Origin of the sequence: Janthinobacterium sp. BJB401 (assembly GCF_013372745.1) — a bacterium.
GTDB classification, from domain to species: Bacteria; Pseudomonadota; Gammaproteobacteria; order Burkholderiales; family Burkholderiaceae_D; genus Janthinobacterium; species Janthinobacterium rivuli.
Window position 1 is genome coordinate 115,344 of the sequence record NZ_JABXFH010000008.1, and the last position, 44,996, is coordinate 160,339.

Here is a 44,996-nt window from a genome sequence, read left to right on the forward strand (position 1 = left end):
TGATTCTGCCACCCGCCACGCCGGCAGCGCCTGCCGCCGCCGCGCCCGTCCTGCCGCCCGCTCCCGCAGCGACGGCCGTGCCGGCAGGCGATCCTGCCGCCACCACACCACCCGCCGCCGCCGTGCCCGTCACGCCACCTGTTACGCCTGCCCCACTGCCAAGCAATGTCAAATAGCACGCCTGCCGCCAGCACCACTTCCCATCCCACGATCAAGCGCCGCCTGATTTCCATGGTCTACGAGTCGCTGCTGGCCCTGGCCGTGCTCTTTTTACCGTTCCTGCTGTTTGAACTGGCCGTGCAAGGCGCACATACGCCGTTGACGGAACACATGCGCCAATGCCTGGCCTTCCTCGTCATGGGCGCGTATTTCATCCATCAGTGGAGCCGCGAAGGGCAAACCCTGGCCATGAAGACGTGGCGCCTGAAAGTCGTGCTGCCGGGCCACGCCCACGTGCCGCTGCGCGTGGCCGCCTACCGCTACGTCCTGTCATGGATGTGGCTGCTGCCCGCGCTCGTGGCGGCGTATGCCTTCGACCTGCAGCACTGGACAGCCCTGGGCGCCATCGGCGTCGGCATCCTGGCCTGGTCTGGCACAGCCCTGTTCACGGGCAATGGGCAATTCCTGCACGACAAGCTGGCGGGCACGCAAATCGTGCAATTGCCGGCACCGGCGAAGAAGTCGAAGAAAGTCGCCGCCTGAGTTTTTATGCGGCTTGACCTGGGTCATTGAAGCGCCACGGGGGCTCTGCGATCATGGCATGCCATGAATAATACCGCCCCCCTCCCCCACACACGCTTCGCGCCCTACCGCGAGGAAGTCTGCAGCGAAGACGAAGTCAAACACCTCGTCCACACCTTTTATGCGGCCGCGCGCGACGACGCCATGCTGGGCCCCATCTTTGCCGCCGAGGTCAAGGATTGGGATGCCCACCTGGCAACATTGGTCGATTTCTGGTCAGGCTTGCTGCGCGGCACCATGCGCTACCACGGCAAGCCGCTGGCCCAGCACGCGCAAATGGAACACCTCACGCCCTGCATGTTCCGCCGCTGGCTGACCCTGTTCTTCGCCACGACGGAAAGCATGGGCAATGCGGCCCTGCAAGAGAAGGCCGATACCATCGCCTTGAATATCGCCGAACGGCTATGGAAAAGCTTTGCGGAAAGCCATTCCATCGTGGCGCCGCAGCTTTAGAATCGCTCGTAACCCTGCAGGTAGCGCCACTGGCCTGACGGCATGGCGCCCATCGAAATGCGGCCGATGCGCAAGCGTTTCATGGCGACGACGTCCAGTCCCACCATCTTGCACATATGGGCGATCTGGCCCGGCTGCACGTTTTTCAGGGCAAAGCGCAAGCGCGTTTCATTTTGCCAGCTGACCTTGATGGGCGGCAAAGGCTTGCCATTGAAGGGCAAGCCGTGATTCAGCAGCGCCAGGCCATTCTCGGCGATGGCGCCCGACACTTCCACGATGAATTCCTGCTCCACCGTTTTCGCTTCGTCGACCAGCTTGCGGGCCACGCGAAAATCCTGCGTAAACACCAGCAAACCGGAGGCCATGGTCTCGAGCGGATTGGTGATGGTCAGGCCGATCAGATGGCGCTTGAGAAAGCGCGTAACGGAGCTGGGCGCCACATTTTCCGGCGTGAAAATCTCTTCGGGACGCAAACAGCTCAATGCCGGCTTGCCTTCGCTGCCGACGCCGCCGTTGATCCCGGCCGGCTTGTGCAGCAGAATCGTCACGGGCGGCATTTCTTCCAGGGTCGCGTTCGGCAGCAGCACCACCGTTTGATTGTCGGCCACGCGCGCGCCCGACTCTTCCACCAGCACGCCATCGACCGTGACCCAGCCGCCCTCGATATACAGCTCGGCCTCGCGGCGCGAACAAGGTACGTCTTCAGACAGGCGCTTGGCCAGGCGGACGGTGGGCATTTCGATTGGTGTGGTCATGGGGAGGCGCAAAAAGCAAGGGAGGAGAAAGCCGGTATTGTAACCGACCCGCTCCTCCCCTTTTGTTGACGTTGTTGCTGACTGCCTGGTGGTTGTCGGATTACGCTGCGCTAATCCGACCTACCCGAGCTACCGGCTGTTGCTGGTAGTTGTCGGATTACGCGCTTGCGCGCTAATCCGACCTACGCGGCGGTGGCGAATATGGTAGGTTGGATTAGCGGAACGCGTAATCCAACAATCAGGCCGTGGCCTTGGCCAATTCCTCGGCAAAGAAACGGTGGCCCATCTCTTCCAGGCCCAGGGTCTGCAGCACTTCCTGCAGGCGTTCAGTCGGACGCTGGCGCGGCAAGTTCTTGTAGCTGGCGATGATCAGTTCATTCTTCATCGAATGCTCCCAGCCCACCAGTTCCGTCACACTGACCTGGTAGCCATGGGCTTCCAGCTGCAGGCAGCGCAGCACGTTGGTGATCTGGCTGCCGAACTCGCGCGTGTGCAGCGGGTGGCGCCACAATTCCGTCAAGACGTTCTTGCCCAGGCTCTTGCCCTTGTTCTTCTTCAGCACGGACGCGACTTCCGCCTGGCAGCATGGCACCAGCACCATGAATTTCGCCTTCTTTTTCAAGGCGAAGTGGATCGCGTCATCGGTGGCCGTGTTGCACGCGTGCAGGGCCGTGACGATATCGATCTGCTGCGGCAATAAATTCGATTCCGTCGATTCGGCCACGGACAGCGGCAGGAACGACATGCCGGGGAACTTGAATTTCTTCGCCAGCTCTTGCGAGCGCTGCACCAGCTCTTCACGCGTCTCGATGCCGTAGATGTGCGAACCGTCGTTGCCGTTCTTGAAGAACAGGTCGTACAGGATGAAGCCGAGATACGACTTGCCGGCGCCATGGTCGACCAGGGAAACGCCGGGGTGGTCGAGCTGCACTTCACGCAGCAGCGGCTCGATGAACTGCGTCAGGTGATACACCTGCTTGAGCTTGCGGCGGCTGTCCTGGTTCATCTTGCCGTCGCGCGTCAGGATATGCAATTCCTGCAGCAAGGCGACCGACTGGCCATCCTTGATCTCGGGCATGTTGCTGGCGGCCGTGATGACGTCTTTCGGCGCAGCGGCTGCGGTGGCGGCGGGTGCCGCGCCCTTAGCGCGCTTCATCGATCCACGCCATCTGTATCGCTTCGAGCACTTTTTCGCCGCCGCGCGTGTGGTCATCGTCGAAGCCGTCCAGTTCCACCACCCAGTTATGCAGGTCGGTGAAACGCACGGTCAGGGGATCGATGTCCGGATGCGTGTCGAACAAGGCTTCGGCAATCGCGGTGATGTCGGACCATTTCATCTTAGTGGCTGCCTTCGCTGACCTGGTTGATCGTGTATTTCGGGATTTCGACGACGAGGTCGGCGTCGGCCACGATGGACTGGCACGACAGGCGCGACACGGCTTCCAGGCCCCAGGCCTTGTCCAGCATGTCTTCTTCCAGTTCCGTCGCTTCGTTCAGGGAGTCGATGCCTTCGCGGACCAGCACATGGCACGTGGTGCAGGCGCACGATTTTTCGCAGGCGTGCTCGATGTCGATGTCGTTTTCCAGCAGGATGTCGCAGATGGACTTGCCGGCAGGGGCTTCGATGACGGCGCCGTCCGGGCAAAGCTTGGCGTGCGGCAGGATAACGATTTGTGGCATGGTTTCTTCTTTCAGTCTGTCATTCGGAGCGCGGCCGCAGTTTCGGCGGCGCGCTGTTCAATTAGTCTTGTACGACCTGATCCAGCGATTTGCCGGTGAGAGCCGTGCGCACGCTGCGGTCCATGCGGCGCGAGGCGAAATCCTCGGTGCCGTCGGCCAACGCTTCAATCGCCAGCTTCAAGGCCTGGTGGTCGATGGCGCCGCTCTGCGATTGGGCGATGGCGTCGCGCACGCGCTGCATCAAGGCGTCGACGGTGACGCGCTCGGCGTCATCGAGCAAGCCGCCGTCTTCATCGAGGGCCGACTGCGTGGCCAGCAGGATGCGTTCCGCTTCCACCTGCTCTTCGCGCAGCGCGCGCGCCACCATGTCGACGTCGGCCGACGTGTACGAGTCCTGCAGCATGCGGGCGATGTCGTCATCGCCCAGGCCGTAGGCCGGCTTGACGCTGATCGACGCTTCCACGCCCGAGCGCAGCTCGCGCGCCGAGACGGACAGCAAGCCGTCCGCATCGACCTGGTAGGTGATGCGGATGCGCGCGGCGCCCGCCACCATCGGCGGAATGCCGCGCAATTCAAAACGCGCCAGCGAGCGGCAGTCGCTGACCAGTTCGCGCTCGCCCTGCAGCACGTGCACGGCCAGCGCCGTCTGGCCATCTTTAAACGTCGTGAATTCCTGCGCACGCGCGCACGGGATCGTCGAATTACGGGGGATGATCTTTTCCACCAGGCCGCCCATGGTTTCGATGCCGAGCGACAGCGGGATCACGTCCAGCAGCAGCCAGTCGTCGCCGGCGGCGCGGTTGCCGGCCAGCAAGTTCGCCTGGATGGCGGCGCCCAGCGCCACCACTTTGTCCGGGTCGATATTCGCGTGCGGCGTCGTGTGGAAGAATTCGCTCACGGCGCGCTGCACGTGCGGCATGCGCGTGGCGCCGCCCACCATCACCACGCCGTCGACGTCGTCCGCATCCACGTTCGCGTCGCGCAGGGCTTTCTTGATGGCGTTCATGGTCTTGGCCACCAGGTGCTGCGTCATGGCGGCAAAGTCCGCTGCCGTGATGCGCAGGTGGATCTCTTCGTCCGAGTTCAGCTTGGCGTCGATCGTCGTTTCCGACTTGGTCGACAGCAATTCCTTGATCTCGCGCGCTTTCACCATCAGGATGGCCGTGTCTTCGTCCGACAGGGGCGCCAGCTTGGCGTGCTCGCTGATCCAGCAGAACAGGCGGCGGTCGAAATCGTCGCCGCCCAGCGCCGAGTCGCCGCCCGTGGACAGCACTTCGAAGACACCCTTGCTCAGTCTCAGGATCGAGATATCGAAAGTGCCGCCGCCGAGGTCATACACGGCGTACACACCTTCGGAAGCGTTATCGAGGCCATACGCGATGGCGGCGGCCGTCGGCTCGCTCAGCAGGCGCAAGACATTGATGCCGGCCAATTGTGCCGCATCTTTCGTGGCCTGGCGCTGCGCGTCGTCAAAGTAGGCCGGCACGGTGATCACGGCGCCGACCAGGTCGTCGCCCAGCGAATCTTCCGCGCGCTGGCGCAGGGTGGCGAGGATTTGAGCCGACACTTCGACGGGGCTTTTCACGCCGGCCACGGTTTTCAGCTGCACCATGCCAGGCGTATCCTGGAAGTCGTAGGGCAGGTTTTCCGCGTAGGCGATGTCGGCCAGGCCGCGGCCCATGAAGCGTTTCACGGAAACGATGGTGTTCTTCGGGTCGGTCGTTTGCGCGGCCAGGGCCTTGTAGCCGATGTTGGCGTGGCCGTTCGGCAGGTAGCGCACGACGGACGGCAGCAGGGAGCGCCCGTCTTCATCGTTGAGCACCTCGGGAATGCTGTTGCGGACGGTGGCGACCAGGGAATTGGTGGTGCCCAGATCGATGCCGACGGCCAGGCGGTGCTGGTGCGGCGCGGTCGACATGCCTGGTTCGGAAATTTGCAGAAGTGCCATTGTATTCGTGCCTCGATTAATTTTTTGCGTGGTGCTGCTGATGCCTGTCGCGCATTATAAGACGCGCGCCAGACTGGCGCTTGGCACGCCGGTCAAGCGATTGGCCAGTCAGGCTTCCATGGCTTCGTATGCAAAACGGACTTCCTCGCCGAACTTGTCGAGGAACATCAGGGCGCGCACGCTTTGCGCGGCATTCACATAGTCGGCGGCGTCGAGCTGGGCCGCCACCTGGGCCAGCAAGGCCTTGCGTTCGCCGCGCAGCTGGCGGTCCAGGGCGTCGAGCGCGTCGGCATCCTTGCCCGCACGCGCGTCGCCCAGCTCTTCGCGCCACTCCATCTGCTGCATCAGGAAGCTGACCGGCATGGCCGTGTTCGACTCCGTCTGCAGGTCGACGCCATTGAGCTCGCACAGGTATTGCGCGCGCTTTTGCGGGCTTTTCAGGGTTTGGTAGGCTTCATTGGCGCGCGTGGCCCATTGCATCGCCACGCGCTTTTCAGCGCTGCTGGCGTTGATGAAGCGGTCCGGGTGGACCTTGCCCTGCACGTCGCGGTAGGCTGCGTCGAGCGCGCTCATGTCGAGCGAGAACTGCGCCGGCAACTGGAATAATTCGAAGTGGTTTTGCATAATGGTCAGTGGTCGCTGTACCGCAATCGATGGGTACAGCGCACCGACCGGGGTCTTGCCAGCTGTTTAAATCCTGAAGGACTCGCCGCAGCCGCAGGCGTCTTTTTCGTTCGGATTGTGGAACTTGAAACCTTCGTTCAAGCCTTCGCGCGCGAAATCGAGTTCCGTGCCGTCGATGTAAGGCAAGCTTTTCGGGTCGACGAAGACTTTCACGCCGTGCGACTCAAAAACGCTGTCTTCGGCCGCCACTTCATCGACATATTCCAGCTTGTAGGCCAGGCCCGAGCAGCCCGTGGTACGCACGCCAAAGCGCAGGCCCATGCCCTTGCCGCGCCGTTCGATATAACGGTTGATGTGTTTCGCCGCTTTTTCGGTCAGTGTGATCATGTATTTCTCCGTAACTGCCCCGGCCTTGCGGCTGGGGCGGGCTGCCAACGTTTAAGCTGCTGCCGGGTGACGGGTCTGGTAATCCAGAACAGCTGCCTTGATGGCGTCTTCCGCCAGGATGGAGCAGTGGATCTTCACTGGCGGCAGGGCCAGTTCTTCGGCGATCTGCGTGTTCTTGATGGCCAGCGCCTGGTCCAGGGTTTTACCCTTGACCCATTCGGTCACCAGCGAGCTCGACGCGATGGCCGAACCGCAGCCGTAGGTCTTGAATTTCGCATCTTCGATCAGGCCATCGGCGCCGACCTTGATCTGCAGTTTCATCACGTCGCCGCAGGCGGGCGCGCCGACCATGCCGGTGCCGATGGTTTCATCACCCTTGTCGAAAGCGCCCACGTTGCGCGGGTTTTCGTAGTGATCGAGTACTTTGTCCGAGTAAGCCATTTTGATGCTCCTTTAATATTCTTGCCGGCCCCATTCACGGGGCCACGGTGTTGGTTAGTGGGCTGCCCATTGAATCGAATTGATGTCGATTCCGTCCTTGAACATGTCCCACAGCGGCGACAGTTCGCGCAGCTTGTGTACTTTCGATTTCAGCAGGTTGACGGCGAAGTCGATGTCTTCCTCGGTCGAGAAGCGGCCGATGGTGAAGCGGATCGAGCTGTGCGCCAGTTCGTCGCTGCGGCCCAGGGCGCGCAGCACGTACGATGGTTCCAGGCTGGCCGAGGTGCAGGCCGAACCGGACGACACGGCGATATCCTTGATCGCCATGATCAGCGACTCGCCTTCGACGTAGTTGAAGCTCACGTTCAGGTTGTGCGGCACGCGGTGGTCCATGTCGCCGTTGATATAAACTTCTTCGATCTCTTGCAGGCCCTTGGCCAGGCGGTCGCGCAAGGCCAGGATGCGGCCAATTTCGCTGTCCATTTCTTCCTTGGCGATGCGGAACGCTTCGCCCATGCCGACGATCTGGTGCGTTGGCAGGGTGCCCGAGCGCAGGCCGCGCTCATGGCCGCCACCGTGCATCTGCGCTTCCAGGCGCACGCGCGGCTTGCGGCAGACGTACAGGGCGCCCACGCCTTTCGGGCCGTAGGTTTTGTGCGCCGTGAAGGTCATCAGGTCGACCTTGGTCTTTTGCAGGTCGATGACGACCTTGCCCGTCGCTTGCGCGGCGTCGCAATGGAAAATGATGCCTTTCGAGCGGCAGAATACGCCGATCTCGTCGATCGGCTGGATCACGCCGATTTCGTTGTTTACCAGCATGACCGACACGAGGATGGTGTCCGGGCGCACGGCCGCGGCCAGCTGCTCGACGGTGATCAGGCCGTTGTCTTGCGGTTCCAGATACGTCGCTTCAAAGCCGATGCGTTCCAGTTCGCGCACCGTATCCAGTACCGATTTGTGCTCGGTCTTGACGGTGATGATGTGCTTGCCCTTGGTCTTGTAGAACTGCGCCGCGCCCTTGATGGCCAGGTTGTTGCTTTCCGTCGCGCCGGAAGTCCAGATGATTTCGCGCGGATCGGCGTTCACCAGGGCCGCCACGTGGCCGCGTGCCTCTTCCACGGCTTTTTCCGCCGTCCAGCCATACATGTGGCTGCGCGATGCCGGATTGCCGAACTGCTCGCGCAAGTAAGGAATCATCTTGTCGGCGACGCGTGGATCGATCGGCGTCGTGGCCGAGTAATCCATATAGATCGGGAAATGCGGTGCGGTTTCAAAGTGCACTTGGCCTACGTTTTTTTCTGGGGCGTTCATCAATAACTCCTGCAATCAGCAACTGGTATTTTTGTCATTATCAACCGAGGGCGGCGTGGTTACGGTGCATCACCATCACGCTTTGTTCGGCAATCTTTTGTCTCTGCTGGTCGACCAGGTCCTGCAAGGACACAGAATCCAGATAATCGACCATTTTTTCGTTGAGTGTGGACCACAATTCATGCGTCATGCAGCGCGCACCCGTGGCCGCATCGGCGCCGTGGCAATGCTCCTTGCCGCCGCACTGCGTGGCGTCCAGCGGTTCGTCGACGGCGATGATGATGTCGGCCACCGTCACTTTGTCGGCACGGCGCGCCAGGCTGTAGCCGCCGCCGGGACCACGGATCGATTCGACGATCTCATGCCGGCGCAGCTTGCCGAACAGCTGTTCCAGGTAGGACAGGGAAATCGACTGGCGCTGGCTGATGCCGGACAAGGTGACCGGACCTTTACCCTGGCGCAGGGCAAGATCGATCATCGCGGTCACGGCAAAACGGCCTTTTGTAGTCAGACGCATACATCCTCTGGTCAACTGGTTTAAAATATTGCGGCTTTTCAACTTCTCAAACCCTGAGTAGTTGAATGATTTAGTCAAGTATAACAAATTCGGCGGGGTTTGTCAGAGCGCCCCTCGATGACCACAGGGCTGGCAGGGGCATGGCCGGCCGCGCCAGGCGCGGCGGCATCAGGAAAACAACAGTACTCGTCAAGCACGCAAGGCGCTGCGCACTTTCATCAGTTCAAAACCCAGCAAGTTCAAGCCGTCCCAGGTGGCGGGGTCCAGGATGCGCGGATTGTCCGACGCCAGGCCCACGCCCCAGATGCGGTCGACGGGACTGGCTTCGACGATGACGCGCTCGCCCGTGCCCAGCAGAAACTTGCGCAGCGCGGCCTTTTGCGAAAACTTGGCAAAGTTGCCATCGAAGACGATGCCGGCGCGTGCCGCTTCCCATACTTTGGCATCAAAGTTCGCCACTTCGCGCCCCAGCTTTTTCACTTCCGACGGCCGCGCGGCAGCCACGATGCGTGCCTGCACGGCAGTATCGCCAAACAGGGCCGCCTTTTGCGCCATCATGTAGTGCTCGGCCGTCGCATACGTCACGCCGGCCAGGCTGAATGGCGATGGAAACCACTGGCTGAAGCAACTTTTATCGGGCACCTGCGGCTGCGCCGGCGTGTGTCCCCAGAAATACAGATAGTCGGGCACACCGCCCGCCGCGATCCACGCCTTCAATTCTTCCACGTTACTGATTTGCATATTCCCCGCACTTCCGCCAGATGGCGTCAATTCAATCTCAAGCACGCAATAGTTGCATCGGGCCAAACAAGGCCTGCATGTCACGATTGCCGATAAAGGACAGATTATACGGATGTTCCGCCGTCACCTGCGGCAAGGCCGCCGCCACCGGCAAACGTTTGATGAGCTCGGCAATCTTGCCCCACAGCACCAGTTGCGGCAAGGCCGCCCCGCCCTGCCGCGCCAGCGCTTCGAGCACCACCTGCAGGAAGGGCAGCCAGCCGCGCGCATCCTGCACGGGCGGCACGTGGGCACGGAACACCAGCGCCGCGTTGAGCAGCAGGAAGCCCTGTTCCGTCATCTTGCGCTGCAAGTCGGGCAAGGTCTGGATCACGCCGCTTTCGGCTTGCTGCGCGGCGGCCGCCACGGGCGCCATGGCTACGCCGGACGTGTCGCCTCCCTGCAGCTGGCCATCGGCCACCAGCAGCATCTTCATGAAGTTGCGCAGCGAAGTGGCGCGGTTGACGGGCTTCGACAGGCCCGTGGCCGACCACAGACTGCCGACGGCGCCGTCCATGAAGCACACGCCCGTGGCGCTGTCGGCGCGCGGATACGGCCCCTCGCCCACCAGCACGTAACGCACCTGCGCCAGCGGCAGGGCAAAGGCGGCGAACAGCCGGCCCTGCGTGGGCAGGTAATCGTCGATGGCCAGCGCCGGCAGGTAGGCGGGATCGGCCGCCATCACGGCGTGCAAGCCGCGCAGCAGGATGGGACGCCAGGAATCATGCGCTAGGGACAGGGCATCGGCGATGCTGGCAGGAACGGTTGTTGCAGTCATGGGACGTAAAGTATTTGGGCAAACGCAAATTGTAGCGCACCGGCAAGCTGGCATTACCCACCAAAAATCAAGCACGCATAAAAAAGCCCCGCCTGTTGCCAGACGGGGCTTCCTGCCTTGCGGCTTAGAAAATCTATTCGGCGTCAGGCTGCCGCGACGGATGGGCGGCAATAAACGCCGGCAAGCCGGCGCAATGAGCGTGGATGCGCGCCACGCGCGGGTATGGCGCTAGCTCGATGGCGAAGCGCTGCGCATTGAATACCTGCGGCACCAGGCAGCAATCGGCCATCGTCGGGCTGTCGCCATGACAGAACAGGCCCGTGCCGGCCGGATCGCCCTGCGCCAGCAGCGCCTCGACGGCCGCCAGCCCCTCGGCCATCCAGTGGCGGTACCACTCCTGCTTGGCCTCGTCCGACAGTCCCAGGGTGTTTTTCAGGTATTTCAACACGCGCAGATTCGTCAGCGGATGGGCGTCGCAGGCAATCGCCAGCGCCAGCGCGCGCACCCGGGCGCGGCCCAGCGCATCGGCCGGCAGCAGCGGCACGCCAGGGCGCGTCTCGTCCAGATACTCGAGCATCGCCAGCGACTGCGTCAGGATGGCGCCGTCGTCATCGAGCGCCGGCACCAGGGCCGACGGATTGACGGCGCGGTAGGCTGGCAGCAGCTGCTGGCCGCCGTCCTGCAGCAGGTGCACGGGGATGCTGTCGTAGGCGATACCCTTGAGATTCAAGGCAATGCGCACGCGGTAGGCGGCCGAACTGCGAAAGTAGGTGTACAGCTTCATGGGGCGCCCTCCCCTCAGGCGCGTGTGGCGCCAGCGTACAGGGCCACGGTCTGCTCGATGCTGCCGAAGATGCTGGCGCCGGCCGCGTCGCGCATCTCGATGCGCACCGTGTCGCCGAACTTCAGGTAGGCCGTCTTTGGCGCGCCGTGTTCGATGGTTTCATACATGCGCACTTCGGCCAGGCAGCAGTAGCCGACGCCGCCGTTCTCGATGCTGGAGCCAAACAGGTTGCCCTGCTTGTTCGATACGGTGCCGGAACCGATGATGCTGCCGGCGCCCAGTTCGCGCGTCTTGGCCGCATGCGCCACCAGCTGGGCAAAGTCGAAGGTCATGTCTTCGCCCGCATTCGGCTTGCCGAACGGTTTGTCGTTGAGGTCCACCAGCAGCGGCAGGTGCAGCTTGCTGTCCGCCCAGTCGGCACCCAGTTCATCGGGCGTGACGGCGACGGGGGAAAACGCGCTGGCTGCCTTCGACTGGAAGAAACCGAAACCCTTGGCCAGTTCGCCCGGGATCAGGTTGCGCAAGGAGACGTCGTTGACCAGCATGACCAGGCGGATCGCTTGCGCCGCATCGTCCACGCCGGCGCCCATGGCGACGTCGCCCGTAATCACCGCCACTTCCGCTTCCAGGTCGATGCCCCACTCTTCCGACAGGGCGAAGATCGGGTCGCGCGGGCCGATAAAACTGTCGGAGCCGCCCTGGTACATCAGCGGGTCCGTGTAGAACGAGGCCGGCACTTCCGCGTTGCGTGCCTTGCGCACCAGTTCCACGTGGTTGATGTAGGCGGAACCGTCGGCCCACTGGTAGGCGCGCGGCAGCGGCGAGTGGCACAGCGCCGCATCAAACGGCTGCGCGTCCGGCGCCTGGCCCGCGTTCAGGTCGGCATACGCCTGTTCCAGCTTTGGCGCGACGGCGTCCCAGTTGTCGAGCGCCGCCTGCAGGGTCGGCGCGATGGCGGCCACGCGCTGGTACTGGCGCAGGTCGCGGCTGACGAGGATCAGGGCGCCGTCGCGGCTGCCGTTTTTCAGGGTTGCGAATTTCATGGTGTTCCTTGTCCGGTGTGTGTTTCAGAGAGTGTTGGTGCGGGACGCTCAGGCTTCGGCCGGCGCGTGCATCCAGGCGGCGTGCTTGGGAGCGCGACGGGTCTGCGACCATTCTTCCAGCATGTCCCATTTGACGGCGTCCAGTTTGACCATCATCTCGGGCGTGCCCACGTTGGCCGCCAGTTCCAGGCGGTGGCCGTTCGGGTCGAAGAAATAGATCGACTGGAAGATGGCGTGGTTGACGGGGCCCAGCACCTCGATGCCGCCGGCCACCAGGCGCTCCTTGGCGGCCAGCAGTTCTTCCATGCTGCCCACTTCCAGCGCCAGATGCTGCACCCAGGCCGGGGTATTGCGGTCGCGGTCCATCGGCGGCTGCGTCGGCAGCTCGAAAAAGGCCAGCACATTGCCCTGGCCCGCATCGAGGAAGACGTGCATGTACGGGTCCGGCGCCTTGGTCGACGGCACCAGGTCTTCGGCGATGGCGAGGACGAAATTCATGTTCAAATGCTTGACGTACCACTCGACGGTTTTCTTCGCGTCGATGCAGCGGTAGGCGACGTGGTGGATTTGCTTGATCTTCATGTGCTTGTCTCCAATGGATGGCGCCGTGGGCGCGTTGGCTGGCCTGTTTTTCAGCTTTTCACCATTAGAATCGAGTTACAGCTATCATACAAACAATTTTTAACCATTGATTTATCGGATTATCTTATGAGTCCCAGCCTGCGGCAAATGCGCGCCTTCGTGGCGCTGGCCAAGACCGGCAGTTTTACCCTGGCCGCCGAATACCTGCACGTGACGCAATCGGCCTTGAGCGGCTTGATCAAGGAACTGGAAAGCGTGCTGGGCGTGCGCGTGGTCGAGCGCAGCACGCGCAAGACGCAGCTGTCGGAAATCGGCCGCGAGCTGTATCCACTGTTTGAAAAGATGATCGAAGACCTCGATGGCGCCATGGCCGGCATCGCCCAGCGCAAGGCCCTGAAAACGGGCATGGTGCGCATCGCCGCGCCGCAGATGATGGCCTGCACCCTGCTGCCGGAAGTGATCGCCGCCTATCGCCAGGCGCACCCGGACGTGCAACTGCGCCTGGTCGACTGCCCCGTGGAAAACGTGTCGGCGCGTGTCTTCAGCGGCGAAGTCGATTTCGGCATCGGCCCCGAGCGCGACCCGACGGCGGAAATCGCCGCGCAAGTGCTGTTCGAAATGCCCTTCGTGCTGGTATTCCCCGAGCAGCACCCGCTGCAGCAGAAAGAGCGCGTCACCTGGGCCGACGTGGGCGACTATCCGTTCATCTCGCTGCAAGGCCAGTTCACGGAACGCCTGCTGCGCGACATGCACGGCGCGTTTCGCGAGCTGTCGCTCAATCCGTACAACGAAGTGACGTTCATGACGACGGCGCTGGCCATGGTCAGCGCCAACCTGGGCATCACGGTCTGCCTGCCGTACGCGGAACCGATGGTCAAACTATATCAATTGCAGATGCGCGCCCTGCACGAGCCGGAACTGACGCGGCGCTTTTTCGTCTACACGAAGACGGGGCGGTCGCTGTCGCCGGCGGCCGAAAGCTTCATGGCCTTTTTGTTCCGCTTTGTCGAGACGCACGAGTGGAACGTGGGAGCGGGCGGCACGGCTGGCGCCGCTTTATAATCGGGCATCGCCCTTTCACCGCTCGCACCATGACCCAGCCTCACCAGAACGATCTGTCCGCCATCGACGCCGCCACCATCGCCATCAACCAGCGCATGAACAAATTCGACGGTCATGCACAGGTCTGGCTGTTCGGCTATGGCTCGCTGATCTACAAAGCGGACTTTCGCTATATTGAACGGCGCCCGGCCAGCATCGCCGGCTGGACGCGGCGCTTCTGGCAAGGCTCGCACGACCACCGGGGCACGCCGATGGCGCCGGGCCGGGTCGCCACCATCGTGCCGCAGGCGGGCGCCGTATGCGACGGCATGGCTTATCTGATCACGCCCGAAGTCTTCGCCCACCTCGACCACCGGGAAAAGAACGGCTATTTGCGCCTGGCCACCGACATCACCTTCGACGATGGCAGCAAGGTCGAAGGCCTGGTGTACATCGCCAACGAGGAAAACGCCGCCTTCCTCGGCGCCGCCCCGGAACTCGACATCGCGCGCCAGATCGCCCGCTCTGCCGGCCCCAGCGGCCCGAACAGCGAGTACCTGCTGCACCTGGCCAGCGCCCTGCGCGAGCTGGGCAAGAGCGATCCGCACGTCTTTGCCATCGAGCAACATCTGGCGCAATTGAAGGATGCGCCGCCAGCAGCGCAGTGAGTGACGGCGGGCAGGCAGCTTGCATGATGCAAGCGATGAATATATTTTCATTGTGACAATTGGCGACTATCGCCGTTTTATTAGCGGCCATAATCGGAACGCGCGATTCCTTTATGCATGAGTGGAGCAACGGTACGCGTCAGCAGGCAGCGGGGCAGAACAAAAAATAGGGCCCTGCATGATCGGAGCGAAATCACCGGAGCGAGACGACCATGTCCGAAAGGTCTATGCTGCAACAGCATGGGAGGCAGCCGCATTGCATGCTTCCCGGAGCAGGCGCTATTGCCCCTGTGCATGTCCCCGTCCACTGCGGCAGCGCCGGGGGCGGGCTGAACATCATTGGCAGCTCCCCAATATTCCAACGCCTGCTGCGCATGGTCGAAGCCGTGGCGCCGACCCGCTGCACGGTGCTCATCAGTGGCCCAAGCGGTTCCGGCAAGGAAATCATCGCCCAGCTCGTGCACCGGCACAGCGGCGATCCCGCTGCGCCCTTTGTCGATCTCAACTGCGGCGCACTGCCGGAACACCTGATCGACGCGGAACTCTTCGGCCATACCAAGGGCGCATTTACGGGAGCGCTCAACAGCCGCACCGGGTTCTTCGCCCAAGCGGGACAAGGCACGCTGTTTCTCGATGAAATAGGCGAATTGCCGCTAGGTGTACAAAGCAAGCTGCTGCGCGTACTCGAAGCACGCTGTTTCCGGCCACTGGGCGGTGGTGATATCCAGCCGTTCAACGGCCGCATCGTGGCCGCCACCCACTGTGACCTGGCCGCGATGGTGCAAGCGGGCCGTTTCCGCGAAGACCTGTATTACCGGCTGGCGGTATTGAAACTCGACGTGCCGGGCCTGGACCAGCGCCGCGGCGACGTCGCCGCCCTCGCCACCCACTTTGCCAGCCTGCAGAAGCGGCCCATCCGCTTTACCGCCACCGCCATGGAGCGCCTGGGCCGGCATGCCTGGCCCGGCCATATCCGCGAACTGCGCAACCTGGTTGAACGGCTGTCGATACTGGCCGAATCGGCGCTGATCGATGCCCACAGCCTGGACGCCTTCCTGTCGGCGGGCATGCCGGAAGACGCGGATCACACACTGCTGGCGGAAGCCCTGATGCGGCTGGAAGGCGACAACAAGCTGGAGGCCGCGGAACAATTGCTGATCGACTATGCGATGCGCCTTGCCGATGGCAACAAGACGATCGCGGCGCGCCACCTGGGCATCAACCGCAAGGTCATCGAACGCCGCGTGCATGGCGACGAGGAGCGCAGCAATTTTGCCCGCGTCTGCCTGCTGGAGGGACGTGCACTGATCGAGGCGGCCCGTTTCAAGGAAGCCATCGAAGTATTGCGTCGCGGCCTCACCTTGCTGGCCGCCGACACCCACCCCTGCACCGCGCGCCGCCTGAGCTGCGACCTGCACCGCTGGCTCGCTATTTCGCACCGCGGCATCAGCGGCTGGCAAAGCGCCGAAGCGCTCGCCTGCTACCAGCAGGCATTGCAGGAAGCGGCGGCGCTGGGCGACGAGGTGGAAATCACCGCCCTGCGCTTCGGCATCTGGAGCTCGCAACTGATGGCGCTGGACCTGGTGGCGGCGCGGGCTACGGCGCATGACATGCTGCAGCGGGCGCAAGCCATAGGTGACACGGACTTGCTGTCGCAGGCCCATCTGGCCCTGGCCAACACGCTGTTCTGGCTCGGCGATTACCGCGAGACGCTGGCCTGCCTGGAGCGCGGACACCTGCTATGCGGCGCGGCATCGGCCGACACCGGGGGACAGGGCCTGGACATCGCCGTGCTGTCGAGCACTTTCGAAGGCCTGTCCTGCTTCCAGAGCGGCGCCTTCCGGCGCGCGCGCCAGGTGATGGACCAGCTGGCATTGCGCGGCGGCGCCGACAACCCGCATCCCTTCCATCGCGCCATCGCACTGCAGGGCGCCGCATGGCTCGCCTGCATGTTCGAGGACTGGAGCCGGCTGGCAAACCTGGCGGCGGACCTGCAAACCGTCGCCAGCGAATATGGCTATCAATTCTACCTGGGGGTGGGCCAGATATTCCATGCCTGCGCATTGGCGTCGGGCAACATCCATGTACAGACCGAACAGCGCATCGCCGATGGCTACCAGCAATACATGCTGTGCGAAGGCGGCATGCTCTTCCATTCATTCCAGGCCTGGAAACGGGGCGAACTGCTGTTGTCGGCAGGCCAGCCATCGCAAGCCCGGCAACTGCTGCACGGCGCCATCGAACTGGCGCTGGAACATGGCGAACGGGCCTACCTGGTCGAACTGCTCGACATGCATGCGCAGACGTGGATCGCGGTGGGTGACCTGGACAACGCGGAACGCGAACTGGGCAGTGCACTGTCGACCGCCAAGGCGCTGGGCGCGACGGCCGGCGGCCTGCTGGTGGCGACCCGCCTGGCGCAACTGCTGCAGCAGCGCGGACGCCGGCCGGAAGCACTCGAACACCTCACGCGCGCCTTGCGCGGCGTGGAACGTGACACGGCTTTCCCCCGGTTTGCCCAGGCGCTGCAGTTGCAGACCACCCTGGCGCAAACCATTTCCATGCCATGCCAACCTGAGGATCCGCAACATGAGCTATGTGCTGAATCACGATGACCTTGAATCGCTACTGCTGGGAGCTTGCTTCTTCGGCAGCGGTGGCGGCGGCACGCTCACTTCCGCGCGCAGCCTGCTGGCCCAATTCCACGCCGGCGATTACTATCCGGACGCCCAAGTGCGCGTGGTCAGCGTCGACGAAGCCACCGAAGGCGAGACGGTCATGGTGGCTTACCTGGGTTCGCCCGTGGCGATCAATGGCGCCCAATTTCCGCAAGGTCCCGTCGATGCCGTGATCGCCGTCAGGGAGCGCCTGGCGCTGGAAAACCGCACCCTGGCCTACCTGGCGCCGCCCGAGAGCGGGGCGCTGGGGTTTCTCGTCGCCTGCCTGGTCGCCGCCCACCTGGGGCTGGCGGTGATCGACGCCGATGGCGCCGGCCGCGCCGTTCCCTCGCTGCCGCAGCTGACGTATGCGGCCGAGCAGATCAATCCGCGTCCGGCCTTCCTCGTCAGCCAGTCGGGACTGCGCGTGGAACTCGACGTCCAGCCGAGCCAGGGCGTGAATGGCGCCCACGCCCACCAGCAGGACGTGGCAACGATCATCGACCAGATGATGCGCCCCATCGTCTCGCAGGCCGATTTCAAGCAGTTCGGCGGGCTGGCCATGTGGATCATGGCGCCGGCGGAACTGGCCCGGGCGCTGCCCGTGCGCGGCACCCTGGGACGCGCCCTGCGCCTTGGCCGCGAACTGCAGGCAGGCCGCTTGCGCAGCGCGGACGAACTGGTCGACTATCTTGCGCGGCAATGCGACATGCGCGCCTGGCCCCTGTTTCCTCAGGGCACATTCGTCACCGCCGAAGTCGATTCGCGCAATGGCTTCGACCTGGGCAAGATCACCATCCGCGCGGGTGAACGGCTATGCACGGTCCTGTACCAGAACGAATCGCTGCTGGCCTGGGATAGCAGCAGCAGCACGCCCCTCTGCATGGCGCCCGACACCATCAGTTACTTTGTCGAGGGCGATGGCCAGGCCGTGTATTCGAATGGCGACTTGCTGCTGCCTGACGGCACGCTCAACCCGGCCCTGCTGCAGCGCAAGGTGACGCTGCTGGGCCTGCAAGCCCACCCGGCATTGCGGGAACGGGGCGGCCTGATACTCGACAGCTTCATGCAACTGCTCAACACCATCGGCTACCTGGGACCCTATGTGCCGCTGGCGGGCAACGTCGGCGCAGCGGCAGGGAGCGCCGCATGAAGCCGCTGCGCATCTGTATCGTGGCGCCGGTGGCCACGGCCGCCTACAACCAGCGCCTGCTCGCCGCCATCGAACCCGTGATGCCGCCCGATGTCGAAGTGTCCGTGCGCAATATTTCGAGCGGGCACGACTGCATCGAATACCGCGTCGACTGGCTGCAAAACGGTTATCCGGTGGTGCAGCTGGCCAGGGAAATCGAAGGCGAAGGCTATGACGGCATCTGGCTCAGCGACTTCGACATGTGCGGCGTGGAGGCCGCGCGCGAAGTGATCGACATTCCCATCCTCGGCGGCTTCCCGCCCGCCGCCTTTACGGCGCTGGCCCTCAGCCAGCGCCTGTCGATCATGACGATACTGCCCAGCACGCTCGCCATGCAGCGGGGCCACATGCAGGCTTACGGCTTGCAGGACAGCTTCGCCTCGATCCGTTCCATCGACTGTCCCGTCGCCGACCTCGGCAAGCTGGACACGGTGATCGAAAAAACTTTCCAGGCCGCCATGCTGGCGATACAGGACGACGGCGCCCAGTCCATCCTGCTCGGCTGCACAGGATTTGTCGGCGTCGCCGCGCGCGTCAGCGCGCTGCTGGAGGACGCGCTGCAGACCTATGTGCCGGTGATCGATCCGAACCAGGCAGGCTTCAGCTTCCTGGTGTCCCTCGTGCGCATGGGCCTGCGGCCCAGCCGCGCCTGCTACAGCAAGGATAGCTGAAGCGCCGCACGCGCCCGCGTCACGCCATGCCGTGTCCCGGGCGCCCCCTCCCCGTCCTTGCCGCCTGCCGTTTTCGTCCATCCCGGCCAAAAAGGGTGGACGATATCCGCCATCATTGTTGCGTCACAACAATGTAAATCAGCGCAATCCCTTGAAAATCAAGCACTTGGCCTTCTGGCACACCCCTTGCTAAAGATCATGCTATCGGCGCTAGAGCAACAGGCGCCGCAGCAGGCGGGCGGAGCACCTCAAGCGGTGAGCCGCCCGCCCTCCAGTATCCAGCAAGGAGCGCCGCCGTGCCAACGACCATGGAAGTATCCACCACCCACGACAGTCTGGCCAATCATGGCTTGCTGCCCGGCCTGGCTGCCTTGCAAGATGGCAACACCGGCTGTGCAGACATCTGCATCGCCGTGCTCGACGGCCCCGTCGATACCAGCCATCCCTGCTTTGCCGGCGCCAGGCTGCAACTGCTCGACACGCTCGCCACGGGTGCCAGCGGCAGCGGCCGGGCATCGCAACATGGCACCCATGTCGCCAGCATCATCTTTGGCCAGCCCGGCAGCCCCGTCACGGGCCTGGCCCCCCATTGTCGGGGCTTGATCCTGCCCATCTTTGCCGACCGCGCCGACGGCGCACTGACACAATGCACGCAGCTCGACCTGGCCCGCGCCATCACCCAGGCCGTCGAGCACGGCGCGCACATCATCAATGTCAGCGGCGGTGAACTGTCCGACAGCGGCAGCGCCGATGGCCTGCTGCAAAAAGCCATACAGCTGTGCCATGAACGCAACGTCCTGCTGATCGCGGCGGCGGGCAATGACGGCTGCGATTGCCTGCATATTCCCGCCTCCATCGAGTACACCTTGGTGGTCGGCGCCCTGGACCGGCAAGGCGCGCCCATGCCCAACAGCAACTGGGGCGAAGCCTATCGCGCGCGCGGCATCATGGCGCCCGGCACCGACATCCTCGGCGCAGCTCCCGCAGGGCGCGTGCGGCTCAGCAGCGGCACCAGCTTTGCCACCCCGATCGTCTCGGCCATCGCAGCCTTGCTGCTATGCCGGCAACACCAACATGGGGATCGTCCTGACCCTCGTGGAGTTTGCAGCGCATTGCTGCAGAGCGCAACGCGTTGCAACACCAATGGCGAGCAGGACTGTCGCCGCCTCCTGACTGGGACATTGAATGTGCCGGGCGCCACTCAACTATTATTAAAAGGGAAAATTGAAATGTCAGACGATACTGTGATTGAAGCGAGCCCAGCCAATGCCGACACTTCCGCGCAGGCGCATCCGCTCAGCATTCCCATGCTGGAAACCCCCTCTCCGGCCAACTTCGCGGGCCCTTCCGGCGCGACGCGGCAAGGCATCGGCGCTTCCGGCATCGATGCCTCCGATTGCGGCTGCGGCGGCGGCAGCGCCAAGGGCCCGACGCTGGTGTATGCGCTGGGCAACCTGGGCATCGACTTCGGCAGTGAAGCGCGCCGCGATTCCTTCGTCCAGGCCATGCCACCAGGCAGGGACAATCCTGGCGATCCGCAGCAATTGATCGAATTCCTGCGCGCAAAGCCATATTTCCGCCAATCGCTGACCTGGACCGTCAACCTGGACGCCACGCCGATTTATGCGATCGTTCCCGTCGGCCCATATGCCGACCTGACCTATGAACTGCTGTTCGAGGCCTATGTCGGCACCATCGATGGCCTGGTCGTCATGAATTCGTTTCCCGGCGTAATCTCGGGCGCCGCCAGGCTGATGTCCGGCCAGGTCGTTCCCGTGATCCAGCCGGCCATCCGGGGCATGTTCAGCTGGAATGTGCCGCAGCTGATCGACAGCCTGATGGCGGTGCAGGACAGCCTGGAAATCAACAGCAGCAACACGGGCGCGCGCCTGGAAAACTTCCTGAACCGCATCTATTACGACTTCCGCAACCTGGGCGTCACGGGCATGGACCGCGCGCTCAACTTCTCGGCCACGAATGCCATGCAAGCGGCGGAAATGCTGGCCAAGACCACGGGCATGCAGCTCGATACCATCGTCGTGCAACAGAGCCCTGTCTGCCGCCCGGGCTCCGAATGCTACGACATCATCATGACCTTCTTCAACCCGGAAAACCTGCAGGTAGCCAACACGGTCGCCCGCTTCGCCGTCGACGTCAGCGACGTGATACCGGTCAGCGTCGGCGCAGTGCGCTACTGGTCGCAACGCTAACGTCAACAGCATTTGAATTGTCGGGGCACGTGGGCGCAGCGATGCGTGCACGCGCTTCAGCATACGGTCGTTGGCGGGAAACGATCAGCACCGTACTTCGGTACGCACACCCATTGCCGCTGCCCGCGGCGGCGCCACCACAAGGAGTTTCGAAATGAACAATCTGCCATTGCAAGCCAAAGCCGTACAACGCAGCCCCAGCATCTCCGCCATCAGCCAGGGTGTCGCCCCTTCCGGCATTGCCTGCACCCTGTGCCAAATGGGTTGCAGCGCTTTGAGCGGCACCGCAAAGCAACTCTGCCTGATGGCTTGCAACGCCACCGTTTGCTGATCAAGCCAGCAGGATCGAGCCATCCCGGCTAAACCCGGCATGCCTGCGGGCGATGAGTGTCTCGTCGCCCGTTCAGCCAGCCGGCGTCACCCACGATTGAGGAAGGACAGCGATGCGACTCCCACTACAAAGCCCGCCTGTTTCGCGCAGCGCGCGTGGCCCTATCAACGCACAAGCCAACGTACAAGCCAGCGGCATGCAGCCGTCCGCCTGCGGACCGACCAACACGGGCCAAGGCCAGTGCTTCGATACACACGGGCCGATAGGCGGACCGACAGCCCATAATTGCAGCGCCTGCTGCGCCCGGCGCGGCGCGATTCATTGGCAAGGCGTGAATGGCACCTTTGCCATCTGCCACTGAGCACCGATTCCGCTCGCCAGATTCCCGCCTCCTGCCCTCTGCCGGAAGCGGGAACTGCATTGACCGCAGTCCGGTCACGCCATGCGCTAGAACAAATCCAGCTGTCCCGCATTCCCCCCTTTTACCTTGATTCCCAGCGGCGGCACCACCAGCGGCCGGCGGAACTGCGTGCAATCGAGCTGCTTGAAGCGGCCGCCCTTGCCGTGCAGCCCCAGCCGGTGCACGGCCTTTTCAAAACGCTGGCGGATGAGGTCGGCCCACACGCCTTCGCCCCGCATGCGCGCGCCGAACGCGCTGTCGTAATCCTTGCCGCCACGCATTTCGCGCACCCGGTTCATCACGCGCTGGGCCCGTTCCGGGAAGTGCGCTTCCAGCCATTGCTGAAACAAGGGACTCACTTCCCACGGCAGGCGCAGCACCACGTAATGGGCGTGGATGGCACCCGCGTCGCGCACGGCTTCGAGCAGCTGTTCGATTTCCGGCTCCGTCACGAACGGGATGATGGGCGCAATGCTCACGCCCACGGGAATGCCCGCCTCCGTCAGGGTGCGGATGGTGCGCAGGCGCCGTGCCGGGGCGGCCGCGCGCGGTTCCAGAGTACGCGCGATGGCCGGGTCAAGCGTGGTGACAGTCACGGCAACGGCTGCCAGGCGCTTGGCCGCCATGGGCGCCAGAATGTCGATGTCGCGTTCGATCAACGACGATTTCGTGATCAGCGCCACGGGATGGTCGCACTCGTGCAGCACTTCCAGCACGCGCCGCGTCAGCTGCCGTTCGCGTTCGCACGGCTGATACGCATCGGTATTGACGCCCAGGGCGATCGGTTCGGGCACATACGAGGGCCTGGCCAGTTCGCGCCGCAACAGTTCGGGAGCGTTCACCTTGGCGTAGATGCGGCTTTCGAAGTCCAGGCCCGGCGACAGGCCCAGATAGCTGTGCGTGGGGCGCGCAAAGCAATAAATGCAGCCATGTTCGCAGCCGCGATATGGGTTCAGCGAGACGTTGAACGGCAAATCGGGCGAAGCGTTGCGCGTCAGGATGGTGCGCGCCTGCTCGTCGCTGACCTGCGTCTTCCAGCCCGGCGCCGGCGCCTCACCATCTGCCGCATCCAGGCCGCCCACGCTCCAGCCATCATCAAAACCGGCGCGCGCGTGCACTTCGTAGCGCCCCTGCAGGTTCGAGACGGCACCGCGCCCCTTGTGCGCTTTCAGCGATTGCGGCGGCAACATGGCTTGCCCGGCGAAGCTGTCATCATGCTCTGGAATGATTGCTTTCATGAACGGCCCCATCAACTGTATATACATACAGTATACTATGCCGCTGTGCGGCCAATATCAAGGGCTGCCATGGTGCTATTTCAAGCTTTTTCCCCCTGCGGCATGACATAACTCAACTGCTGCGCGACAAAACCGTCAAATGCCGTGATCAGGGGAACGAAGCGGGCCTCGTCCTGCTCCAACTGCATCAAGGCATAGCACGTCGCTTCCAGTGTCGATAACTGGTCTGGCGCGTGCGCCTTGCGGATCAGGTAATGGGAAGCGGGCGTATCGCGCAGGGGCAGGCGCGGCAGCTGTTGCAACAGGGGATTCAGGTACAGCATCTTGCGGCTCTTGCGCCAGGTGGCGTCCAGCACCACCAGCCGCAATAAGGTGGGATCGAGCAAGATGGCGGGGTCGAGCGCTGGCGGCGGCGCGATGCCCAGCGAACGGTCGCCGGGCGTATCCGGGTATAGCAGCACGTTGTGCTTGCCGGCCAGTAGTCCGGCGAGCGTATCGGGGGCAAACTGCTCGCCCGTCAGCATGCGGCTGTTGGGCAAGCTCAGGTGCAGCAAGCGGGCGCTGCCCTTGGCATTGTGGACTTCCAGCGGATGCTGCAGGATCAGCACGTCCACCGCGTGGGCAACGGGGGCGATCCAACGGCAGATGCAGCTGGATGCGGCGCGCAGGCAGGCTGGGCAGCGCGCGCGTTTGGCGGATTCCCCCTGGGAGGTCGATGCAGCGGTAGAGCTAAGAGTAAGGCTGGAGGTACGGCGGGTGGTCATGGCGGAGCGCGTTCACGGCTGTCTTCAAGCCGCGATTGTAGCGCCCGCGCCATGCTAGGAGGAAACTGCGCTTAAAACTCTTCCCATTCGTCGGCGCCCGATGCCACTGGTGCCTTCGGCGCGCGTGCGCGCGCAGCGTCCGCTTGCGCCGCCTTGCCCGGCGTAGGCGCAGTCACGGCAGGCGCTGGCGCGCGTCGCTTGGCAGGCTGAATGGCGGGACGCATGGCAGCTCGCATCGCAGCTGGTGCAGGCGCCGTCACGGACGGGCCAGCACTGGCCGATACATATTGTTGCGTTGCATCGAGCTTGAACACGCCCACGACCTCGGCCAGCTTGGCGGCCTGTTCCTGCATGGATTCGGCCGCCGCGGCCGCTTCTTCCACCAGGGCCGCGTTTTGCTGCGTCACCTGGTCCATCTGGCCGATGGCCTGGTTGACTTGCTCGATGCCGGCGCGCTGTTCATCGCTGGCGTCCGTGATCTGGTTCATGATCTGCGTCACGTGGCTGATGCTTTGCACGATTTCATCCATGGTGCGGCCAGCCTTGTCCACCAGTTGCGAACCGGCCTCGACCTTTTGCACGGAATCGTCGATCAAGCCCTTGATTTCTTTGGCCGCCGCGCTGGAGCGCTGCGCCAGGTTGCGCACTTCGGAGGCGACGACGGCAAAACCACGGCCCTGCTCGCCGGCCCTGGCCGCTTCCACGGCCGCGTTCAGAGCCAGGATATTCGTCTGGAAGGCGATGGCGTCGATGACGCTGATGATGTCGACGATCTTGCGCGAGGAATCGTTGATCGAACCCATGGTGCTGACCACTTCCGACACCACCACGCCACCCTTGCTGGCGATCTGCGAAGCGTCGATGGCCAGCTGGTTGGCGCTGCGCGCATTGTCGGCATTGAGTTTCACGGTGGAGGTCAGCTCTTCCATGGACGACGCCGTCTCTTCCAGCGAACTGGCCTGCTCTTCCGTGCGTGACGACAAGTCCAGGTTGCCGGCGGCAATTTCGCTCGACGCCGTGCTGATCGATTCGGTGCCGGCGCGCACCTGGCCCACGATACTGACCAGTTTATCGTTCATGTTTTTCAGCGCATGCATCAATTGCCCCGTCTCATCGCGGCTTTCCACGACGATATGGCTGGTCAGGTCGCCAGCGGAAACGGCTTCCGCCACCTCGACGGCGCGCGTGATGGGACGCGTGATCGAGCGCGTGATCCAGTACGCGCAGGCGATACCCAGCAAGATGGCCACCCCGCCCAGCGAGATCAGCAGCAAACGGCCGCTTTCGTAGCGCGAACGGATTTGCGCGGCCGTTTCATCGAGCAGTCTGGCTTCCAGCAGTTCCAGCTTCTTCAGCGACGCCAGGTAGATGTCGCGCTTGACGGCCATGTCGCCTTCGTACAGCCGCTTGCCCAGTTCCAGGTCGCCCGCATTCTTGGCTTTGAACACATTCTTGCGCACTTCCGTGTAGGCCTTGCGCGTGCTCAACACTTCCTGGTACAGCGATTGCTCTTCGGCATTCAGCTCGCTCTTGCCGATATCGTTCTGGATTTCCGTGGCGCGTGCCGACGAGACCGCCATTTCCTTTTCAAACTGCTTCTGGTGCTCGGGATCGCCCACTTTCCAGGCGGCCGCCGTGCGCGCCGCGTTCACCTCGATGACCTTGGTCCATTCAGCGATCAGTCGTTCATTGCGCACCTTGACGTTGACGAGCGCATCGGTTTCCTTGCTGGCGCTTTGCATCTGCACGATGCCCACCACGGTCAGGCTGGTCAACAGGAGCAGGACGGCGGCAAAACCGCCACCGAGACGTACGCCGATTTTGAGGTTTTTCATTGCGTGATTCCTATCTGAAGAAAACGATGCACAGACGCCACGAAACCGACCTGCTGCTACGTACCAATATAGCAGGCATCTGCCGTGCGGCAATCACGAACGGTGGCGCGACGGACACGTCGCCACCGGAATGGCAGCGCGCCGCAGCGCACTACTTTGGAGCAGATTGTGAGTGAATCAGAATGGTATTGCAAGAAATAACATGCAGAAAAGCAACAATCGGAAGGTGAAATGCCGCCACGAACGGGCGGCAGGCAAGCAGTGTCAGTTTTGCTTCACGTAAATCAATTTTGATGTATCGAAACCCAGGCCAGCGGCTTTCCCGATCAGGCGCTGCTGCAAGGCCGGATCCATGGTTGGCGTGCGCGACAACAGCCAGAAGTAGGACTTGTCGGGACCGCTGATCATGGAATAGCTGTAATCTTGCTGGTCCAAATCAAAAACGATGTAGGAACCATAGAAGGGGCCGAAAAACGACACTTTCAGGTAGCCCACGTCTTTCTTGTCAACGAAATACGCCTTGCCCTCCGCGTCCTTCCAGACGGCGTCCGCATCCTTGTAGCCGCGGTTGAGCACTTTCAGGCCGCCATCCTGGCGCAGGCTGTAATCGGCCGTCACCTGACTCAGGCCGCGTTCGAACGAATGGTCGAGGCGCGCGATCTCATACCATTTCCCCAGATAGCGGGTCGTGTCGAAGTTGCTAACAGGCACAATATTCTCGGGACGGCCCACGCAGCCGGCCAGTACAAGCACACTTAGCAATAACAGTTTTTTCATGTTTTTCTCCATCCGGTTGTATCAGGGTTGCAGCGCGCGGTCAACGATGCGGCGGATCGCGCCACTGTGCTGCATGCGCACGATGGCGGCATTGAATTGTTCGATAAAGTCATCGCGATAAGGATAGGCGGCAAGCTGGCGCGCCGTAAAACCCAGGTGGCCCTGCTGGCTGGCCAGCTGCGCCATTTCCTGTATCGTCTGCATCGGTGTGCCAGGCGCCCCCTCGCGCCGGATGCGCTGCAATTCCCACTGCGCCGACAGGCGGTCGCTGACATAGCAATCGATGCGCCCGCGCATCAGCTTGAGCAGATTCGTGCGCGTGCCCTTGGCAGGGTCGAGCACGATTTTTTCCGCGCGCAAGGATGCCATCAAACCCGCGTCGCCTGGCAGGAAACCCGCATTCACGCCGATGTGCAGGCCGCCGTAATCGGCGGGCCACTGCCGCAGCGCGCGTTTGGCCAGCACGTCCTGGTTGCACAGCACCACCAGCTGTTCCATCAGCAGCGGCACGGAATAGCGCACGTACGGCCGCTCGCTGCGCCACGAATACGGCGGATACAGGGCGAAGGCATCGCCCGTCTGCAGCATCAGCAAACCCCGCTTCCAGGGCACGGGACGCAGCTGCACCGCATACTGCGGCATCGATTGCATCGCTTCGCGCACGATCTCCGTGTAAATGCCTTTCATCTGGCCGTTTTCAACATAGGAGTACGGCGGATAATCGTCGTCGCCATAAATCACCAGCGGCGTTACGCCTTCGGCCTGCGCGCTGGCAGCGATGAACAGGCATAGCGCGGCAGGCAAGATGAGCATTCTGAACATGCCCGAAGAGTAGCATGGAAGGGGCCAAGGCCATCATCCGTTTGCACTGTTCGTGCCCAGCATTTCGTCGAGCTGCGCCAGGGTGCTGGAGTCCTTCACGACGGCGCGCAACCACAGATGCAGCGGCAGCTCGCCCCAGCTGGCCGCCTTGTCCGCCAGGTAGGCGACGGGGCTGTGCGGCTCCGTGCGGCGGAAGAAATCGGCCACCTGGCGCAGCTGGTCCAGCGCCTGCTGGCGCTGCACGATGGCGCCCCCGCTGCCGCCGGCGCCCTGGCCAGCGGCGGGCGGCGCGCCGGCAAAATCCGCACCGGGCGACAGCGGCGCGATGAAGTGAATGGCGTTTTCCAGCACTTCGCGCGCGGCGCGAAAACTCGGGCCATCTGCGCCGAAACGCGCATCGACGCTGCGCTCGAACGCCAGCAGCGACTGCATGCAGTACTGCGCATCGGCCAGCAGGCCGTCGGAATAGGCGCGCGTGTTCCTTTGCCGCGCCGCCTCCATCTGCGCCAGGGTCGTGCCTTCTTCATGCCGCACATCGCCCCAGCCCTGATCCGCCGCGCCCTGCGCCAGGCTGGCGGTCGCGCGCTGGCGCGCCGCATCGAAGTCCTGCAGCGAATACAGGCCGTCGGTGCCGTCGGTCAGCGGGATCTCGCGCAGCAGCTGCGGCGTGCGCGACAGCAGCCAGAAGACATTGCCGATGCGCTGTTCCTGGTCGCCCTCTTCCGCCGGCGGGTACAGGCCATCCCAGTAACGTTCGCACAGGCCGGCCAGCAGCGCGTAACCATCGCCCAGGCCACGGAAGTGGCGCGTCTTCGCGTGCGCCTCGGCCAGCCACACGGCCACGCGCAAATCCTTGCTGCGCGTGGCGATCAGCTGTTCGCAGCGCGTCGCCACGAACGGCCAGTCGGCTTCCTTCAGCGCCGTCACCCATTCGCCCTGGTCCAGGCTGGGATCATCGTGCTGGCGCGCGCGCGCGATGGCGTCGAGCTCCTGACTGAAAGTGAGGTCTTCGCCGCAGGGACTGACGGCGCTGACGGGGTGCAGCAACTGCTCCAGATTGAACATGGCGCTCTCCGGAAGGTGGATTATCGGATCGTGTACTTGAACTGCCCCTGCTTGTTGGCGCTGACGCGTATCGACGCCACCGGCTCGCCTGCGGCCATGCGCGCCAGCACCGCTTCGGCGATCGCCGGCAGCAGGCTGCCGTTGAGGATCTGGTCGACATTGCGCGCGCCCGAATCGACCTCGGTGCAGCGCGCCAGCACGGCGTCGACCAGGCCCGCGTCATGGCTGAACTGCGCCTGGTGGTTGCGCGCGATGCGCGCGCCTATCCGCGCCAGCTTCAGCCCGATGATTTCGGCCAGCACCGCGTCGTTGAGCGGATAGAAAGGCAGCACCTTCAAGCGCCCCAGCAGGGCCGGTTTGAAGTGCGCCACCAGTTGCGGGCGCACCAGTTCTTCCAGCGCGGCAGGCGTGGGCAAGTCCTGCGCCGCCCGGTTCAGGCAGGCGGCCATCATCGCGCCGGACCCCAGGTTCGAGGTGGCGATGATGATGGTGTTGCGAAAATCGACTTCGCGCCCTTCCGCATCATCGAGCACGCCCTTGTCGAAGACCTGGAAGAACAGCTCCAGCACGTCGGGGTGGGCTTTTTCCGCTTCATCGAGCAGCACCACGCTGTAGGGCTGGCGCCGCACGGCTTCCGTCAGCACGCCGCCTTCGCCATAGCCGACATAGCCGGGCGGCGAGCCTTTCAGGCCGGCCACGCTGTGCGCCTCCTGGTACTCGCTCATATTGATGGTAATGAGCTTGCGCTCGCCGCCATACAGCAGGTCGGCCAGCGCCAGCGCCGTTTCCGTCTTGCCCGTGCCGGACGGCCCCGTGAACAGGAACACGGCTTGCGGCTTGTTCGGGTCGTCCAGGCTGGCGCGCGCCGTGCGCACGCGCTGCGCGACCGCCTCGATGACGTGCTCCTGTCCCAGCACCCGTTCGCGCAGCGCCCCATCGAGGGTCAGCACGGTGCGGATTTCATCCTTGAGCATTTTCCCAAGCGGGATGCCGGTCCAGCCGGCGACGATGCCAGCGACCACCTGCGCATCGACTTCCAGCGGCGACAGCGGCGCTTCTCCCTGCAGCGCCGCCAGTTCTTCCTTCAGCGCCAGCAGGCGCGCCGCGCCGATCTCGCCCGGCCGCTCGCCGCGCAGCTGCACGCGCAAGTCGCCGATCTGCGCCACCAGCGCCTTTTCGCGCTCCCAGCGCTGCGCCAGCGCCGCGACCGCCGCCTGCCCTTCCTCATGCGCGCGCCGCAGCTGCGCCAGGCGCGCGGCGCCGGCTTTGTCGGGCACTTCGCCATCGGCCGCCTCGCGGGCCAGGGCGGCGATTTCCGCGCCGATGCGTTCCTGGCGCCGGTGCGCGTTTTCCAGCTGCGCCGGCGTGGCGCGCTGGCCCAGCGCCACCTTGGCGCACGCCGTATCGAGCACGCTGATGGCCTTGTCGGGCAGCTGGCGCCCGCTGATGTAGCGGTGCGACAGGCGCACGGCATCGACGATGGCGGCGTCGCGCACGCGGATGCCGAAATGGCGCTCCATCAGCGGCGCCATGGCGCGCAGCATGGCGCAGGCGATGTCTTCGCTCGGTTCTTCCACCTTCACCACCTGGAAGCGCCGCGCCAGCGCCGCATCCTTTTCAAAATACTTTTTGTACTCGCTCCAGGTGGTCGCGGCGATGGTCCGCAGGGCGCCGCGCGCCAGCGCCGGTTTCAGCAGATTGGCCGCGTCGTTCTGCCCCGCCTGGCCACCGGCGCCGATCATCGTGTGCGCCTCGTCGATGAAAAGGATGATCGGGTGCGGGCTTTTCGTCACCTCGTCGATGACGTTTTTCAGACGGCTTTCGAATTCGCCTTTTACGCTGGCGCCGGCTTGCAGCAAGCCCATGTCGAGCGCGTGGATGTGCGCGCCCTGCAGCACCTCGGGCACGTCGCCGGCGGCGATGCGCAAAGCCAGGCCTTCCACCACGGCCGTCTTGCCCACGCCCGCCTCGCCCGTGAGTATCGGATTGTTCTGGCGCCGCCGCAGCAGGATGTCGACGGCCTGGCGTATCTCCGCCTCGCGGCCGATCACGGGATCGAGCTTGCCGTCGCGCGCCAGCTGCGTCAGGTCGGTGGTGAACTGGTCCAGCGCCGGGGTTTTGCTGGCCAGGACATTCACCGGGTCGTCCGCTGTGGCGGCAAGCCGCGGCACTGCCGCGCTTTCCTCCGCGGAGCCGGCCGTGAGCTTGTCCGGATGGTGCTTCAATTGCTCCACGCTGAAGCGCGCGAACAGCTTCGAGCCGCGGTACGCCAGCTGCGCCAGTTCCGGCTCCGTCAGCAGCGCCAATAACAGGTGGCGGCTGCGGATGGGTCCCGGCTGCGCCGTGTCCAGCGAGGCGATCAGCCAGGCATGCTCGAACAGCAGCGGCAAATGGGGAGAGAAGACGGGCGTGCGCGCGCTGCCCGTGCGGAAGCCGCCGATCTCGCGCCGCAGGTCCGCCTCCAGCGCCGTCAGGCTGATTTCGCTGCGCTTCGCGATGGTGACGAAATCGCTGCGCTCCTGTTCCAGCAAGGCCAAAAACAGGTGTTCGATATCGACTTCATACTGGCCCAGTCCCACGCAGATGGCGGCGGCCCGGGTGGCGGCCGTGCGCGCCGTGTCATTCAGTTTGGCGATCAGGGTCTTCAAATGATTGCTCATGCGGCGGCTCCCTTGCGGTTGATCGAATAGCGCAGCGACGACGGCTGCAGCACGGCGTCGAAATTGACCGTCTCCCCGCCGGATCTCACGGCCAGCGTGCCGCTGATGACAAAACCCACGCGGTTGATGGCGCCCGCTTCGCGTTCCAGGCGGGCGCGCACATTGCGCAATCGCGGTTCGTGGCGTTCGATGGCGGCCTTCAACGCGGCGCAGATGCGGGCGCGGTCGTCGCTGCTGGACAAGCACATGCCGGCGAAATCGATCAGGCCATAGTTGACGATGGAGGCCGCGCATTCCGGATAAGCGTCGAGCGCGCCGGGCGGCAGGGCCACGCGCGTGTTGAGCAGCTCTTCCAGGTCGCGCGCCACCGCATCCTTCAATTGTTCCAGCGACAGGCGCACGGCCACGCCGCCCGCCGCACCGCCATCGCCCATCAGGCGGTCGAACAGGCCAGGTACATAACTGTCCATGCGCTCTCCTGAAAAGTCGGCGCGGCGCGCGCAGGAGGATGTCCGCCGCGCGCCGCGCAAGGATGGATCAGGCCACGCGGTTCGCGGCCAGGTCCCAGCCGCCCGAGGTATTGCCGCCGGCGCCGCCCGTCACTTTTTGCTGCGTGTATTTCCACTTCACTTTCGAGAACTTGAAGCCGACGTGTTCACCGAGGATGTCGCCCTCTTCCACGTTCGGCGTGACGGCGCCGATCAGGACATTTTCGATTTCGATTTCAAAGTACTTGACGCGCTCGCCCTGGCCGTCGGCGCGCATGAATTCGAAGCGCGCCTTGGGGATGGTCTTGCCGGCCGAGCAGGTCTGCAGCAGCACCGGCGAGGCCAGGTCGGCCAGCTTGGAGATGACGATGTCCTTGTGCTCGCAGCGTTCCGCCGTGTGGCCGCCGCCCGTCGAAGCGGTGGCGGACTTCGGCTGCTCGACGCTCCAGCTGACCGATTTGCACTCGATCCAGTCCTTGTGCTTGTCATCGGTGGACTCGCCCTTGATGCCGTCTATCTGCAGATATACATCGATTGCCATGGTGTGCTCCTGTGGTTGAAGGATGGGTAAATCAGGAATTGGTCGACTTCGGCAACTCCGCGACCAGTCGGAGCGAAACGGATAATTCATCGAGCTGGAAGTGCGGCCGCAGGAACGACACGGCGCGGTACACGCCGGGCCGGCCCGGCACTTCATGCACCTGCACGGACGCCTCGCGCAGCGGGAACTGCGCCTTCTGTTCCTGGCTGGCGTTATCGTCGAGCAGCACGTACTGCATCAGCCAGCGGTTCAAAAAATCTTCCACGTTGGAGGCGGCGGCAAAGCTGCCGATCTTGTCGCGCATCATGGCCTTCATGTAATGTGCGATGCGCGAGACGGCGAAGATGTACTGCAGCTGCGACGACAGCACCGCGTTCGCGTTGGCCGCGTCGCTGTTGTACTTGCGGCTTTTCTGCGCCGACTGCGCGCCGAAAAACGCCGCATACGCCGTGTTCTTGCAGTGCACCAGCGAGATGAAGCCCAGGTCCGACAATTCCTTTTCGCGGCGGTCGGTGATCGCCACTTCGGCCGGGCATTTCAGGGCCACGTCGCCCTCGTCCGTCTTGAAGGTGTGGGTCGGCAGGTCGTCCACCAGGCCGCCGCCCTCCACGCCGCGGATGGCGGCGCACCAGCCGTAGTCGGCAAAGGCGCGCGTCAGCTTGCTGCCGAAGGCATACGCGGCGTTACACCACAGGTATTTGTGATGGTCGCTGCCGTCGACGTCCTCGACAAAATTGAAACCTTCGACCGTGGTGCCGTCGACGGGATTGAAGGGCAACCGGCCCAGGAAGCGGGGCAAGGTCAGGCCGACGTAGCGCGCATCCTCGGATTCACGGAAGGCTTTCCATTTCGCGTACTCGATGGTGTCGAACACCTTGGCCAGGTCGCGCGGCTTGCCCAGGTCGCCGTAGCTTTCCAGGCCAAACAGTTCCGGCGCGGCCGAAGCGATGAAGGGCGCGTGCGCGGCGGCGGCGATGTGCGACATCTGCTCGACGAAATACATGTCTTCCGGCTGGCGCGAGATGGCGAAGTCGCCTAGCAGCGCGGCGAATGGCGCGCCGCCGAAGGTGCCGAATTCCTCTTCATACACTTTCTTGAACATGCTGCTCTGGTCGAACTCCAGCGCGGCCTGGAAATCCTTCACCAGTTCGCGCTTGGTGGCGTTGAACATGCGGATCTGCAGGCGCGTGCCCGTATCGGAGTTGCCGACCAGGTAGCGCAGCCCCGTCCAGCTTTGTTCGAGCTGCTGGAACGGCGCCGCGTGCATGATTTCGCTGAGCTGGGCGGAGATCAAACGGTCGATTTCCGCCACGCGCCCGTCCAAGGTCGCCGACAGGCTGGTCGACATCAGCACCGTGCCGTCGAGCACCTGCGCCACCAGTTCCGAGATCAGATCGCGTGCGCGCGCATGTTCGGCGCCGGACTTGGCGACGCGGCTTTGCTCGACGATCTGATCGAGCAAGTCGGTGGTGGCCGGCGCGTCCGGCGTGGATACCGCAAGGGCTTCTGGGGCTTCTGCCTGGGCGCTCATCTCAATCCTCCTGCGCTGGGAACTGCGGTTTCAGGGTGGCCAGGCTGTCCGTGTTGTTCAGCACTTCCGTCAGCAAGTCTTCCAGCTTGTCGTTGCCGGCCAGCTTGTTGCGCAGGTCGGCCAGCTTGGTGCGCGCCTCAAGCAGCTTGCGCAAGGGATCGACCTGGCGCACCACCGATTCCGGGCGGAAGTCGTCCATCGAGCGGAAGTGCAGGTCGACGGCGAACGTGCCGCCCGCCTCGCTGAGGCGGTTCGGCACGGCGAAACGGGCCACCGGCTCCACGCCGGCCAGCACTTCGTCGAAGTTGTCGCGGTCGATGGCGACGAACTTGCGATCCTTCAGGCGCTTTTTTTCGCTGTCCGGATTGCCGCCGAAGTCGCCCAGCACGCCGACCACGAAGGGCAGCTCCTTGTTTTCAATCGCGTCGCCAATCTCGACGTCGTAGGTCATTTGCACGCGCGGCGCGCGTATCTTTTGCAGGCGTTTTTGCACGCTGTCGGACTTGGGCATGGCGCTTCCTTTGCAAGGGGATGGTGGGGATGCTCGCTTATTTCAGGCCGCTGAACGGGTCGGCCGCACTGGCTGGCGCTGCCGCGCCCTTCGCCGCCGGCGTGCCGACGCTGGAGCTGGCGCTGGCGGCGCGCTTGCCGGCCGCCGGCGGGCGCCTGGCCGGCGGCACCAGCACCTCTTCGCCGATGCTCGCGCGCAGCAGCTTGGCCAGGTCCTGCGCTTCCGAGCGCAGCGAGCCATTCAGATTGTTTTGCCGCGACAGGTCGGCCAGCGCCTTGCCGGACAGGCGCAAGCCGCTGACGGCGACGATGCTGTTGGCGACCTTGTCGTCCGGGTCGCGCTCCAGCGCTTCAAGCGCATGGCCGATGGCCTCGCCGTACTGGGCGCGGTCGAACTTCATCTGCGCCATTTGCAGCCACGGCGCCTTGTCGGCCGGGTAGCTGGCACCGCCACCCTTGAGCAGGGTCATGGCGCGCTCGTACTGGCCGGCGCGCGCGGCCGCATCGGCCTCGCTCATCACTTGCGCCAGGGTCGGCGCGGCAGGTTTTTTGGGTGCCGGCTGGTCCGGCGTGGCGCAGGCGGACAGCAGCAAGGCGCTGGCGAGGCAGGCAATACGGGGCAATATCGTGGCTGGCTTCATCGGGGCATTCCTTCACGTGGAGGACGCTACCGCTGGGAAAGATGGGCGGCGCCTTGGTGGAGGCCATTATTGATCGCCAATTTTTTTGCCAAATTGAGATTAATCAGCAAAGAAGAAGTTCCACATCACAGCCGCGTACAGCGACATGAAGCCTGATCTGGCGCAGTAATTATCTTGATCGCAGGCGGACTTTGTGCCAACGCAAGCAGGCCGCCCATGCATGCGCTTAAATGACTGCAACACTTTTATTTCCATCCTTCACCTTGCAAAGATCGCCCATGCCTCCTGACGCCCCGCTCCGCCGCCTGGTCCGCGCCACCGCGCCACTGCTGCTGGTGCTGCAGCCGCTGCTGCTGGCCGGCTGTGCGGGCGGCGCCATCGGCACCCTCGCCAACGCGGCGCTGCAGATGGCCGGCGTGGCCAAGCCGCCGCCGGAACTGCCCGACGCGCAAAAGCCGCCGCGCAACGTCAGCATCCGCCTGCATGCGGCGCAGCGCCTCAACACGGATGCGGACGGCCGGCCGCTGGCGCTGGTGGCGCGCATCTACAAGCTGCGCCAGAGCGCCGCCTTCGAACAGGCGCCCTACGACAGCTTTCTCGATACGCAGCGCGAAAAAGCCGCGCTGGGCGCCGACCTGATGGAAGTGAAGGAAGTGCTGCTGGTGCCGGGCCAGCACTACGAGGTACAGGAGAAAGTCAGCAAGGAAGCGTATTTCATCGGCGTCGTCGCCCTGTTCCGCGCGCCGGCGGCGCAGCGCTGGCGCGCCACCTTTGCCGCCGCCGACGCGGAGCGCGGCGGCATCACGGTCGGCCTGCACGCCTGCGCGCTGAGCGTCAGCGGCATGGCCGCGCTGTCGGCCCCGCGCTGCCAGTAGCACACACAAACACGCCACACATACAAGGAGAAACGAGATGGGCATGGCAGCGAAAGTCTTGTGGGGAGAGGGCCTGTTCCTGCGGCCGCAGCATTTCCAGCGCCAGGATCAATATCACGAAGCGCGCCTGCATCACACAGCCAGCGCGCTGCATCCCTACCTGTGGGGCGTGGCGCACATGGAATGGGATCTGGCGGCGCTGAAGACGGGCCGCTTGCGCCTGCACGCCCTGTCGGCGATCTTCCGCGATGGCGAAGTGTTCGAGGCGCTGGGCGACGGCGCACCGGGCAGCGATACCCTGCCCCCGCCGGTGGACCTGGAAGCGCTGCCGCCGGCGGTGCAGGAAGTGACGTATTACGCGGCGCTGCCCATCCTCAACCGCGAAGGCATGAATTACACTGCGCAGGCGTCAACGGCAGGTACGCCGGCGGCCACGCGCTTTGCGCACGCCATGCGCGCCACGCCCGACCTGTTCACGGAGTCCGCCGTGGCCGACGTGGATTACCTGAAGAAGACCGTGCGCCTGATTCCCGACAGCGAGGCGCGCGGCTCCTACGACTGCCTGCCGCTGATCGCCCTGCGGCGCACGGTGTCGGGCGGCTTCGAGCCCGTGCCCTCGTTCATGGCGCCCAGCCTGGCGATCGCCGGCGCGCCGCGCCTGCAGGGCGTGCTGGAACACCTGCTCGACGCGCTGCAGGCGAAAGTGAGCGCGCTGCACGGCCACCACCGCGAGCCGAGCCGCAACGTGATCGAGTTCCGCTCGGGCGACGTGTCGTCTTTCTGGCTGCTGCACACGGTCAGCACGGCCGCCGCCGCGCTGATGCACTATGTCCGCCATCCGGCCCTGCATCCGGAGCGCCTGTACGAAGCGCTGCTGGGCCTGGCTGGCGGCCTGCTCAGCTACTCCAAGCATTACACCCTGGCCAGCCTGCCCGCCTACGACCATGCGCAGCCAGGCGCCTGCTTCGACGCCATCGATGCGATCATCCGCGAACTGCTCGATACCGTCATCTCGTCGAAATACTTTTCCATCGCCCTGCTTGAAGACAAGCCGTCGTACTACCTGGGCAAGCTCGATTCGGGCAAGATCGACCAGCACACCACCCTGTACCTGGCCATTCGCGCCGCCATGCCCGCCATCGAGCTGGTCGACGTGGTGCCGCTGCGCGTGAAAGTGGGCGCGCCCGACGACGTGGAAAAATGCGTGCTCACGGCCATGCCCGGCCTGAAACTGTCGCATGCGCCGCAAGTGCCGGCCGCCATTCCCGTGCGCCCCGACACCTATTATTTTGCGATTGAAAACCGCGGCGTGCTGTATGAACAGATGCTCAAGGCGCAGTCGATTTCCGTCTACGTGCCGGCCGGCATACGCGACCTGCAGCTGGAACTGATCGCGGTGACGGCATGAGCCAGCTCATCGAACGGCGCGCGGCGCCCTCTCTGCTGGGACAACGCGGCTCCGCTCCCGCAGGCAGCGGCCGGCATGCGGGCAGCGCCCTGCTGGACCTGATGCACGAAGGCTTTTATATGCTGTTCATGCTGAAGCACGGCTCGGCGCCCGGCGACGAGCAAAGCTTCATGGACCGCATCACAACCTTCCTCGACGACTTCGAACGCGAAGCGAAAAAGATCCGCGCCGATGGCGACGATATCGAGGCGGCCAAGTATGCGTTCTGCGCGGCCGTCGATGAAATCATCCTGGCCTCGCCTTTCACGCTGCGCAAGCAGTGGGAGCGGCGCCCGCTGCAGTTGCTGATCTTTGGCGACCAGCTGGCCGGTGAACACTTTTTCGACCGTCTCGACGCCTTGCGCGGCAAGGGCGCCATGCGCGTGCAGGCGCTGCAGGTCTTCCACATGTGTTTATTGCTGGGATTCCAGGGTAAGTATGCGATCGACGGCGGCGAAAAACTCAGCTACCTGACGGCGCGCCTGGGCGACGAAATCGCCCACATCAAGGGCAAGAGCCGCGGCTTCGCGCCGCGCGCGGAACGCCCCGACCAGGTGGTCAACAAACGCGGCAGCGACGTGCCGCTGTGGGCCTTGTCGAGCTTTTTCGCCCTGCTGGCCATCTGCGCCTACCTGGGCCTGAAAACGCATCTGACGCGCGGCACGCAAACGACCCTGGCGGCCTACGCTGATCTGGTCAAACTCGCGCCACGGCCAGCGCACCTGACCATCACACTACCCTGATCACTGTGCGATCCTGAACTCGATGCGCCGGTTTCTCGCCCGGCCATCGGCCGTGGCGTTGCTGGCCACGGGACGGTCCGGTCCCTGGCCCGACACCAGCACCGAATCGGCCGCGACGCCCTTGCTGGCCAGGTAGGCGCGCACGGCTTCGGCGCGCGCCTGGCTCAGGGCCACATTGCTGGCGCGCAGGCCCGTGTCGTCCGTGTGGCCGATCACCTCCACCTTGCGGCCCCGCAGCCGGAGCATGGCGGCCGCCATCTCGTCGAGAATGGCCAGGCCGGCCGGCGTGATGGAAACCTTGCCGCTGTCGAATTCGATGATGCGTTTATCGAGCGCCGCATCGAGCAAGCCCTGCTCGGCCTCGGCCGCCCTGACCCGCAAGCCATTGTTGACGACATACGTGGGATTGAGGCTGGTGGCGATGTCGCTGGCGATCTGCTGGCGCTGCGCCTCGTTCGCCACTTCGCCGCGCACGCTGACGTTGTTGCCGTCAATGCTGATCTGCCCCCGTGAAATGAGCTTCAGGTTCGGCGCGATCAGCTTGTGCACGTAGCCGTTCCAGTTGGCCGGCACGGCCACGTTGCCGATGGCGATCTGGTCGACCACGCGCTCGGCGCCATACAGTTCGCGCAGACGGGCCAGCACGGCCGCCTTGCCCGCCTCGTCGGCCAGGGTGCCCGTGACGAGGATCTGCCCCGGCATCGGCGTCTGGGGCGCTTGCGCCTGGGAGTGGCAGGCAGTGGCCACAGCGAATAGCAACAGGAAAATGGGTGACTTCATCGCAATCCTTCAGACAAAGGTATCGGCAAACATGGCGCAGGCCGAGCGCAGCGACAGCTGCTCCTGCTGCAGGCAGGCGGAAAACCGGCGCAGCGCCGCCTCGTGTCCCAGCTGCTCCTCGACCCAGTCCAGCTGGTCGAAGACGATCAGCCGTTCGCTGCCGGCCTGCGGATCGATCAGCGCGCGCAAGCCATGCGGGTCGGCGCCGCAAAAGCCGATCACCAGCACGGGCGCCTCGTCGAGGTGGGAAAAGAACAGCGCCAGTTCGAAATCGGCCTGGCGCAGGAAAGGCGCAATCAAATGCAGCCAGAAGCTGGCCACCAGCTCGCGCAGCTGCGCGTCCTGCGGCAGCGGCAGCACCAGGCTTTTTTCCAGGCGCGGCAAGCCGCTCTGGCGCACCGGCTGCAGCAGCAGGCCCAGGCCCAGCAGCAATTCGCGCACCGTCACCGGGAAGGCGGGCGAAGCGAGCAGCGTTTGCAGGCCATGCACGGTCTGCGCCTGCAAAAAGGCGGCCAGCCGCGCCGCGTGATCCGGTGCGGCCGGTTCGACTTCGACCACGTTGCCGGCCAGCGCCAGCAAGGCCGGCCCCGGTTCGGCGCTGGCCACGATGCCGTGCGACAGCTGCTCCACGCGCTGCCACAGGGGCGCGAGCGCGAGCGGGCTGCAGGCGACAAAGACTTCGGCGTCATCGACTTCCAGCGCGCCCATGGCCATGAAGGGAAAGCGCCGCAGCGACTGGTCGTTGCTCGCTTCCAGGCGCCCGGCGATGGCGCGTCGGCTGCGCGTGCCGACAAAGGCAAAGCGCAGCGGCGGCAAGGCGTCGTAATTGAGCTTCCAGCGCGGTTCCACCGTCAGGGCCGTCATCACCTGCGCCAGCCAGTCGTCGAGCAGTTGCACCAGCGCGTGATTGTCGCAAGCCTTGATGAAATCGCCGCGCGCGGGGATCTTGCCAAAGTAACCGAGGCGCACCTGCTGTTGCGCGCGCATCATGGCGCCACTCCGGTCGCCGCAACTGCAGCGACGACTGGCACAGGCGCGCCCGGCATGCCGACGATGGTCTCGGGCAGCTGCATGCCGCGAAAACCCTGCTCCTGCAGCGCCGTGGCGGATCCCGCGCCCGAGGCTTCGGCGCTGCTGGTGATTTTCAGGTCGACCGCCACGGCCACCTCGCCGCGCGCCCAGCGCAGTTCGAACACGCCGCCCTCCTTGCGCTTTTTGCTCGCCGCGTCGATCATGCGCTTCAGGCCGAATTGCCCCGGCTCGTTGAACAGTTCCACCGTGCGCCCGTCGAAAGTGACGGCCGTGATGCGCGCGCCTTGCTGGCCCGCCGCGCCCTGCGGACCCGGATGCACCATGTTCGTCCACTGCGCCGGCGTGTTACGGTAGCGCAGCTGCTGGCCGTCGATCTCCACCGTGTATTCCAGGGTGCCGGGAGCGGGCGACGGCTGGATCTGGAAGATGGTTTGCGCCGCCGTCGAGGTGGCCGCCACGCCGCCCGCGCCCAGCGGCGCGATCCAGCCTGGAAAGCGCGCCACCACCTGCGGCGCCAGGCTGATGCCCATGTCGGCCCAGGTGCGCGGCGCCAGCACGTCGCCGCGCCGCACCACCAAGGGGCCCATCGACGTCGTGACGAATTTCGCCACCAGTCCTTCCGGGCCGAAGAACTGGCCGATTTCCAGGTTGCTCGCCTCGATGCGCGCCGTGGGCGCGAACGGATATTTGTTGGCAAGCGATTTCTGGAACGGTTCATACACCTGCGCCGCCCAGGTCTTGTTGATATCGAGTTCGGCCGGCGCGACGATGACGGCAAAGGTCTGCATCAGCGGGCGCACGAGGATGGGACGGATCGCCTGCTTTTGCGCGTCGCTCATCCCCGTGAGCACCTGCTCGTCGACCAGCTTCAGGGCGTCGGCCAGCTCGGAACCGCTGCCCTCCAGGGTCTGCTGCATGAACTGGCGCGCGCCCGGTCCTGCGTCGCCCTGGTTCTTCAACTGGTTCAAACGGCTGCGCAGTTTCGACAGCGCTTCCAGATAGGCGCGCATCAGCGAGGCATTGTTGTCCCTGGCCGCCACCAGCTTGCCCACGCCGGCAAATTCACGGCCCACGGGTCCCATGGGTTTATCCAGGCGGGCCGGGTCGAGCTGCGCATTGACGCCGGGATTGGCCGTCAGCTGCGACGGCGCGCGGCGCAGCACGGTTTCCTTGAACCAGGCGATGAGGCCCCGTTCCGCCTTGCGCAATTGGGCGTTCTGCAGCGCCGGATTGTCCCACGAGGTTTCCTCATAAATGGTCGTCAGCAGCTTGGCGATCGGCGACGACTGCGGGTCGCCCAGGCGGTTCATCGCCTGCACGGCGCCGTCAAAACCTTTCAGGTCGGCGACGGCGACGCCCTGCACGAATTTCTGCCACTCGCGCGCATAGTCGGCCTTGTACATGGCCACCAGGTTTTTCTCGATCTGCTCCGGACTGCCTTCCAGGGTCAGGTCGTCGGTCGAGGCGCTTTTCAGCACCCAGTCGGCGCTTTGCAGCTCGCGGTTGGCGGCGTCGCGAAACGCGCCCTCGACGAACTTTTCCCACGCCTGGCGCGTAAAGGCGCCCGAGACGGCGTAACTGCCCGCCAGCAGCGCCTGATCCTGCTCGCCGACGATGCGCGCCACCGTCATGCCGGGAAAACGCGTCGAGGCGCGCGCCTTGACGTCGGCATACACGCGCTCGCGCGCCGGCATGCCGCGCACCACGCGGCGCAGGTTCTCGCGCGCCTGGTCGACCAGCGCCAGCTTCTGCTCGATGCGCGGCCAGGACGGGTCGCCGATCTGCGCCAGATAAAACGTCAGCAGCCGTTCGGCGCTGCGTATCATCTGTTCGCGCGGCATGGCGCCCCGGTTGCCCTCCAGCCAGGCGCGCCAGAAACGCGTCAGCTGGTCGTTCAGGTGGCTGCTTTCCGCATGCGATTTATCGGCCAGCATCAGATAGGTTTTCAGCGCGTTGTAGGCGTCTTCCACATTCGTCGCGCTGGCCGCCTGGTACTGGACATTGCGTGGCGCAGAGGATGCGGCGGCCGGCGTCTGCGGCGTGCGCGCCGTGGGCTGCAGCTGGTCGGCGCTGGCGTTCATCTCGAACAGCAAGGCTTCCAGCGCGCCCGCCACGGGGGTCAGCATGACCTGGCGCGCGCCGGCGAAATATTCCTCGCGCAGCTTGCGTTCAAGCAGCTCTCCCTGGTACAGGCCCAGGCGCAATGACCACGGCCGCCGCGTACGGTACGCTTCCAGCTGTTCGATGCGGTCCTGCAATATTTCAAGCGCTTCCAGGCGCGACTGCAAGTCCAGGCGCCGCTCCTGCAGCTTCACCACTTTATTTAAGTCGGCCTCGACGTTGGCAACCAGTTGCCGGTTGCCCAGGTAGGACCAGCTCCAGCCGCCCAGGCAGGCGCCCAGCGACACGGTGGCGGCAAAGAACACGGCATATTTGAAGCGCAGCCTGGCGCGGTTGGCATAGTTGGCCACCAGATGCTTGTCGGCAAAAATCACCTTGCGGAACAGCTCCAGCAGGAAATAGCCATGCTGGCGCGCGCCCGTGGGCAGCACGGCCGGGGCCGGCGCGAAAGCCAGGTCGAAACGGCGCGCCACCTGCTGCGAGGAGGCGCTGACGGGCTCGCCTTCCTGCAGCGCGCTGGTAAAGTAAAAGCCGCGGAACACGGGTTGGAACTGGAACGGGTTTTCCTCGAACAGGGTGGCAATAAAAGCGCGCAGGGCCGGCTTGATGGCGGCAAACTCGAGCGGAAAGGTGAACACGCCGGGCGCCATCGTCTTGCGTTGCCGGTGCGCCATATTGGCCAGGCTCAGCTCCGTCAAGCCATCGTGCAATTCATCGAAACTCTGGTCGAAAAACGCCAGCAAATCGGCCGTCGGCAGCTTGCGCTGGTAGGGCATGGTGGCGCCCCAGACGCGCTCACGCTCGCTGCGTTCGGCATCGGCGAAAAACTCCGTGAAGCCGGCGATCAGATCCGCCTTGGTAAACACGATGTACAGGGGCGCGAACACTTCCAGGCGCTCGATGACGTCTTGCACGCGCTTGCGCAGGCTGCGCGCCAGTTGCATGCCGACATCAGGATCGCCGCCCAATTCGGCTATGCTGACGGCGATGAGGATGCCGTTGACGGGCGCCTTGCGCCGGTATTTTTTCAGCAGGTCGAGAAAGCCGAACCACTCGCCGCGGTGCTCGTCGACGACGCAATAGCGTCCTGCCGTGTCGAGCACGATGCCGTCCGTGGTGAAAAACCAGTCGCAGTTGCGCGTGCCGCCCACGCCTTGCACGACCTTGCCGTCGGCGAAAGGGAATTGCAGGCCCGAATGCAGGATGGCGCTGCTCTTGCCGGCGGCCGGATTGCCGATGATCATGTACCACGGCAGTTCGTACAGGGCGGCGGCGCCCGACTTGAGGCCCAGCTTGGATGTCTTGATGGTCTCGATGGCGGCCAGCATGCCCGTGCGCACGGCGCCAAGTTCGCCCTGCTGGGTGCTGCTGGCAGTGGACGCCGAGGCCGCTTGCGCGGCGGCGATCTCGGCCTCGTTGAGGATGGCCTGGCCCAGCGCCTGCGCATCGCGCCGCGCGCGGCGCCGGCGCCACAGCCACAGGCCCAGCCAGGTAAGAAATGCCAGCAGCAGCAAGGCCAGCGCCCAGATCAGCGCCACTTCCAGCACCTCGGCGCCCAAGTACAGGGACACGGCCAGCGCCACGAACCCAAGGATGGTCAGATTGCGGCTGTCGGTAAGGAAATGCCAGATTCTTCGCAGCATGATGAGCCCAGGGTGAGGTCGCAAAGCAGGAGGAACGCCGCCGCGCAGCGAGGCGGAGTCGGCCCATGCTGACAGCAATGCGGCGCGCCTTTGTTGACATATGACAAGTACCAGGCGCCAGTGCGCGGCAGGCGCCGGTGTGCCCTTGACGCTGCGCAAGCAAGCTTGCAGCGGTGAAAATCTAGCCGCCGCGCGGCGCTAGAATGGCTGGCGCGGCTTACTTGCCCAGCACGCGCGGTTGCGGCAATTCCGTGTGGCCAAAATCCATCATGGTCCAGCGTCCGCCCCAGCGCAGGCCCACCGATTCGGCCGTCACGCCATATAAACGGTAACCGCGCATGGCCCAGGCATTTTTTTCAGAAATGATGAGCTTTCCTTCATGCATGAATGCGCAATCGGCCGCCAGGCCATACTGGTGATAGCTTTGAAACGCCTTCGCGTTCGTCACGTTCGGGCCGGCCGCCGCCAGTTGATCCTGGCGCGCGGGGCTGCGATAGCCTTCCAGCAAGACCATGTCATAACCATGCACGTCTTTCATGATCTTGAAGACCAGCAGCAAACGCTGCGCGAAATCGTGGTCGAGCAATTGCCAGTTGCGGCTGGCGCCGCCCAACAGCGGACGCAGCTGCGTGACTTCCGCCGTGGAAAACAGCAGCGGCGGCAGGGTTGGCGGCGGCACCAGCTGCTCGCCTTTCAGCAGGACGCTGACCTGGTCGTTGATGACGTGTTGCTGATCGGCATAGCCGCGCAGGGCGATGCGGTCGCTGGACAGCCAGGCCAGCAGCGGCGGCACGATCACCAGCACGCTGCCTGCCAGGCTCAGCCAGCGGTGCCGCCACAGCAGCTGCCAGGCGCGCGCCATGCCCGAGCCCGTATGCCGCTGCACCCGCTGCCACTGCGCGCCGCTGCCACCCTTCAGGTGCTGCGCGCGCCGCTGCATGCGCCAGCCCAGGTTGACGAGCGTGTGCAGCACGGTGGCGCGGCCGCCGGGAAACAACAGCAGCCAGCAGGCAAAACAGGCGAGCAGGAAATACATCAGGACCAGGGCGACGAACATGGGGCGCTCCGTGACGGAAATCGGCGGGACCGGGCAATCCATTGCTCGGTGGTATCGCTAGATCGTAGGCGTGCGCGGCCCGCATGAGCGCGGTTTACATCAAGGTCAGTCGAATTTGATCCACTACGGAGGTGATATTTTGTCTTTACTGAAAACCGGGGATGGCCAGGCGCGCGGTCCCGACCTGTTGAGCAAGGCCGGCGCGGCTGGCGCGCGCATCGAAGGCAAGGGCATCCTGTCGCAGCTCGAACACGGCGTCGCCGCGCCTGCGGCCATGCCGGCGCTGCGCTGGCGCCCCGCCTGGCGGCACTGGGCCGCTGGCGCGCTGTGCCTGACGGTGCTGATCACGGCCGTGCTCGCCTACGATACGGACGTCATCCTCCTGCCGCCCGCACCCGCCACGGCCATGGTTCCGCCCATCATGCCAGCGCC

At 64.4% G+C, this 44,996-nt stretch carries 44 protein-coding genes (1 of these 44 only partly in view); 13 read left to right on the forward strand and 31 right to left on the reverse strand.

Annotated features, from left to right (window positions below; genetic code table 11):
- From HWE17_RS08010 to HWE17_RS08020, 3 genes are all read left to right on the forward strand, one after another.
- Positions 1-176: the 3' end of a DUF3106 domain-containing protein gene (locus tag HWE17_RS08010; RefSeq protein ID WP_176388399.1), read on the forward strand. Its footprint begins 592 nt before the window's first position; 176 of the gene's 768 nt are visible here — the last part of the coding sequence; its start codon lies beyond the left edge, outside the window; it ends in the stop codon at positions 174-176.
- On the forward strand, positions 166-702 hold the full coding sequence (locus HWE17_RS08015) for an RDD family protein (protein WP_176388400.1): 537 nt from the start codon (positions 166-168) through the stop codon (positions 700-702). The genes HWE17_RS08010 and HWE17_RS08015 overlap by 11 nt, the downstream gene beginning before the upstream one ends.
- A gap of 63 nt (positions 703-765) precedes the next feature.
- Entirely contained in the window at positions 766-1,194 is a 429-nt protein-coding gene (locus tag HWE17_RS08020) for a group III truncated hemoglobin (RefSeq protein ID WP_176388401.1), read from the forward strand.
- Here HWE17_RS08020 and HWE17_RS08025 read toward each other — a convergent pair.
- The 15 genes from HWE17_RS08025 to HWE17_RS08095 all read right to left on the reverse strand — a co-directional run bounded on the left by HWE17_RS08025 (position 1,191) and on the right by HWE17_RS08095 (position 12,824).
- Positions 1,191-1,949 carry an rRNA pseudouridine synthase gene (locus HWE17_RS08025; protein ID WP_035820567.1) on the reverse strand — a complete coding sequence of 253 codons (759 nt, stop codon included), beginning with the start codon at positions 1,947-1,949 and terminating at the stop codon, positions 1,191-1,193. The two genes, HWE17_RS08020 and HWE17_RS08025, sit on opposite strands and share 4 nt — an antisense overlap.
- 238 nt (positions 1,950-2,187) lie before the next feature.
- Positions 2,188-3,027, reverse strand: coding sequence for an SAM-dependent methyltransferase (locus HWE17_RS08030; RefSeq protein WP_254788904.1), 840 nt, complete (start codon positions 3,025-3,027; stop codon positions 2,188-2,190).
- 64 nt (positions 3,028-3,091) lie between these two features.
- On the reverse strand, positions 3,092-3,286 hold the full coding sequence (iscX, locus tag HWE17_RS08035) for a Fe-S cluster assembly protein IscX (RefSeq protein WP_034750067.1): 195 nt from the start codon (positions 3,284-3,286) through the stop codon (positions 3,092-3,094).
- A 1-nt stretch (position 3,287) separates the two neighbouring features.
- A complete protein-coding gene (fdx, locus tag HWE17_RS08040; protein WP_099400364.1) occupies positions 3,288-3,629 on the reverse strand; it encodes an ISC system 2Fe-2S type ferredoxin in 342 nt (113 codons plus the stop codon).
- A gap of 61 nt (positions 3,630-3,690) precedes the next feature.
- Positions 3,691-5,577, reverse strand: a complete 1,887-nt coding sequence (gene hscA / locus HWE17_RS08045) for a Fe-S protein assembly chaperone HscA (RefSeq protein WP_176388403.1) — start codon at positions 5,575-5,577, stop codon at positions 3,691-3,693.
- Between the two features lie 108 nt (positions 5,578-5,685).
- On the reverse strand, positions 5,686-6,201 hold the full coding sequence (gene hscB, locus HWE17_RS08050) for a Fe-S protein assembly co-chaperone HscB (protein ID WP_099378267.1): 516 nt from the start codon (positions 6,199-6,201) through the stop codon (positions 5,686-5,688).
- Between the two features lie 66 nt (positions 6,202-6,267).
- Positions 6,268-6,588 (reverse strand): iron-sulfur cluster assembly protein IscA, encoded by a 321-nt coding sequence (gene iscA, locus HWE17_RS08055; RefSeq protein WP_010399774.1) that lies wholly within the window; start codon positions 6,586-6,588, stop codon positions 6,268-6,270.
- Between the two features lie 51 nt (positions 6,589-6,639).
- Complete coding sequence (gene iscU / locus HWE17_RS08060) at positions 6,640-7,029, reverse strand: Fe-S cluster assembly scaffold IscU (RefSeq protein ID WP_034779562.1); 390 nt, start codon at positions 7,027-7,029, stop codon at positions 6,640-6,642.
- 54 nt (positions 7,030-7,083) lie between these two features.
- The gene (locus tag HWE17_RS08065) at positions 7,084-8,310 is read right to left on the reverse strand and encodes an IscS subfamily cysteine desulfurase (RefSeq protein ID WP_269800650.1); all 1,227 of its coding nucleotides are present in this window, start codon (positions 8,308-8,310) and stop codon (positions 7,084-7,086) included.
- A 70-nt stretch (positions 8,311-8,380) separates the two neighbouring features.
- Positions 8,381-8,857, reverse strand: a complete 477-nt coding sequence (gene iscR / locus HWE17_RS08070) for a Fe-S cluster assembly transcriptional regulator IscR (RefSeq protein WP_034779566.1) — start codon at positions 8,855-8,857, stop codon at positions 8,381-8,383.
- Between the two features lie 189 nt (positions 8,858-9,046).
- Positions 9,047-9,598, reverse strand: a complete 552-nt coding sequence (locus tag HWE17_RS08075; protein ID WP_035820578.1) for an NADAR family protein — start codon at positions 9,596-9,598, stop codon at positions 9,047-9,049.
- 37 nt (positions 9,599-9,635) lie between these two features.
- Positions 9,636-10,415, reverse strand: coding sequence for a uracil-DNA glycosylase (locus HWE17_RS08080; RefSeq protein ID WP_176388404.1), 780 nt, complete (start codon positions 10,413-10,415; stop codon positions 9,636-9,638).
- A gap of 133 nt (positions 10,416-10,548) precedes the next feature.
- Positions 10,549-11,199 carry a maleylacetoacetate isomerase gene (gene maiA, locus HWE17_RS08085; protein WP_176388405.1) on the reverse strand — a complete coding sequence of 217 codons (651 nt, stop codon included), beginning with the start codon at positions 11,197-11,199 and terminating at the stop codon, positions 10,549-10,551.
- A 14-nt stretch (positions 11,200-11,213) separates the two neighbouring features.
- Entirely contained in the window at positions 11,214-12,242 is a 1,029-nt protein-coding gene (locus HWE17_RS08090) for a fumarylacetoacetate hydrolase family protein (protein ID WP_176388406.1), read from the reverse strand.
- A gap of 48 nt (positions 12,243-12,290) precedes the next feature.
- Positions 12,291-12,824, reverse strand: a complete 534-nt coding sequence (locus tag HWE17_RS08095) for a VOC family protein (protein WP_176388407.1) — start codon at positions 12,822-12,824, stop codon at positions 12,291-12,293.
- 126 nt (positions 12,825-12,950) lie between these two features.
- Between HWE17_RS08095 and HWE17_RS08100 the strand changes: the two genes are divergently transcribed.
- The 6 genes from HWE17_RS08100 to HWE17_RS08125 all read left to right on the forward strand — a co-directional run bounded on the left by HWE17_RS08100 (position 12,951) and on the right by HWE17_RS08125 (position 21,263).
- Positions 12,951-13,886 carry a LysR family transcriptional regulator gene (locus HWE17_RS08100; protein WP_099400359.1) on the forward strand — a complete coding sequence of 312 codons (936 nt, stop codon included), beginning with the start codon at positions 12,951-12,953 and terminating at the stop codon, positions 13,884-13,886.
- 62 nt (positions 13,887-13,948) lie between these two features.
- Positions 13,949-14,533, forward strand: a complete 585-nt coding sequence (locus HWE17_RS08105; protein WP_176388427.1) for a gamma-glutamylcyclotransferase — start codon at positions 13,949-13,951, stop codon at positions 14,531-14,533.
- Positions 14,534-14,823: 290 nt separating this feature from the next.
- Positions 14,824-17,148: a sigma 54-interacting transcriptional regulator gene (locus HWE17_RS08110; RefSeq protein ID WP_176388408.1), complete on the forward strand. Its 2,325-nt coding sequence runs from the start codon at positions 14,824-14,826 to the stop codon at positions 17,146-17,148.
- The gene (locus tag HWE17_RS08115; RefSeq protein ID WP_176388409.1) at positions 17,123-18,343 is read left to right on the forward strand and encodes a DUF917 domain-containing protein; all 1,221 of its coding nucleotides are present in this window, start codon (positions 17,123-17,125) and stop codon (positions 18,341-18,343) included. Before HWE17_RS08110 ends, HWE17_RS08115 begins: the two co-directional genes overlap by 26 nt.
- Positions 18,340-19,053, forward strand: coding sequence for an aspartate/glutamate racemase family protein (locus HWE17_RS08120; protein WP_176388410.1), 714 nt, complete (start codon positions 18,340-18,342; stop codon positions 19,051-19,053). The genes HWE17_RS08115 and HWE17_RS08120 overlap by 4 nt, the downstream gene beginning before the upstream one ends.
- Positions 19,054-19,349: 296 nt before the next feature.
- Complete coding sequence (locus HWE17_RS08125; protein WP_217916723.1) at positions 19,350-21,263, forward strand: S8 family serine peptidase; 1,914 nt, start codon at positions 19,350-19,352, stop codon at positions 21,261-21,263.
- 778 nt (positions 21,264-22,041) lie between these two features.
- Here HWE17_RS08125 and HWE17_RS08130 read toward each other — a convergent pair.
- The 12 genes from HWE17_RS08130 to HWE17_RS08185 all read right to left on the reverse strand — a co-directional run bounded on the left by HWE17_RS08130 (position 22,042) and on the right by HWE17_RS08185 (position 34,866).
- Positions 22,042-23,184 carry a PA0069 family radical SAM protein gene (locus tag HWE17_RS08130; protein WP_176388429.1) on the reverse strand — a complete coding sequence of 381 codons (1,143 nt, stop codon included), beginning with the start codon at positions 23,182-23,184 and terminating at the stop codon, positions 22,042-22,044.
- A gap of 128 nt (positions 23,185-23,312) precedes the next feature.
- Positions 23,313-23,996: a tRNA-uridine aminocarboxypropyltransferase gene (locus HWE17_RS08135; RefSeq protein WP_176388411.1), complete on the reverse strand. Its 684-nt coding sequence runs from the start codon at positions 23,994-23,996 to the stop codon at positions 23,313-23,315.
- 71 nt (positions 23,997-24,067) lie between these two features.
- Positions 24,068-25,831 carry a methyl-accepting chemotaxis protein gene (locus HWE17_RS08140; RefSeq protein ID WP_035820608.1) on the reverse strand — a complete coding sequence of 588 codons (1,764 nt, stop codon included), beginning with the start codon at positions 25,829-25,831 and terminating at the stop codon, positions 24,068-24,070.
- A 264-nt stretch (positions 25,832-26,095) separates the two neighbouring features.
- A complete protein-coding gene (locus tag HWE17_RS08145) occupies positions 26,096-26,608 on the reverse strand; it encodes a lipocalin family protein (protein ID WP_176388412.1) in 513 nt (170 codons plus the stop codon).
- A 21-nt stretch (positions 26,609-26,629) separates the two neighbouring features.
- The gene (locus HWE17_RS08150) at positions 26,630-27,430 is read right to left on the reverse strand and encodes an ABC transporter substrate-binding protein (RefSeq protein WP_176388413.1); all 801 of its coding nucleotides are present in this window, start codon (positions 27,428-27,430) and stop codon (positions 26,630-26,632) included.
- Between the two features lie 33 nt (positions 27,431-27,463).
- Positions 27,464-28,495, reverse strand: a complete 1,032-nt coding sequence (tssA, locus tag HWE17_RS08155; RefSeq protein ID WP_176388414.1) for a type VI secretion system protein TssA — start codon at positions 28,493-28,495, stop codon at positions 27,464-27,466.
- 20 nt (positions 28,496-28,515) lie between these two features.
- Entirely contained in the window at positions 28,516-31,155 is a 2,640-nt protein-coding gene (gene tssH / locus HWE17_RS08160; RefSeq protein WP_176388415.1) for a type VI secretion system ATPase TssH, read from the reverse strand.
- The gene (gene tssE, locus HWE17_RS08165) at positions 31,152-31,625 is read right to left on the reverse strand and encodes a type VI secretion system baseplate subunit TssE (protein ID WP_035820620.1); all 474 of its coding nucleotides are present in this window, start codon (positions 31,623-31,625) and stop codon (positions 31,152-31,154) included. The genes tssH and tssE overlap by 4 nt, the downstream gene beginning before the upstream one ends.
- A gap of 67 nt (positions 31,626-31,692) precedes the next feature.
- The gene (locus HWE17_RS08170) at positions 31,693-32,184 is read right to left on the reverse strand and encodes a type VI secretion system tube protein Hcp (RefSeq protein ID WP_034750126.1); all 492 of its coding nucleotides are present in this window, start codon (positions 32,182-32,184) and stop codon (positions 31,693-31,695) included.
- A 31-nt stretch (positions 32,185-32,215) separates the two neighbouring features.
- Entirely contained in the window at positions 32,216-33,715 is a 1,500-nt protein-coding gene (tssC, locus tag HWE17_RS08175; RefSeq protein ID WP_176388416.1) for a type VI secretion system contractile sheath large subunit, read from the reverse strand.
- A 1-nt stretch (position 33,716) separates the two neighbouring features.
- The gene (tssB, locus tag HWE17_RS08180) at positions 33,717-34,226 is read right to left on the reverse strand and encodes a type VI secretion system contractile sheath small subunit (RefSeq protein WP_035820626.1); all 510 of its coding nucleotides are present in this window, start codon (positions 34,224-34,226) and stop codon (positions 33,717-33,719) included.
- 37 nt (positions 34,227-34,263) lie between these two features.
- The gene (locus HWE17_RS08185) at positions 34,264-34,866 is read right to left on the reverse strand and encodes a hypothetical protein (protein WP_176388417.1); all 603 of its coding nucleotides are present in this window, start codon (positions 34,864-34,866) and stop codon (positions 34,264-34,266) included.
- Between the two features lie 278 nt (positions 34,867-35,144).
- Here HWE17_RS08185 and tssJ point away from each other — a divergent pair, with 278 nt between their 5' ends.
- The 3 genes from tssJ to icmH are packed head-to-tail and all read left to right on the forward strand — an operon-like array spanning position 35,145 to position 37,931.
- A complete protein-coding gene (gene tssJ / locus HWE17_RS08190; RefSeq protein ID WP_176388418.1) occupies positions 35,145-35,741 on the forward strand; it encodes a type VI secretion system lipoprotein TssJ in 597 nt (198 codons plus the stop codon).
- A 37-nt stretch (positions 35,742-35,778) separates the two neighbouring features.
- The gene (gene tssK, locus HWE17_RS08195; protein WP_176388419.1) at positions 35,779-37,149 is read left to right on the forward strand and encodes a type VI secretion system baseplate subunit TssK; all 1,371 of its coding nucleotides are present in this window, start codon (positions 35,779-35,781) and stop codon (positions 37,147-37,149) included.
- The gene (gene icmH, locus HWE17_RS08200) at positions 37,146-37,931 is read left to right on the forward strand and encodes a type IVB secretion system protein IcmH/DotU (protein ID WP_035820633.1); all 786 of its coding nucleotides are present in this window, start codon (positions 37,146-37,148) and stop codon (positions 37,929-37,931) included. The genes tssK and icmH overlap by 4 nt, the downstream gene beginning before the upstream one ends.
- Here icmH and HWE17_RS08205 read toward each other — a convergent pair whose 3' ends face one another.
- The 4 genes from HWE17_RS08205 to HWE17_RS08220 form a co-directional block, all read right to left on the reverse strand.
- Entirely contained in the window at positions 37,932-38,711 is a 780-nt protein-coding gene (locus HWE17_RS08205) for an OmpA family protein (protein ID WP_176388420.1), read from the reverse strand.
- 9 nt (positions 38,712-38,720) lie between these two features.
- Positions 38,721-39,701 (reverse strand): type VI secretion system-associated protein TagF, encoded by a 981-nt coding sequence (gene tagF, locus HWE17_RS08210; protein ID WP_176388421.1) that lies wholly within the window; start codon positions 39,699-39,701, stop codon positions 38,721-38,723.
- Positions 39,698-43,507 (reverse strand): type VI secretion system membrane subunit TssM, encoded by a 3,810-nt coding sequence (gene tssM / locus HWE17_RS08215; protein WP_176388422.1) that lies wholly within the window; start codon positions 43,505-43,507, stop codon positions 39,698-39,700. The genes tagF and tssM overlap by 4 nt, the downstream gene beginning before the upstream one ends.
- A 217-nt stretch (positions 43,508-43,724) precedes the next feature.
- The gene (locus HWE17_RS08220; protein ID WP_099400341.1) at positions 43,725-44,564 is read right to left on the reverse strand and encodes a M15 family metallopeptidase; all 840 of its coding nucleotides are present in this window, start codon (positions 44,562-44,564) and stop codon (positions 43,725-43,727) included.
- A 139-nt stretch (positions 44,565-44,703) separates the two neighbouring features.
- Here HWE17_RS08220 and HWE17_RS08225 point away from each other — a divergent pair.
- On the forward strand, positions 44,704-44,996 hold a 293-nt coding region (locus tag HWE17_RS08225), incomplete at its 3' end, for a hypothetical protein (RefSeq protein ID WP_176388423.1).

Coding starts and splice junctions, on each gene's coding strand:
- HWE17_RS08030 (WP_254788904.1), bottom strand. CDS start 3,027: ATGCCCGAGATCAAGGATGGCCAGTCGGTCGCCTTGCTGCAGGAATTG.
- iscU (WP_034779562.1), bottom strand. CDS start 7,029: ATGGCTTACTCGGACAAAGTACTCGATCACTACGAAAACCCGCGCAAC.
- HWE17_RS08120 (WP_176388410.1), top strand. CDS start 18,340: ATGAAGCCGCTGCGCATCTGTATCGTGGCGCCGGTGGCCACGGCCGCC.
- HWE17_RS08130 (WP_176388429.1), bottom strand. CDS start 23,184: ATGTTGCCGCCGCAATCGCTGAAAGCGCACAAGGGGCGCGGTGCCGTC.
- HWE17_RS08100 (WP_099400359.1), top strand. CDS start 12,951: ATGAGTCCCAGCCTGCGGCAAATGCGCGCCTTCGTGGCGCTGGCCAAG.
- HWE17_RS08185 (WP_176388417.1), bottom strand. CDS start 34,866: ATGAAGCCAGCCACGATATTGCCCCGTATTGCCTGCCTCGCCAGCGCC.
- tagF (WP_176388421.1), bottom strand. CDS start 39,701: ATGATGCGCGCGCAACAGCAGGTGCGCCTCGGTTACTTTGGCAAGATC.
- iscX (WP_034750067.1), bottom strand. CDS start 3,286: ATGAAATGGTCCGACATCACCGCGATTGCCGAAGCCTTGTTCGACACG.
- HWE17_RS08150 (WP_176388413.1), bottom strand. CDS start 27,430: ATGTTCAGAATGCTCATCTTGCCTGCCGCGCTATGCCTGTTCATCGCT.
- tssM (WP_176388422.1), bottom strand. CDS start 43,507: ATGCTGCGAAGAATCTGGCATTTCCTTACCGACAGCCGCAATCTGACC.
- HWE17_RS08020 (WP_176388401.1), top strand. CDS start 766: ATGAATAATACCGCCCCCCTCCCCCACACACGCTTCGCGCCCTACCGC.
- HWE17_RS08135 (WP_176388411.1), bottom strand. CDS start 23,996: ATGACCACCCGCCGTACCTCCAGCCTTACTCTTAGCTCTACCGCTGCA.
- hscA (WP_176388403.1), bottom strand. CDS start 5,577: ATGGCACTTCTGCAAATTTCCGAACCAGGCATGTCGACCGCGCCGCAC.
- HWE17_RS08080 (WP_176388404.1), bottom strand. CDS start 10,415: ATGACTGCAACAACCGTTCCTGCCAGCATCGCCGATGCCCTGTCCCTA.
- tssH (WP_176388415.1), bottom strand. CDS start 31,155: ATGAGCAATCATTTGAAGACCCTGATCGCCAAACTGAATGACACGGCG.
- HWE17_RS08115 (WP_176388409.1), top strand. CDS start 17,123: ATGAGCTATGTGCTGAATCACGATGACCTTGAATCGCTACTGCTGGGA.
- iscA (WP_010399774.1), bottom strand. CDS start 6,588: ATGATCACACTGACCGAAAAAGCGGCGAAACACATCAACCGTTATATC.
- maiA (WP_176388405.1), bottom strand. CDS start 11,199: ATGAAGCTGTACACCTACTTTCGCAGTTCGGCCGCCTACCGCGTGCGC.
- HWE17_RS08170 (WP_034750126.1), bottom strand. CDS start 32,184: ATGGCAATCGATGTATATCTGCAGATAGACGGCATCAAGGGCGAGTCC.
- tssC (WP_176388416.1), bottom strand. CDS start 33,715: ATGAGCGCCCAGGCAGAAGCCCCAGAAGCCCTTGCGGTATCCACGCCG.
- HWE17_RS08220 (WP_099400341.1), bottom strand. CDS start 44,564: ATGTTCGTCGCCCTGGTCCTGATGTATTTCCTGCTCGCCTGTTTTGCC.
- hscB (WP_099378267.1), bottom strand. CDS start 6,201: ATGCAAAACCACTTCGAATTATTCCAGTTGCCGGCGCAGTTCTCGCTC.
- HWE17_RS08015 (WP_176388400.1), top strand. CDS start 166: ATGTCAAATAGCACGCCTGCCGCCAGCACCACTTCCCATCCCACGATC.
- HWE17_RS08140 (WP_035820608.1), bottom strand. CDS start 25,831: ATGAAAAACCTCAAAATCGGCGTACGTCTCGGTGGCGGTTTTGCCGCC.
- tssJ (WP_176388418.1), top strand. CDS start 35,145: ATGCCTCCTGACGCCCCGCTCCGCCGCCTGGTCCGCGCCACCGCGCCA.
- HWE17_RS08145 (WP_176388412.1), bottom strand. CDS start 26,608: ATGAAAAAACTGTTATTGCTAAGTGTGCTTGTACTGGCCGGCTGCGTG.
- tssE (WP_035820620.1), bottom strand. CDS start 31,625: ATGGACAGTTATGTACCTGGCCTGTTCGACCGCCTGATGGGCGATGGC.
- HWE17_RS08025 (WP_035820567.1), bottom strand. CDS start 1,949: ATGACCACACCAATCGAAATGCCCACCGTCCGCCTGGCCAAGCGCCTG.
- tssK (WP_176388419.1), top strand. CDS start 35,779: ATGGGCATGGCAGCGAAAGTCTTGTGGGGAGAGGGCCTGTTCCTGCGG.
- tssB (WP_035820626.1), bottom strand. CDS start 34,226: ATGCCCAAGTCCGACAGCGTGCAAAAACGCCTGCAAAAGATACGCGCG.
- tssA (WP_176388414.1), bottom strand. CDS start 28,495: ATGTTCAATCTGGAGCAGTTGCTGCACCCCGTCAGCGCCGTCAGTCCC.
- HWE17_RS08095 (WP_176388407.1), bottom strand. CDS start 12,824: ATGAAGATCAAGCAAATCCACCACGTCGCCTACCGCTGCATCGACGCG.
- HWE17_RS08075 (WP_035820578.1), bottom strand. CDS start 9,598: ATGCAAATCAGTAACGTGGAAGAATTGAAGGCGTGGATCGCGGCGGGC.
- icmH (WP_035820633.1), top strand. CDS start 37,146: ATGAGCCAGCTCATCGAACGGCGCGCGGCGCCCTCTCTGCTGGGACAA.
- HWE17_RS08090 (WP_176388406.1), bottom strand. CDS start 12,242: ATGAAATTCGCAACCCTGAAAAACGGCAGCCGCGACGGCGCCCTGATC.
- fdx (WP_099400364.1), bottom strand. CDS start 3,629: ATGCCACAAATCGTTATCCTGCCGCACGCCAAGCTTTGCCCGGACGGC.
- HWE17_RS08205 (WP_176388420.1), bottom strand. CDS start 38,711: ATGAAGTCACCCATTTTCCTGTTGCTATTCGCTGTGGCCACTGCCTGC.
- iscR (WP_034779566.1), bottom strand. CDS start 8,857: ATGCGTCTGACTACAAAAGGCCGTTTTGCCGTGACCGCGATGATCGAT.